Genomic DNA, 57,671 nt, shown 5'->3' with positions numbered 1-57,671 from the left:
AACAGGGGAGCTTATGAATAGGCTGAGAGGAAGTTTGGAACTTCGACCCATATACCTGATTTGGATAATGCCAACGTAGGAACGAATGAGAGATTTATTTTCGGGAGAAGCTGCGGCGTCTCCCGTTTTCTTTTTATACAGTACGTTGACAGACTTTAGAGGCAGGAATTACATACGGCAGGGCTGAGAGTGAACAGGAGTTCATGAAGGGGTGCACCACCACGGGTGTATTTTTTCGTGAACTCTTTTTCGGCTCTATATGGCGGAGTTTTCTGCTGTATGCCGGGAAAGGAGGAGCAGAAAGATGACAGTTAATGGGCAGAGGAAGGAATGGAAAGAGGGGCTGACGGTTGCCGCTCTTTTGGAGCGTGAGAATTACCGGCCGGGCCGGGTGGCTGTGGAGAGAAATGGCCGCATCATCCCACGGGCGGAATTTTCAGAGGCAGTGCTGTCGGAGGAGGATGTCCTGGAAGTTGTGAGTTTTGTGGGAGGAGGCTGAAGATGGATCGCCAATTGACCCTGAAGGAATTGAAAGAAGCCCTTTGCCTCCGCCATTCGCCTGAAGTTCAGGGAAAGCTGGATGGGGCAAGAGTCGCTGTTGCCGGGCTGGGAGGGCTGGGTTCTAATGTGGCCCTTTCTCTGGCCAGAATCGGCGTGGGCCATCTGCATCTCATTGATTTTGACCGTGTGGATCTCACGAACCTGAACCGGCAGCAGTATTTTATCCGCCATTTAGGCATGTATAAAACGGAGGCGCTCAGAGAAGAGATTCTGGAAATCAATCCTTATCTGGATATCCGGACGGACTGCATAAGAGTGACAGAAGAAAATCTTAAAGGGCTGTTTGAGGAAGATACGATTATCTGTGAGGCTTTCGATGTGCCGGAAAATAAAGCTATGCTGGTAAACGGCGTGCTGGAGTGTTTTCCGGAAAAACGGCTGGTGTCGGCTTCCGGAATGGCTGGATTTGATGAGAGCAATCTGATACATACCCGCAAAGTGATGCGGAATTTCTATCTGTGCGGCGACGAAGTATCCGAGCCGGAATATGGCCGGGGCCTGATGGCGCCGCGGGTGGCTGTCTGCGCAGGGCATCAGGCGAATCTGATTGTCCGCATGATTCTGGGAGAGGAATGACAAGAGATGGAAAAGCACCTGACCGGAGTGTTACGTGCAGATCCAAATATATTGCAGTAAAGAGAGGAAGAAAGAATGAAACAACAAGAGGATAAGCTGGTTTTGGGTGGCCATGAATTTACATCCAGATTCATTTTAGGGTCGGGGAAATATTCTCTGGAACTGATTCAGGCGGCTGTAGAGAATGCCGGTGCACAGATTGTGACTATGGCTCTGAGGCGCGCCAATGAAGGCGGTATGGCTAATATACTGGATTTTATCCCGGAAGGGGTTACGGTTTTGCCCAATACATCCGGCGCGAGGAATGCGGAAGAAGCAGTGCGGATCGCGAGGCTGGCCCGCGAGGTCTGCGGAACGGATTTCATCAAGATCGAGGCAATCAGGGATTCTAAATACCTGCTGCCAGACAATTATGAGACAGCGAAAGCTACAGAAATACTGGCAAAAGAAGGCTTTGTGGTCATGCCCTATATGTATCCGGACTTAAACGCGGCCAGGGATATGGCTAATGCCGGCGCTGCCTGCATCATGCCGCTGGGAGCACCTATCGGCTCTAATAAAGGGATCTGCACGAAAGAATTCATCCAGATTCTGATTGACGAAATTGATTTGCCTGTCATTGTAGACGCGGGAATCGGACGCCCCTCCCAAGCCTGTGAGGCTATGGAGATGGGGGCGGCAGCCGTCATGGCAAATACAGCGATCGCTACAGCCGGAGACATCCCGGTCATGGCCGAAGCTTTTAGAAAAGCTGTTGAAGCCGGAAGAAGCGCATACCTGGCCGGAATGGGCCGGGTGAAGGAAAAAGGGGCCAGCGCGTCTTCACCGCTGACAGGATTCCTGCAGGATTAGGAGGCGGTGAAAATGAGCACAGATCAGATCAATGACAGCATATTCAGCGATGAAATTAAGGAACATCTGAAGGAAAACCGGATTGACCACATGACTTATCTTCCGGGTATGGAGGATGTGGGAACGGATATCCAGGAGCAGGTAATCTCCCGGATGAAAGATTATGATTATGACCAGTATACAGAGGCAGATGTGCGCAGGGCGCTTTCGCACGAAAGACGGACGCCGGAAGATTTCGCGGCGCTTTTGTCCCCGGCGGCGCTTTCCTGTCTGGAGGAGATGGCTCAGCGCGCCAGGGAAGAGACGAGAAAACATTTCGGGAATTCGGTGTATATGTTTACCCCTCTTTATATCGCCAACTATTGTGAAAATTATTGTATTTACTGTGGTTTCAACTGCCACAATAAAATTCGCCGCGCACGGCTGACGCCAGATGAGATCCGCAGGGAGATGGAAGCCATATCTAAAACAGGGCTTCAGGAGATCCTGATCCTGACAGGGGAAAGCAGGGCAAAATCTGATGTGGAATATATCGGGCAGGCGTGCAGGATTGCAAAAGATTATTTCCGGGTGATCGGCCTGGAGGTCTATCCGATGAATTCAGACGAATATGCATATCTGCATCAATGCGGTGCGGATTATGTGACGGTATTTCAGGAAACCTATGATTCTGATAAATATGAAACTCTGCATCTGGCAGGGCATAAGCGTATATTCCCGTACCGGCTGAACGCACAGGAAAGGGCGCTGCAGGGGGGCATGCGAGGCGTTGGGTTTGCGGCGCTTTTGGGACTGACAGATTTCCGGAAGGACGCCTATGCGACAGGGATACATGCCTGGCTGATTCAGAGAAAATATCCCCATGCGGAAATCGCGTTTTCCTGTCCCAGGCTGCGCCCTATCATCAACAACGAAAAAATCAATCCCATGGATGTCCATGAACGCCAGCTGCTGCAGGTGGTTTCTGCATACCGGCTGTTCATGCCCTTTGCGAGCATTACAGTTTCTACCAGAGAATGCGCCAGGGTCAGAGACAACCTGGTGCAGATTGCGGCCACCAAAATATCAGCCGGCGTCAGCACAGGAATCGGCAGCCATGTGGAAGAACTGGAAGACAAGGGTGATGAACAGTTTGAAATCTCTGACGGGCGGTCCGTGGAGGAGGTATTCCAGGCACTGGTTCAACAAGACCTGCAGCCTGTGATGGCAGATTATGTATATGTATGATGAGGTTTCCTTTGAAAAGATAATAGCAGTGACAGACCGTAAGCTCTGTATCAGACCATTTCTTGAACAAATAGAACGAATCTGTGCGCTGAAGCCAAAAGCTCTGATTCTGCGGGAAAAGGATCTGGCCGGGCAAGAATACAGGGAACTGGCCCTGCGTGTCCGGGATATTTGCAGCCGCTGCCAGGTAGAATTAATCCCCCACACATTTATAGAAACAGCGGCAGAGCTGGGCACAGAAAGAGTCCACCTGCCCTTGCAGAAATTAAGAGAAGTCTTCGGTGATCCTTTGCTTCGGCAGTTCCGCGAAGTCGGCTCCTCCGTGCATTCGCTCCCGGAAGCCTTGGAAGCGGTAAAGCTGGGAGCCGGTTACGTGACGGCGGGCCATATATACCCCACAGACTGCAAAAAAGGGCTGCCGCCCCGCGGCATTCAGTTTCTAAAAGAAATCACCAGTAGCATAAAAATCCCGGTCTATGGAATCGGAGGCATCCATCTGAAAACCGGACAGGTTAAAGAGGTACTGGGGTCTGGGGCGGCAGGAGCCTGTATAATGTCAGAACTGATGCGGTATTAAATTACGGTTTTAGGGCGAGATGATGATGGATACCCGGACGAAAAGCAGCGGGAGACCTCCCACCCTTTCGTCCGGGTATCCAAACCCCCTCCCCCCTCCCGACCATTTGGAAGCACTATACAAAGAAGTTGATTTACGGTATAATCTTGCTATAGCGGGTTTGACGCCGCAAGGTTTCTGCGAGCAGGGGGTAGTTTGTATGCTGAAGATTAAAGAATATATAAAGGCTGGCAGCCTTGAGCAGGCTTATGAGCTGAACCAGAAGAAGAACAGCTGTCTTCTGGGGGGCATGCTCTGGCTGAAAATGAGCAGCCGGACGGTGGGCCGCGCCATCGATTTGTCCGGGCTGGGGCTGGATGTGATTGAGGAAAGTGAAGAGGAATTCCGGATTGGCTGCATGACGACGCTGCGGGCGCTGGAGGAGCATGAAGGGCTGGACCGTTACACGGGCGGAGCGCTGAAGGAGAGCTTGCGCTCCATTGTGGGCGTACAGTTCCGCAATCTGGCGACGGTGGGCGGCAGCATTTTCGGACGGTTTGGCTTTTCTGATGTGATGACGCTGTTTTTGGCCCTGGATACACAGGTAGAGCTTTTTCACGGAGGGAGGATGGAGCTGGAGAGTTTTTCCGGGCAGAAGAGGGACAGAGATCTATTGGTGCGTTTGATTGTGAAGAAGAGGCCCCAGAGAACAGCCTACGTATCCATGAGGAATACGAGGACGGATTTTCCTGTGCTGACCTGCGCCGCATCGCTGGATGAAGGGGGAGCCCGTCTGGTGTTCGGCGCGCGGCCGCAGATTGCCCTGGTGAAGAAGCTGGAGGAAGAGACGGCGGAAATGCTGAGGGAGGGCATGCTGGAGGAAGAGACGGCGCGGGAGGTTATGGAGAGAATTGCAGAACAAGTTCCCACTGCAAGCAACATGCGCGCAGGGGCAGAATACAGGAGCCATCTCGTGAGAGTTCTGGGACGCAGAAGCCTTATGGGCCTTCAGAAGAACCAGATGGGCGGAACAAAAGAGGCAGAAGGGGGTATGAGGCCATGAAAATACAGATGACGCTGAACGGCAGGAGAATTGTGGAAGAAATAGATCCGGGCCTTCTGCTTCTGGATTTTGTGAGAGATCACGGTTGTGCCAGTGTGAAGAGGGGCTGCGAGACATCAAACTGCGGGCTGTGTACCGTATTCCTGGAGGGGAAGCCTGTGCTGTCCTGTTCGGTGCTGGCAGCCAGGGCAGACGGGAAATCAGTGGAGACTCTGGAAGGCCTGCAGGAAGAGGCGGCGGAGTTCGGGGCATTTATCGCAGATCAAGGGGCAGAGCAGTGCGGCTTCTGCAATCCCGGGTTTATCATGAACGCCCTCGCACTGTTCCGGGAGAATCCTGATCCGGAGGATGATGAAATCAAAGAGTATCTGGCGGGTAACCTCTGCCGCTGTTCAGGCTATGAAGGACAGCTCCGGGGGATTCGGGCCTTTCTGGAATATAGGAAGAGAGGAGGGGCTTCATGAATACAGTGAATCAGCCGGTCCGAAAAAAAGATGCGATGGCTCTGGTCACAGGCCAGCCCGTCTATCTGGAAGACGTGACCCCAAAGGATGCGCTGGTTGTGAAGGTACTGAGAAGTCCCCATGCCCATGCGCTGATCAAGAGTATCCGCACGGACAACGCAAAAAAAGTGCCAGGCATAGAGGCCGTCTACACATGGGAGGATGTGCCGGGAAACCGGTTTACCATGGCGGGTCAGACGAGTCCTGAGCCAAGCCCTCACGACCGTCTGATCCTGGATCGCCATGTGCGGTATGTGGGAGATCCGGTAGCCATAGTGGCCGGAGAAAATGAAGGTTGTGTGGAACGGGCGCTCAGGGTCATTAAGGTCGATTATGAGCGATTGCCTGCACTACTGGATTTCCGGAAGGCCAAGGACCATCCGGTTGTGATACACCCGGAGGAGAACTGGAAATCTCTTTGTTCGGTGGGAGCGGATAATAAAAGAAATCTCTGTGCCAGCGGCAGGAATGAAAAGGGAGATGTGGAACGGGTGCTTTCCGAGTGTGACGCTGTGGTTACGGGGACCTATCATGTCCAGGCAGCACAGCAGACTATGATGGAGACCTTCCGCACCTATTGCAGCATAGACGCGTATGGGAGGCTGAATGTCATCAGCTCCACACAGATCGTATTCCACGTCCGGCGGATACTGTCCAACGCTCTGGGGATACCCCAGTCCAGGATCAGGGTATCGAAGCCCAGGATCGGCGGCGGATTCGGGGCAAAGCAGACGGTTGTTGCGGAAGTGTTTCCGGCCTTCGTGACCTGGATGACGAAAAAACCATCCCGGATGATTTTCACCAGAGAAGAATCCATGACGGCCTCCACCCCCCGCCATGAAATGGAGGTTACAGTCCGCCTGGGGGCCGGCAGGGACGGAAGAATCCGGGCTATTGACGTTTATACGCTGTCAAATACCGGAGCCTATGGAGAGCACGGGCCGACGACGGTGGGTCTGTCCGGAACCAAGTCAATTTCACTGTATGGAAACCTGGAGGCGCATCGTTTTGCCTATGATGTGGTGTATACGAATGTGATGTCGGCGGGCGCATACAGGGGGTATGGGGCGACTCAGGGGATATTTGCCCTGGAGACTGCAGTCAATGAGCTGGCGGAAAAGCTGCACATGGATCCGGTCCGCCTGAGAGAACTCAATATGGTCCGCCAGGGAGACCTGATGACCTCCTATGACTATCCCCAGCCCGCCGGCAGCTGTACGCTGGACCGGTGTATGGAAAATGTGAAGAAACGTATTGGCTGGGAAGATAAATACCCCTGCCGCGATATGGGCAACGGAAAAGTCAGAAGTGTGGGAGTTGCCATGGCTATGCAGGGTTCGGGAATCAGCAGTGTGGATGTGGGTTCTGCTTCAATAAAGCTGAATGAAGAGGGCGGTTATGTCCTCTCCATCGGATCGGCCGACATGGGCACCGGGTGCGATACAATTCTGGCGCAGATTGCTGCGGAAGGCCTTCAGTGTCCGCTGGATGATATCGCTGTTGTGGCGGCAGATACAGATGTTTCACCCTATGATTCTGGTTCCTATGCATCCAGCACCACCTATGTGACAGGTAAGGCGGTGGAAACTGCGTGCAGGAAGCTGTGCGGGAAAATAGTGGCGGCAGGAGCAGATATCCTGGGACTTCCGGCTGATAAACTGGAATTTGACGGCAAAAAAGTGTATCTTGCGGAGGCTGTGGAAAACTTTAAAGATAAGCAGGGATGTGGAGACGGAGATATAGAGCTCCGGGAGGGGAAGCCGTCGGAAGTCTCTCTTGAGAAAATTGCGCGCAGTGCCACCTGCGGCGCGAATGAGGCTCTGCAGGTGACAGAGAGCCACAGCTCGCCTATATCTCCCCCTCCGTTTATGGCGGGAATGGTAGAGATAGAGCTGGACCGGGAAACCGGACAGGTGGAGATACTGAATTATGCCGCCGCCGTGGACTGCGGCACCCCCATCAATCCAAATCTGGCGCGGGTACAGGTGGAGGGAGGCCTGGTTCAGGGAATCGGAATGGCGCTCAGCGAGAACATCCAGTACACTCCGGAGGGAAAGCTGAGAAATAATTCTCTGATGCAGTATAAGATCCCCACACGACTGGATATGGGAAAACTGAGCGTGGAATTTGAAAGCAGCTATGAAGCTACAGGACCTTTCGGGGCAAAATCCATAGGCGAAATCGTGATTAACACCCCTGCCCCGGCGCTGATCCACGCGATTGCCAACGCTACAGGGATCTGGTTCCGTGAGCTTCCGGTAACGCCGGAAAAAATCGCCATGGGGCTGGAGAACAGGCCGGGTAGGGGCCGTCGGCCGGAGACAGGGCAGGACAGGATTTAATCATGAGAGGTAAAAAATCCCATTCTTTTGCTGGAGGTGAATAAAAGGTTGATTTTACCTGTAAAAGAAGGTATAAATATAGTAAAAGCTCACTTATGAAAGACTTGACAAAGGGGTTAATAATTCATGGATGCAAAAGATTACGGACGATGCTTCCAACTGTCCTTGAGCCAGCTGAATATCTGGAATCTGGAAAGTACCCTTAAGGGGACATCGGTTAATAATATCAGTGCGACAATTCAGATAGAGGGCCGCGTGGATTTTATTCTCCTGCAGAAAAGCATACAGCTGGTTCTGCAGGCGGATGATTCCCTGCGGACCAGGATTATGCTGGATGGAGACGGCAGCCCGGTGCAGTATCATGCAGTTTTTTCAGAAGAGGATTTTCCTGTATACGATTTGTCCCATACAAGTGAGGAGGGGATCGAGAGCTGGGAAGCTGCCATGACCAGGGAGACAATTCCGGTTATGGGCGGGCCTCTCTATCGCTTTGTACTGTTCCGGGCGGGAGAGAATGCCGGAGGCGTGCTGGTGAAGACCCATCACATCATTTCAGACGGGTGGTCCCAGGTGCTGGTCTGCAACCGTATTGCACAGACCTATCTGGAGTTGCTGGAGGGAACCTTCAGAGGTCTGGAGCAGTCGCCCGATTACAAGCTGCATGTACGGGAAGAGGAAGATTATCTGAAGTCCAGAGCCTATGATAAAGATAAAAAATACTGGACAAGGATACTGGAAGAGTCCGGGGAGCCGTCTGTTCTGAAGGCGGTGAAAAGTGCGGCGGTGAGCCCGGTGGGACGGAGAATTTCTTTCGAGCTGCCCCAGGTGCTGAATCACGCGATTTATGGCTTCTGTATGAGGAACAGGGTCGCTCCTTTTGCGGTGTTCTATATGGCCCTGGCTATATATTTTAAGCGCATCGGCGGAGCCGACCGGTTTACCATCGGGGTTCCGATCATGAATCGTACAAACTATGAGTTTAAAAAGACAACGGGCATGTTTGTGACAACGTTGCCTTTTTTTAATAAAATCGATGATGAATGGACCTGGAACCAGTTCAATGAAGAGCTGACGGACGCATGGTTTGAGCTGCTGCGCCATCAGAGATTTCCATTTGCCCACATCGAGAAGATGTATCTGGAGCAGAGGAATCAGGAGGGGCGGCTGTTTCATATCGCCCTTTCTTATCAGAACAGCCAGATGGCGGAGAGCAGGGATACGTCTGTGCTTTTGTCAGGCCGGTGGCATTACAGCGGCTACCAGTCAGAGCAGCTCTGCATCCATCTGACTAATCTGTTTGATAACAAATGCTATTCGGTAGATTATGATTATCTGACTCAGTTTTTTGCCAGAGAAGAGATTGAACGGCTGCATCACACACTCTGCAATATTCTGCTGGAAGCACTCGGCAATCCGGATAAGCCGATTCATCAGTTGTCTGTTCTGACGACGGAGGAACGGGAGCGGGTATTATATACATATAACAGGACCGGAAGATTTCTGGAAGAACGTTCTGTGTTCCAGGCGCTGGAGTCCTCGGCAGGGGAGTATCCCCGCAGGGCGGCCGCTATCTGCAATGGAGAGCGGCTGACATACCAGGCGCTGATGACCAGGGCTTTTGACCTGTCCGGAGCGGTGTTGTCGGCCGCAGGAGGAGAGCATGAACTGGCGGCAGTCCTGCTTCCCAGAGGTTTTTCTCTGCTGGCGGTGATGGTCGGAGTGCTGAGAGCGGGCTGCGCTTATCTTCTGCTGTCGCCGGATCAGCCGGCGGGCCGGATCAACCGGATACTGGAGCAGAGCCAGGCGGCAGTGCTGGTAACTTCCAGGGATATTTTCAGGGAAAGCGGGCTGGGACAGCTTTCGATACCTGTATTATTTGAGGAAGAGGTGGAACAAAATACCGGACAGGTGCCGGAAATACAGGTCAGTCCGGAGGAGCTGGCTTATGTGGTCTATACCTCAGGAAGTACAGGAACGCCGAAGGGGGTGGAAATCACCCAGAAAAACCTGCTGAATTTTGCTCAGGCTATGGGGCCTGTATTCGGGAAAGGAGCGGTGCTCTCTATCTGCAATGTGGGTTTTGACGCATTTATGCTGGAAAGTATTGTGGCCCTTCTGAACGGCCGGACGATCGTGATCGCCGGAAGCGAAGAACAGGAATCCCCCAAACGGCTGTCAGCCCTGATCCGGGGGTACGCGGTGGGCTTTTGTTCGATGACGCCGTCCCGGCTGGCGGCCTTTCTGAAGGAGCCGGCGTTCAGCAGTGCTATCCGGAATATGGAAGCGATACTCTGCGGCGGCGAGTCCTTTCCGGCCAGTCTGCTGAAGAAGCTGAAGAATATAACCAGAGCCAAGATATACAACCAATACGGGCCGTCAGAGACCACGGTTGGCGTCAGCCTGAAGGAGCTTTCAGACGCTAAGAAGATCACTGCCGGCCGGCCTTTGGATAATTGCAGGCTGTATGTGCTGGACCGGTGGATGAATCCACTGCCGACGGGAGTCTACGGGCATCTGTACGTAGGCGGATGCTGCGTGGGAAGAGGTTATCGGAATGCGCCGGAGCTGACAGAGAAGAGTTTTTTTGAAAATCCCTTTGAAAATAAAGAAATGATCTACTTCACCGGAGATGCCGCCTGTTGGACGGATGACGGGGAAATTGTCCTGGCTGGCCGTCTGGATGACCAGGTGAAGCTGAGGGGGCTGAGAGTAGAACCCCAGGAGGTAGCGGCGTGCATCGGCTCCTATCCGGGAGTGAAGGCCGCGGCAGCCCGTGTGCTGGAGTTGAACGGCCAGCCGGTGCTGGCGGCATATTACTGTGCGGATTCGGCCATCGCGGAGACAGAGCTTTTGACATTCGCGGCGACCTATCTGCCGTATTATATGATTCCCTCCTGCATTGTGAGGCTGGACAGCCTGCCCGTGACAGCCAGCGGGAAGGTGGATGAGCGGCAGCTTCCTGTTCCGGAGCTGCCGGATCAGGGAGAGCTTTCAGGGGAAGCAGGTTCTGAGACGGCGAATGCCGTCCTTGAGATTTTCCAGGCTGTGTTGGAAAAGGACAGCCTGGGTGTGAACAGCGATTATTTTCTGTCAGGCGGGAATTCCCTGAATGCTATGGAGACGGTTTCCAGGATGGAAGAACGATTTGGAAGAACTGTCCGGATTGCGGATCTCTATGCCTGCAGGACTGCAGGGCGGCTGGCCGCCTGCCTGGAGGAAGACGGGCCTGCAGGACAGGAGGATCGCAGGGAGAGGGCAGGGCGTATCACGAAGGCGCCCCGGAGAAGTTTTTATCCTCTTTCGCCCATGCAGCAGGGAATCTATGTCCAGTCGTATCTGGATCCGACGGGGATTGCTTATAATATGCCGGGAGCCTTCCGGTTGTCCGGGCAGCTGGATCTGAAACGCCTGGAAGAGGCATTTTGCCGGCTGATTGAGTCAGACGCTGTGTTCCGTGCGTCTTTTGTGCAGGAGGCCGGAGGCATCCATGTGCATATTGCGGATCATGTGGAGTTTGAGCTTCAGCGCCTTGAAGGCGGCGATTTTGAGGAAGTGTCTCACAGGTTTCTTGCGCCCTTTGATCTGAGCCGGGCGCCGCTTCTGCGGGCCGGGATCTGGCAGGAGCCGGAGGGAGCTTATGTATTATTCATAGACAGCCATCATATTATCGGTGATGGCATGAGTACGCCTCTGGTGCTGAAGCGGCTGAATGCAGCCTATAACGGGGAGGAGCTTCAGGTGCCCTTCTCCTACCAGGATTACGCCTGTTATCTGGAAGAGAAGCCGGAGCAGGGGCATAGGCGTGAACAGGAATACTGGAAAAACCATCTGGACCAGCTGCCGGAGCGGCTGCTGCTGCCCACCGATGAGCAGAGGCCTCACAGGTTTGATTTTAAGGGACGCGAGGTGAAGGTTGCCCTGACATCGGAAGAAAGCGCTGCCTGCGACAGCTATTGCCAGAAGCACGGCCTGACAGGATATATGCTGTTCCTGGGAGCCTACGGGTTGCTGATGGCAAAGCTCACGGGAAGAGAAGATTTTCTTCTTGGGACTCCGGTGGCCGGAAGGCTTCATCCGGGGACAGGAGAGATCTGCGGTCCCTTCATTAATACGCTGCCGCTGCGTCTGCGGCCGGAGAGCGGCAAAAGAATATCAGTCTATCTGGAAGAGATCCGGGACGAGGTGACTGGACTTTTGGATCATCAGGAAATATCTCTGGAGGAGATCATTTCCTTGTTAAAGCTGCCCAGAAGCGCGCAGAATCCGCTGTATCAGCTGATGTTCTCGCAGAGCCCTGTGGATGAGGGGGCCTTTTCAATAGACGGACAGCCCATGGAATACCTGTTCCTGACCACGGGAACTGTGAAGATGGATATGACGGTGGAAGCCGCCAGGACGGGCGGCTGCTACAGCTTCCAGTTCACATACGCTTCCAGCCTCTTCCGTGAAGAGACCATCCGCTTTTACGGGCGCTGCCTGCGGCAGATACTGGCGGAGATATTGTCTGAACGGGATCAGGAGCTGGAGCAGATTGCTGTGCTTTCCCCGGAGGATTATGAACAGTATGTGGAAATACCGGGGCTGCTGACGACACCGTTTGTCAATCTGCCTATCCACAGATTTATAGAGCAGAAGGTGAAGCAGGCTCCGGACTGTCCTGCTGTCGTCTGGCATGGGCAGACGATGACCAGGAGACAGCTGGAGCGCCGGGCCTGCGGGCTGGCCGCCCTTCTGAAAGAGGCGGGGGTAAAGCCCGGAGAGTGCATCGGCCTGGGCTTCACCAGAACGCCGGATCTGATTGCGGCCATGATCGGAATTCTGAAAAATGGCTGTGCCTATGTGCCCCTGCTGCCCTCTTTTCCGAAGGAGAGGCTCTCCTATATGCTGGAGACCGCAAAGGCCAGCTATGTTCTCTGTGACCGGGAAACGAGGAGCAGGCTGCCGGAGGATTTGCCCTGCCAGGCGGTTGAGGCCGTGGAGCGCGCCGAAGAAGTCTTTGAGGATGTGAAGGTGGGGGATGAAGATCTGGTGAATGTGATGTTTACCTCCGGCTCTACAGGTAAGCCAAAAGGAGTTATGCTGCGCCACAGGTCTGTTTCCAGCCTGTTTGTCAGCATCAGGGAGCTTCTGTCACGGGCGGACGGGCCGATACTCTGTACAACCAATGTGGTTTTTGACAGCTTCATCGGCGAAAGCCTGTTTCCTCTGGCTATGGGCAAAACAGTGGTTCTGACAGACGAGGAAGAGATGATGCTTCCCTGGAAGCTGGCGTCTGTCATCACAGAGAGCGGCGCCGAAATCTTCCAGGTGACGCCGGCACGCCTTCAGATGTGCCTGGGCAACGAAGCATTCTGTAAAGCGGCCGCATCGCTGAAGCTGGTGATGTTGGGAGGAGAAGTGCTGACGCCTCAGCTTCTGGAGAAGCTCCATGCGGCCACTGACGCGGTGAGCGTCAACATGTATGGGCCCACAGAGGCTACCGTGTACATGACGATGATCGATGTGAAGCCCGGGGATCATATCACGATCGGCAGGCCTCTGTATAACCAGAGAATCTATGTGCTGGATGAAAAGCTGCGGCCGGTGATGCCCACAGGCTGCGGAGAGCTTTATATGGCCGGGGAGTGCCTGGCCAGAGGATATATTTCCAGGCCTGACCTGACGGAACAGGCCTTCCTTCCGGACCCGTTCTTTCCGGGGGGGAGAATGTATAAGAGCGGGGACATCGGGCGGCTCCGTCTGGATGGTTCCTATGATTTTATGGGACGGAGAGATTCACAGGTGAAGCTGAATGGACAGAGGGTGGAACTGGATGAGATAACTGGAGCGATTCTGAGCTCCGGATATGCCCGCCAGGCAGCCACCGTGGCGGTCCGTAAAGAAGACGGGTCCATGGAGCTGTGTTCCTTCTATCAGCCTTCCGGGCGGGAAAAAGACTGCCGGGAAGGGATGGTTGCAGCGCTGCGAAAGGTACTTCCTGTCTATATGGTACCTTCCAGAATTCTCCCGGTTCAGGAACTGCCGCTGACGGCCAGCAGCAAAATAGACTTGAGGGCATTGACAAAGCTTGCGGCAGAGGGAATCAGGCATGGGCTGTCACCGGAAGCGGACAATGCAGGGCCGGCCGCGCCAGCCGGAGGGGGTCGGCCAGTGTCTGAGGCTGTGCCAGCCGTCGGGGGCCTGGCGCCTGAGGCCGTGTCAGACGGCCTGGGGTCATCGGTGCCTGAGGGGGCGCCATCCGCCGCAGGGGAGAGCATCAGGACAGGTAAGGGCGGTAAAAGCGGGGTTGATTTCGTCCTCGGAGTGTGGAGCCAGGTGCTGACGAAGCAGGAGCTTAATCCTGACGAATCCTTCTTCGATCAGGGCGGGACGTCGCTGGAGGCACTTAATGTGCTGAGCATCTATTTCAACTCACATCTGGAGATGGCTCTCTCCCAGTTCTATGAGCACCCGACAGCGCGTGAGCAGGCAGAACTTCTGGGGCTGGCGGAGGAAGGCAGCGAGGCGCGGACGGAGGCGCAGATTGAGGAAAAGGAAGCGGCTGACAGCTGTGTGGCCGTACCTGAAGAGCCCTTGTGGGATACAGAGCAAAAAACTGACAGCCAGCGGGCAGCAGAAGAACAGCACAGGGCTGAACAGCTGCGGAACCCAGGAACCACAGGCAGCATTCTGATCACAGGGGCGACAGGATTTTTCGGGGTTCATCTGTTGAAAGGACTTTTGGACAGCAGAACAGATGAAATTTTCTGCCTGGTCCGGGGAGACGGTGAGAAACGTCTGAATGATTGCCTGGCCTGGTATTTCGGGAATGGGTTTGCCCTGCGCAGCAGAAGACGGCTGAAGATTGTAAAGGGCGATCTGACGAAACCGCAGCTGGGTCTAGAACCGGATGCATATGAGAGATTAGCGGAAAAAATCGGAGAAGTTTACCATTCGGCCGCGGATGTGCGCCATTATGCGGCCGATGCTGAGAGTTTTCTTGCCACGAATGTGGAGGGTACACGGAATATCGTGGAATTTGCCAAGTCCGCAGGCGCCCGGCTGCATCATATGTCTACCTGCAGCGTCAGCGGGGAGCATCTGAAGGATGGAAGAAAATCTGCTGTATTTACGGAAGATGATTATAATATCGGGCAGGTGTGGGAAGATAATATTTATGTGAAAAGTAAATTTCTTGCCGAGGGCCTGGTGAGGGAAGCGGCGGAGACAGGGCTGGAGACTGAGATTTTCCGGCTGGGGCGCCTGGTAGGGAGAGCATCAGACGGTGTATTCCAGAAGAATCCGGACAGCAATGCTTTTTATCTGCTGATGCGGGCATTTTACAGGACGGGGGCGGTGCCCCGGACGATTGCAGAGGTGCCGGTAGATCTGACGCCTGTGGATTATGCGGCGGAAGCAGTTCTGGCCCTGCGGGACAGGCCTGGAGGTACTTTTCATATCATACATCCTGACCCGCCTGCGGTAGGAGATACAGTCCGCGAGCTGCAGATGGGAATACGCGTCGTGCCGGATCAGGAGTTTACACAGATGTTGTCAGAAGCGGCACGGGGACCCGAGCGAGAGCAGGTGTCGGTTCTGATTGATTACTGGTATCAGATTCGCCTGAATCCACCGGTGATCCAGCTTTCCTGCAGCAGAACCCAGGAAAGCCTCCGGCTGGCAGATTTTCATTTTGAGATTCCGGCCCCGGGAGTTTTGCTGGATGGATTTACCCAGCAGGAATCCTGGCTTTCAAAAGAGGAGTAACCAATGAACAACGTAGCAGTAATCATTTTTATCGGGACGCTGATCGCCATTACGGCTTTTGTGATCTGGTGCATCCGGGCCCCCAAGCTGCATCTTCTCCACAAACTGTATCTGACACTTGTGGTCTGTTATGCATTCTGGGTGATCCCGGTGATTATCATGCAGTTTATGGAGCGGCCGGACGGGAAGCTGGCGTTTATCCTGGATTGCCTGACCCAGCCAGGAGGAATGCTGGCGCCGCCTATTTACCTGTGTATCGCCCTGGCCTTTGTGCGGGATCTGGAGAGGATGCCCAGATGGATGTGGCTGTTGTTCGTGATGCCCTGTGTGACAACATTGATTATATGCACGAATCCGCTCCATCATCTGCAGTACAGAGTGTTTTCCACGATTAGGAGCGAGATCGTGTTTGGGCCATATGTGGTGGTGTCCGGGATCTACAGTTATTTTTGCCTGATTATGACTATGGTTGTACTTCTTCAATTTGCATTGAAGAACAGAAGCCGTCTGTATCTGAAACAGTGCCTGCTTCTGGGCATCGGCGGCATCTGCCCGCTGATTGTCAACATGCTGGCGACATTTTCCAAAATACAGCTGCCGATAACAGCGACCCCGATGAGCTTTATCGTGCCGATGGTATTGAACGGTATCGCTATCTACCAGCTGCATCTACTGGATATTAAGCCGGTTGCTACCCAGCATGTGCTGGACTGGATCTCTGATTGTTATCTGGTCCTCAGCGATACGGGTTTGGTCATCAGCTACAACAGACAGTTTGCCTCTGTGTTTGCCTCAGAGTATGGGATTGCGGAAAACCGGTATCTGAAGGATTGCGTGAAGAAGGAGGACATTTCCAGAAAAACTGCGATCTATAATATGATTACAGCTGTTGAGTCCAGCAAAGAGGCTAATACGGTAATCTCTTATGAGCAGGCGGTGACGATCCGCAAGGGTGATTCTGTCAGGAGATGCTATTACGTTACGGATGTATCGCCCTTATCCATTCATGATAAAATCAGTGGATTTGTTGTGATCTTCAAGGATATCACCCAGCTGCGGGAGAGCCTTCAGCAGCTTCAGGACAGCCGGGAGCGGATGATGGAGCAGGAGCGCCTGGCATTCCTGGGACAGATGATCGGAGGGCTGGCCCATAACCTGAAAACGCCAATCATGGGAATATCAGGCTGCATATCGGCTGTGGAGGCGCTTGTGGATGAATGCGAGGAGAGCCTGGACGATCCGACGGTCAATGAGGATGATTACCGGGAAATCTATGGGGAAATCCGGGACTGGTTTCAGAAGGTAAGGGAATCAACCGCCTATATGTCGGATATCATCACAGCTATCAAGGGACAGGCTGCCAATGCGGTTACCTACGAGGACTCAATTTTTACAATCGAGGAAATGACAAAGCGCTGCGCGCTGCTCATGCGACATGAGCTGATAGCGGGCCAGTGCAGGCTGGAAGTGGTCTATGACTATACGAAATCAGTATCCATGCGCGGCGACATCAACAATCTGGTCCAGGTGCTGACTAATCTGCTGTCCAATGCGGTATATGCTCAGAAGCAGGCAGGCGGCGGCGTAATCACCATAAAGATAGACTGGGACACTGAGTATCTGAATATTTCCGTCACGGATAACGGCGAGGGTGTCAGTGAACAGATTAAGGAAAAGCTTTTTAAGGCAATGGTCACAAACAAAGGGGCAATGGGAACCGGACTCGGACTGTATATCAGCAATGCAGTTGTCAGGGGGAAATTTGGCGGAAACATGTGGATGAAGGACAATCCGTCGGGAGGCGCGGTATTCGGCGTTTCGATACCGATGGAACGTGTAACGGTAACCGATATACAGAAGACAGAAGGGGAGGCACAATGAGAAGGAATAGGACAGTAGCAGACAGCCAGTTCACGATTTTAACAGTGGATGACGATCCAATTATGACGTCTACCATCCAGGCATACTTTCAGCGCAACGGATACCGCGTGGATGTGGAAAATGATCCGCGCCGTGCGATTGAACGCATCAGAAAAGGTGGCTATGACATTCTGCTGCTGGATTTTCTGATGACCCCTATCTGCGGGGATCAGGTGGTCAGTGAAATACGGAAATTCAACCAGGAATTGTTCATTATTCTGTTGACCGGGCATAAGAGCATGGCTCCGCCGATTAAATCTATCCGTGAACTGGATATTCAGGGATATTATGAGAAAAGCGACCGTTTCGACCAGTTAGAGCTTCTGGTGGAATCCTGTGTGAAATCCATCCGCCAGATGAGGACGATCAAAAGGTATCAGAAGGAGCTGGAAGAGGGTTATATGGAGACCATCTCAACCCTGAGATATATCGTTGAGGCGAGAGATGTGGAGACAAGAGGGCATTCAGACCGTGTGTCCCAGTTGTCCGTGCGCATCGGCACGGCTCTCGGGCTGGAGGAGCAGGTGCTGGAGCAGCTGAGGGTCGCAGGGCTGTTCCATGATATCGGGAAGATAGGAGTGCCTGACCAGGTACTTTTAAAACCCTGCAGGCTGACAGAGGAAGAGTACGATGAGATCAAGAAGCATCCGGTCACAGGGGCGAGGATACTTGAGGGGATTACCCAGCTGCGGGGAATTGTGCCCATGGTGCGGGGGCATCATGAGCGGTATGACGGCAGCGGTTATCCGGACGGCCTGGCCGGCGCGGAGATCCCGCTGGGAGCCAGAATAATCGCTGTGGCTGATGCTTTTGACGCCATCGTGTCCAACCGCCAATACCGCAGGGGGAAAAGCTTTGAAGAAGCCATTGAGGAGATTGGAAGAGAGCAGGGAGTTCAGTTTGATCCGCAGCTTGCGGAGCTTTTCACAGACTTTTTCCGGGACGATGTGAAAGAACAGGAGATCCGGAAGTTGTACAGCCAGCGGGGAGGGATGGAAGGTGAACAAGATTTCAACAAAACCTGTGGAATACTACAGTGATTTTGCTGTGTTTTTGGAGCGAATCACCGGGAAGTACGGAGAACGGAGGGCTGTATCCTGGTTTACGCGCAGACAGGAGGAAATGGTTAAGACCTTCAGGGAGCTAAATGAAGAGGTGCTTCAGCTGAGAGAATGCTTTTGCAGCCGGGGCTTTGCCGGGAAGCATGTGGCAGTCGTGGGAGAAAACTGCTATGACTGGCTTCTGGTCTACCTGGCCGCGGCGGCCAGCGGAGGAGTGGCAGTCTGTATTGATCCGGAGCAGTCTGAGGAAAACATCCAGCAGATGGTGGTGAGAGGTGATTCAGCCGCCGTATTTGTAACCGCAAGCTGCCGGGATATCTGTGAACCGCTGCTTGAGAAAGGGACTGCTGTTGAGGATTTATTCCTGCTGAACGGAAAAGCCGGGACAGGGCGGCACACAGTGGAGCAGCTCTGCGCTGAAGGCAGGGAGCTGATGGAAAGAAACGGCGGAAAGACAGCCTATGACATACCGATTGATACAAAACAGACGGCGGCGATTGTCTATACTTCCGGGACGACCAGCCTTTCCAAACCGGTTATGCTGAGCCACCAGGCGATTCTGACCAATGCGTGTGAAAGTAATTATTATGCGGCGGCCGGTCCCAAGTCGTTTTCTTCGCTGCCGTTTTGCCATACATACGGCATGACCTGCGCGGTTCTGGCCTCATGGGCCAGAGGGGCGGAGCTGATTTTTAATGGAAGCTTGAAAACTGCCATGAGGGATCTGCATCTGTCCTGCGCATATTCCCTGCTCACAGTACCTCTGATGGTGGAAGCCATACATAACCAGATCTGGCTGACGGCTGAGAAGGAAGGGAAGGCCGGGCAGCTTCGGAAGCTGATGAAATTCATGCGGTTTAAGAAGCGTCTGGGACTTAAGAAGCCTCACAGAATCCTGGAAGATATCCGGAAGAAGAGTGTGGGCACGATCCAGGTTATCATCTGCGGCGGCGCGCACATGAGCCAGGAAATAGCGGAAGAATTCAATCTGATGGGTTTGTGTATGCTGCAGGGCTATGGTATTACGGAATGTTCTCCTCTGGTTTCGGTGAACTGCAATGACTGGTGCAAGCTGGAATCCGTGGGACTGGTGCTGCCTTCCTGCGAAGTGAAGTTTGAGAATAAAGAAATTCTGGTCCGCGGAAAAACGGTGATGAACGGATATTACGGCATGCCGGAGGAGACGGAGGAAGTCATGGACGGGGAGTGGTTCCGGACAGGCGACCTGGGCGAGATGGACAGAGACGGATTTCTGTATATAACAGGAAGAAAGAAAAATCTGGTCGTTTTCAAGAACGGCAAGAAGATATCTCCGGAGAGCCTGGAGGAAAAGATCCGCCGGATACCGCTGGTTAAGGATGTTCTGGTCTATGGCGCCGTCAGCGGCGTATCGGCCGATGACGTGAAGCTGGCAGCAAGCATCTATCCCGACCCCGAGAGAGCAGGAATGATGTCCTCTTATGAGATTCTGGAAGAGCTTCAACGGGAAATAAACAAAATAAACGATGCACTGCCTCTTTACCAGCAGATCCAGATGGTAAACATCCGGGAACAGGAATTTGATAAAACAGCCATGCAGAAAATCAAGAGGTATACAGTATAAAGGAGAGTAAAATGAAAGATCCAGTCTTGGAACTGATACAAAAGATCGTATATGAAGTGTCAGGCAGAGAGGGCCTCACGTATGATACAGATTTTGTGCAGGATTTAGGTTTAAGTTCTTTTGATATCATGAATATTGTATGTGCCTTTGAAGATCATTTCGATACAGAAATTCCCACCCGGGATGTGTGGCAGCTGCATCAGGTGCAGGATGTAATTGCTTACATGAAGAAGAAAGGGATTAGGTCGTGACAGCATGGCAATATCAGGAATCAGGATTTACTGGTTTGAAGAAGGCGACGGCCGCAGGCCGGAGGAACGCATAGCAGCAGCGGCAGCAGATCTGACAGGAGGACCTGCTGCCGTTTCTGAATGGGAAATCAGACGTGAAAAGCGGGGAAAGCCATATTTTAAGAGGCATCCAGAGCTTTTCCTGTCAATCACCCACAGCGGGGAATACTGGGTTTGTGCCCTGTCGGACATGCAGGTGGGAATTGACCTGCAGATGCATACCTTGAGGGAAGGTGAGACGGAAAATGCTGCCGGTCTGAGGTATGTAAACATGGCGAAGCGCTTTTTCCATGAAAAAGAAGCGGATTATGTGCAGGAAAAGGCTCCATATCAGAGATTTTTCCGGGTATGGGCGGCGAAGGAAAGCTATGTGAAATATACGGGGAAAGGTATCGATGACGGGTTTGGGTCATTTTCAGTAATACCCGGGCGTGAAAGGAGCCTCCCGGAATATCCCTCAGGCGATGGACCTGCCGCCTGGACGGCGGCAGGAGCCTGGTTTACAGAATTTCCGGCGGGAGGAATAGAAAAGCCGGCGTATACTCTTTGTGTGTGCGGGGAACGGCAGGAGGAAATATTGGAGATAAAACCATAAAATAACGGATACGAGTTTTAGGTGACATTATAGAAAAATTATGATATGATTTAATTGAGTTGCATAAATGATACTGGGAAGGGCGGAATCTGTTTTTCTAAAGTACCCTGCAGGATTTGCATAGTGTTACTATGCGGCGCTTGCAGGGTATTTTCTGATTTTAGTGGGGGAGGTTTCATGAAATGACTTAAATTTGCAATAGTTCATCTTATTGGATGAATAAATTGAAAAATATGGATAATCGGGGATGGTTTTTGAAAAAACTTGATTTTTAAAACAAAGGCAGTTAGTATATAAGCAAAGAAACGGGGACTAGCGAAAGATGTGTTGGAGGAATGAAGATGTATAAAGCGATCATTGCAGACGACGAAAATAAAATCTGCCAGTTGATTCAGGTCATGGGGAACTGGGAGGAGCTGGGGATTGAAATTGTGGATGTCTGTCACAGCGGAGATGATGCATGGGACAGCATCCAGGAGAAGGAGCCGGATATTATTCTTACAGATATACGGATGCCTGTCTATGACGGGCTGCAGATCATCAACAAGGTGAACGAAAAATATGGGATGAGCCGCAATATCTGTTTTATAATTATCAGCGGATATGCTGAATTTGAATATGCCCGCCAGGCAATACAGTATAATATTGTGAATTATCTTCTGAAGCCATTGGACAAAAACCAGTTAAATGATGCGCTCCAGAAAGCCTGCAACAGTCTGAATATGAAGCAGCAGCAGGTGGAAAATGAGATCAAGCTTCAGGAGAACAGGAGGTTCTTACAGGCGGGCTGTGTGACGGCCCTTCAGGAAATGGGGATTCATGATGTGAGCTCTGTGGATGACTTAAACAGGCAGTTTTGTACGTCCTTTGAGACGGGCGTCTATCAGGGGATGTTTCTTAATTTCCCTTTTTCAATCTCAGAGAGTGAAAATCTGTTCCTAAAGACATTTATGGAGAAAGTGAAGACCCATTTCGGATTTTGCCATGAAGTAGTGCTGAAGTCAGAAGGGACGGGGATCTATCTGGTATTGAATTACCGTCAGGAAGACCAGGCGATTCTGCCGCAGGTGATCCAGGGTTTTTATAAAAGCATCTGTGAGATTGCCAAGACTTATGGGGAATTTCAGATTTATCTGGGCATTGGGCGGCCTGTGGGAGAGATTGGCGAGATGCGCCGGTCGCTGAAGGAAGCGGAGACAGCAGAACTCTCCCGGCTGATCTATGAAGGGAAGATGCTTATTTCCTATGGATCCCTGCCGGGAGAGACCATCGGCCTGTACCAGCTGATACCGATGAAGAAGTTCAAAGACCTGGAACCTGTCCTGGAAAAACTGAATTCATTTGAGGTGAAGAAATGGTTCAGCGATATAACCTCCTTAGTGGAGAAAAACAGAGGTGCTCTGAAAAATGCAGAGGTACTGATGGATCTGAAGAAGGTGGTCGCTGGGATCGTCCGGGAAGTGCTGTCTGAGCTGGAGGACAGCCTCGTGGAAAAGAGCCTGCAGGATCTGAACGTTTCTTTAAAGCAGGCGTCTAATCTGTCTAATTACCTATGGATTCTGAAGACAAAAGTCGTCCTCCTGGTGGATCAGATTACGGAAATAGTGTCTCAGAGAGAGAGCCATCCGATCTCTGCCGCCAAACAGTACATACAGCAGAACTTCAGCCAGCCGGTCACTCTGACGGAGGTGGCGGAACGGCTGAATTTCAGCAGCGTGTATTTCGGCAACATGTTTAAGAAACATACGGGCAAGAGCTTCAATGCTTATCTGACAGACGTGCGGATGGAAAACGCGAAGAAGCTGCTGAAAAAGTCTGAGAATACGATTGCGGAAATAGCCAATATGGTAGGCTACCAGGATGTGAAGTATTTCAGCAAAACCTTCAAATCGATCTACGGCGTGAAGCCCACAGAATACAAAAAGATGCTGGCGTCTCTCCACGCACATAATCTGAACATATAAGAGGGCCGAGATGGAAACAAAGAAAAAACTGGATCTGGATATTTTAATGTGGTGCTGTGGAGCGGGTATTGCGGCAGGATTTCTGCTGAACCCTCTGCTGCTGGCGCTGGGGCGCCGTTTTCTGGTGATCTGGAACTGCTGTTTTGCGGCCGCCTTTGTCATCTGGCTATTATATTTTGGAAGACAGTATCGCCTGCACAAAAAGATCCTCTATGAACTGCTGGGAGAAATCACCCGGGAGGATTATCTGGACAGCATGGAGGAAAGCCGCTGTTCTGCCATTGTCAGTGAAGTGTCGGCCTCTCTGAAAGAGAAGATCCACAAGAAATACGGTGATCTGCTGGCGACAAAACAACTGGAATACAGCATCCTTCAGAGCCAGATCAATCCGCATTTTCTATACAATACGCTGGAAGCCATCAGAAGCCAGGCGATGATCGACAGGTATGACGAGCTGGCGGATATGGTGGAGACGCTGTCCCGCTATTACCGGTATTGTGTCAGCAACAAGAAGAACTTTGTTCTGCTGGAAGAAGAGCTGGAAAACATACAGAATTATTTTAAAATCCAGCAGTTCCGTTTTGATAACCGTTTTCTTTTGACTCTGTCCGTGATGGATGACTCGGTGTATAAGGCAGTGATCCCCAAGATGACGCTCCAGCCGTTAGTGGAGAATGCAGTATTCCATGGATTGGAGCAGAAGAAAGAGGGCGGCCTCGTAAATATTAAGATTTACAGGAGCGATATGGACATTCATATTTTTGTGTCGGACAACGGATGCGGAATGCCCTTTGAACGGGTGGTGGAAATTAACCACAGCATGATCCATAACCGGGACCTGAGCCAGAACAGCTCCAAAAGCACAGGCATTGCCATGGTAAATGTCAACAGCAGGATCAAGCTGCAGTATGGCGAGGAATACGGAGTAAGAATATACAGCACATTGGGTAAGGGTACCGATGTGGAGGTTTCTATGCCCTTTCACATTATAAGGGAGTCCAAGGAGCTGCTATGAGAGAAATATTAAAGCTTTCCCATATCTATACGGATGCCCCCAGCAATTTTAAACTGAGGGATTTCAATCTTACAGTCGGCAGCGGCGAAGTCATTTACCTGGTGGCAAATACAGATGTGGAGAAGTATCTGATTAAGGATATTATCACAGGCATGAATGCGGATTACAGGGGAGGGATCTACTACCGCAACAGGAAGCAGACCCGCTGGAACAGCCAGGAGGCTTATGTTAACGGAATTTTCTATGTGGATGAGCGTCATCAGCTGGTCCCCAAATTTACGATCATGGAAAATATCTGTGTCATGAAGAAGACGGCCCCTGCCGAAGTCATCATCCTCCTGGGCCAGGAGCTTCGCAGAACCAGAGAGATACTGGAGCTGATTGGGCTGCAGAGGAATCCGGAGGAGTGCATCGAGCATTTTTCACATTTTGAAAAACAGCTGGTCTGCATCGCTAAGATGATATACAAGGGTGCTCAGATATTGATGATAGACGGTCTGGAGAATAAATACAGCATGAGGGAAATCCTGCACATGAGGAGTTTGGTCAGCGTGCTCTCGGGTATGGATCTGGCGCTGATTTTCTTGCAGAGGCAGCCAGCAGAGATGTTGTCCATCTGTTCAAAATGTGTTCTGATGCGGAGGGGAAGTGATGTGAAGGTTTTGTTCCAGCCAGAAATTACCAGGGAACGCATTTCAGAATACCGTCTCTCCAATACTTCGTCTGAGGCAAAGCCAGAGAATCCCGTACAGGAAAAAGTCAGGCGCATCTCCCGGAAATTTTCTGTAAAAAACCAGCATGGTACGGAGAAACGGTACCGGATCATCGGTTATTACGACCTGGGCGTGGATTCAAAAGTACATTTCCGCGAATATCTGCAGCATCTCAATGAAAGCCAGGTACAGGTTTCCATTGACGGTGAGCTTTTGCGGGATATTGTGGACCGGGACGGAGAATCGCTGATTGTCGGAATCAACAGCGTGGAAGAGCTGATGTATAACCTGAACCTGGGTGAGAACCTGGCCTTCACCTTCCGCTACATGGAAAAGCGCCGCCGTTATCTGATGCGGCATAAGCTGTGTACCTATCTGAGAATGGAATTCCTGAAAAAATTCGATATAGATCCAAAGGTGAGAAAGCTGGAGGAGCTCAGTTATTTTGAACGGAAGCTGTTGTCCATCTACCGTTGGCTGCAGGTTGGTGACACCCGGAGTATCATCCTGGAAGAACCATATTTGAACCTCCAGGGTGATGAAATAGAGCAGATGCAGCAATATCTGACAACGATCTGTCAGGAACACGCACCGGTAGGGATCTTTTCCAAAAATGCGCTGGAACTGATGAAGACCTGCGATGTGATACTGTTGTCCTATAATCAGAGGTTTATCAAATACTACGAGAAGGAAGATTTCGATAAAATTATACCGGAGACGACGCGAATGATTGATGAGCTGGCGTAGGCGCGGCAGAGGCGAGGATGGATAACCGGACGAAAAACAGCGGGAGCCGGCCTGGAGGGAAGGCTCCCCGGCTCCTGCATATACTCTGTCAGCGGCTGTCCCCATAACTGAATATTATTAGCGACAAATCTTGAAAATTATGATATAATTCAAATGGAATATAATTTCTATCATTCTTTATGGCAATGCGCCATTCTGTATTTTCATTGCGTTCTGCAGATTTTAGGAATTTTCAATGCTGGTTATTACACTTTTGGCGGAGAGGATTCCGGTTTTGAAGCAGGTCCTCCCGTTATCAGACAAGACAGAGGAGGACAGGGAATGGAGGAAATGATCGTTACGACGTTGGAGAATGCGATTTATATGTCGTATAAGAATGATGTTTCTTTTTTGGTTTATGACCAGCTGGCTCTTTATGAGCATCAGTCCACGTGGAATCCAAATATGCCGCTTCGGAATCTCTTTTATGTATCCAATATCTATTCAAAGCTGACAAAGGATACAAATCTGTATGGTTCTCGTCTGATCTGCATACCGGCCCCCCAGTTTGTCATATTTTATAATGGTATAGAGCCTGTTCCTGAAAGGACGGAGCTGAAGCTCTCAGATGCGTACTGGAATACGGGAAAGGGGGAAAGGACGGATGCCGCGCTGGAACTTCGGGTTCAGGTGCTGAATATTAACCCGGGCTTTAATCAGAAGCTTTTGGAGAGATGCGGAATACTGCAGGATTATATGCAGTTTGTGTGTAAGGTGAGAACGTATGCCAGGGAACAGGTTCTGGCTGATGCGGTGGAACAGGCGGAAGCTGTCCTTGAGTTGCTGGAGGATCTAGAGCCTGTGCCGGGTAAGCTCCGCAGCAGGATTATGGCGGAAACGAATCTGGCTTTGCTGAGACGATGGCATAAGCTGTCGGCCCGCGCGTCCTCGCTGGATCAGTTCACCCGTGAAATGGATCAATAATTAGATAAGATTTTCTGAATACCCTGTAAATTTGAGACAGTTAACGTAACTGTGCCAGATTTGCAGGGTATTTTTACCATTTTGAACAGAATATTTACTTTTTCCACTTTATCGTGGGTTTGTCTCCTTTTTTAAGGGTGGATGCCTTTGTATAATTAAGATAATTCAAGCTTGAATAATAACGAATGCCAAGGAGGAAGGTATGAAGAAAAACATTTCAAAATGGGTAGCATTAACGTTAGCAGGCGCTATGGCCTGCGGCCTCATGGGATGCGGTTCGGGGGATAATGCCGCGTCAACGGCGAAATCAACATCAGAAAAATCAGCATCAGCGACCTCGACACCAGCAGCGGGTTCCAGTTCATCATCAGCAGCATCAGCATCCAGCGCTTCGGCGTCTTCCGGAACGTCCGGAGAACTGATCAAAGTGGGCGTTACATTTGGAGACCTGGCGAACCCGGTGTGGGCAGACTGTGCAAACCACATGATGGAAGTGGACGAGTCCTATGGATTTGATGTGACGGCAGTAGGCTGTGACAGCTCCGATGAGCAGATTGACCAGGTGGAAAACTTTATCACCTCTGGATGTAAAGCAATTGTTGTCGGTGCGAAGGATACAGATTCCATGGGCGATTACATGAAGCAGGTGATTGATGAAGGAATCGTCGTATTCGCGCTGGGCTATGAAATTTCCAACTATACGGCGGACATGATGGTCCGGAACTATGACGTAGGCTACAGCGTGGCGTCTATGGCTGCGGAGTGGATCAACGAGAAGTTCCCGGATGGCTGCGAAGTGCTGATTAACGATGCTCCGGAATATGATGTTCTGGTTGACCGTGTAAGCGGTATGGAAGCGGCCCTGAAGGATCTGGCACCGAAAGCAAAGATTGTCTCCTATATCTCTGGTACCACTACAGCAGAAATACTGCCCCAGGCTGAAAATGCCATGACAGCGAATCCGAACATCAAGGTCTGTGTCACCATCGGCGACGGCGGAGCGCTGGCATGTAAAGAAGCGGCAAACGGCATGGGCCTGAATACAGATGATTTTGCGATTTTCGGCGTTGACTGTACAGAGCAGGTAGCTAAGGCGATCTATCAGGGCGATGCGATCCGCGGAGCTATGAGCCTTGGAGGTGGAAAGCTTCATGGGGAGACCATCCTGGATGTGCTTCAGAAAATCTTCGCGGACGAAGATTATCCGAAGAATACCCCGTATCCGGAAACTCAGGTTACAAAGGAAAACGTGGCAGAAGTGGCTGAGCAAATGGGCTTTAGCATTGAGTAAGGCGGAATGAGACAGTAAAGCCAGACAACGCTTTCCGGAGAAGGGACAGAGCTGCGTTCTCCGGAAAGCAGATTTGAGAAAAGGAAGTTTGGGACTATGGATGCGAATAACGTATTGGAGCTGAAAGATATATCGAAGAAATATCCTGGTGTCCAGGCGCTGAACCATATCAACATAGAATTCCGGAAGGGTGAAGTCCATGCACTCGTTGGAGAGAACGGCGCGGGAAAATCTACGCTGATCAAGATCTGCACGGGAGCGATCACGCCGACGACAGGAACTATACATATAAACGGACAGACATTTACCAGCATGAATCCTGCTCTTTCCAAGGAAAATGGGATTGCGGCAGTTTATCAGGAATTTAACCTGGTGAAAGAGGTTTCCATAGCGGAAAATATTTTCATCGGGGAGAAGATGAAGGGGCGCAGGCTGTTTGATAAAAAGACAGTAGTTGCAGAGGCCGATAAGATTTTTAAACAGTTTGCCCCGGATATATCCACCAGCACGCTGGTGAAGGAACTGAGCGTGGGCTATCAGCAAATGGTGGAAATATCAAAGGCGCTTTCCAAGAATGTCCAGCTGCTGATCATGGATGAGCCTTCGGCGCCGCTGACAAATAACGAAGTAGACAGCATGTTCGAGGTGGTAGAACGCCTGAAAGCGCAGGGAGTGACCATTATCTATATTTCCCACCGGCTGGAAGAAATATTCCGTATCGCGGACCGGGTGACGGTGCTGCGGGACGGTGAATATATCACGACAAAGGATGTAAAAGAAACAGACAAGGATGAGCTGATCCGATACATGGTCGGACGGGAGCTGACAGAAGCTTTTCCGGTCTATGAGGGCAAGCCCTCGGACGAGGTGATTCTGGAGGTGGACCATTTAACCGGAAACGGGGTGAAAGACGTTTCCTTTCAGGTCAGACGGGGAGAAATCCTGGGACTCGGAGGGCTGATCGGCGCCGGGCGGACAGAGCTGGCGCAGATGATTTTCGGTATGGTAAGACCTCAGTCAGGAACCATAAAAGTGAAGGGCAAACAGGTGCATTTTCAGTCGCCTAAGGAAGCTATCCTCAGCAAGATAGCGATGGTTCCGGAAGATCGAAAAAAACAGGGGCTTGTCTTACCCATGAGCATCAAAGAAAATATATCGATGGCCTGTTATAAAAACCTGTCGAGATTTACGGTAATTAACCGCAGGAAACAGGCTGCAATCGTGAAGGAGTACCAGGACGCCATGAAAATCAAGATGGCGAATTCCGAAATGCAGGTGCAAAGCCTTTCCGGCGGTAACCAGCAGAAGGTGGTTCTGGCAAAATGGATGGCAACGCAGCCTGATATCATAATATTTGATGAACCGACGCGAGGGATCGATGTCGGGGCTAAGTATGAAATATACCTTTTGATGCATGAACTTCTCCGCCAGGGAAAGGCGCTGATCATGATCTCTTCAGAGATGGAGGAGCTGATCAGCATGTCCGACCGGATCGTGGTGCTCAGTGAGGGGCAGCAGACGGGCGAGCTTCAGCGGAGTGAATTCAGCCAGGAATTAATACTTCAGTATTCCTCAAAGGTAGTTGCGGACGGAGGAAAGGGCAAATGAAAACAAACGTAAAAAGTAAACTGGATCTAATCAGAAAGTATGGAATCATACTGGTCATGGTGGCGCTGATGGTGCTGTTCTCAGTGCTGAGCGACGTGTTCCTGACCTATAACAACCTGATCAACATCTGCCGGCAGGTTTCCATGATCGGCATCGCATCGGTGGGCGGCATGTTCGTCATGCTCCTGGGCGGCATCGACCTCTCCCAGGGCGCCCTGGTGTCCTTTGTGAACATTGTCTGCGCGTATCTGATGGCAAAGGCTGGAATGAACTTCGTCCTGGCCATCCTGATTAACGTGGCGGCCGGGGCGCTGGCCGGTTATATCAACGGTCTTCTGGTGACGCTGGCCAATATACCGGCGCTGATCGCCACGCTGGCGACTCAGAATATTCTGTTCGGCCTGGCCTACATCATCTGCGGCGGACAGTCAATCGCGGGATTTCCCGACGCATTCAGGGTTCTGGGACAGGGATATATCGGCCCGGTGCCGATTCCGGTCATCCTGATGGTGCTGTTCTTTGCCATCGGAGGTTTTATATTGAACCGGACCTATTTTGGAAGGTCTCTGTACGCCATCGGAGGAAACGAGGAAGCGGCCAAGCTGTCGGGCATCAACGTTAACCGGGTGAAGCGGCTGGTCTATATGATCTCAGGCCTGTTTGCGGGTATATCCGCCGTTGTGACCCTGTCCAGAGTAAATTCCGGGCAGGCCAATACGGGAGACGGTTTTGAGTTTGACGTGATCACGGCCATCGTGCTGGGCGGTGTCAGCGTGAACGGAGGCTCAGGCAGGCTGTACAATGCTGTAATCGGCGTGCTGATCATCGGCATCCTGAACAACGGGCTGGTGCTGATCAATATGAGCCAGTATGTCCAGATGATTGTAAAAGGCGTAATCCTCGCCATAGCGGTAGGGTTCGACTGTGTGCAGAAAAAGGAAAAGCACTGAATATACGGGGACAACAGATGGACGATATCAGGATTTTATGCTATGGGGATTCTAACACCTGGGGCGCTATGCCATATACACTCAGACGGTATCCCGGGAAAGTCCGGTGGACAGGTATTCTCCGGGAAGAGCTGGGAACGGGCTGGGAGGTCATCGAGGAAGGCTACAACAGCAGAACGACGGTTTTTGACGATCTGGCTGAAGGGCGGCTCAGCGGCCTCACATATTTCGGCCCCTGCTGTGTGTCCCAGTCGCCGCTGGACCTGCTGATCCTCATGCTGGGAACCAACGATCTGAAGGTGAGGTTCGGCATGGAGGCGATTACATCGGCTCAGGCGCTGCAGAGATATTTGGATCAGCTGCCGGTGCTGCCCATGGACGGAGGCAGGCCGGAAGTGCTTCTGATGGCTCCGCCCAGGATTTCACCGGCGTATAAACGGCTTCCTGAATATGTGGCGAATCTGGGAACGGATGCGGACAGGCGTTCAGAGGGGTTTGGAGAAGCGGTAAAGGCCCTGGCGGTAAAAAATGGGACGCATTTCCTGAACGCGGCCGATTATGCCTGGCCTTCAGATACAGACGGCGTGCATCTCACAGAAGAAGGCCACAGAAAACTGGGAATTGCGGTGGCAGATGCTGTAAGAAAAATTTTTAAACGGGAGAAGGATACAGGAGGAGAAGAATAAATGACATCACGAGAAAGAGTTAGAAAAGTATTAAATCATGAAGAAGCAGACAGAATGCCCATTGATTTCGGAGCCATGCGCTCCACTGGGATGACAGCGGTCGCTTACAACAACTTGAAAAAATATCTGGGCCTGAGCACAGAGACCACGAAGATCTATGATATCTGGCAGCAGCTGGCGGAGCCGGAGATGAATCTGATCGAACGTTTCCACGGGGATGTAGTGCAGCTTCACCGTCTGGCGCCTTCCTTCAATATTCCGATTGACGAATGGAAGATGGGAGCGGATGTGGAAGGGACGCCGTCGCTGGTAGCGAAGAATTTCAATCCTGTCACCAATGAAAGGGGCGATAAGCTTCTGCTGAATCCGGATGGGACGGTCATCGCGCACCTTCCGGCCGGAGGTTATTATTATGACCAGGTAAACCATCCGCTGAGTGACGCGGAAACCACAAAGGATATCGATGACAGAATAGATTTTTCTGTGATGACACAGGAAGAGGCGGAATGGCTTCACAAGGAAGCCAAAAGGCTCTATGAGACTACGGATAAGGCCATCCTTGCAGAGTTTGTCGGTTCTGCTTTTTATGAGTCAGGTCAGTATGATTTTGGATATGACGTCTATTATGAGAACCTGGTGATTGAAAAAGAGCTGGTTCATCACTACAATGCCAGAAGGCTGGAAATGCTGAAGGCCAGCGCCAGGACGTATCTGGATGCGGTGGGCGACTATATTGATGTATTCCACATGGGCGACGATCTGGGAACCCAGCAGGCGCCGCAGATCTCCATGGATATGTACCGTGAGATGATCAAACCGTATCACAAGGAGCTGTTCCAGTACATACATAAGCTGAGACCCAATGTGAAGATTTTCTATCATTGCTGCGGCTCCATCTATCCGTTCATTCCGGATCTGATTGACGCAGGAATCGACATTCTGAATCCTGTGCAGCTGACGGCCAAAAATATGGACGCCAGACAGCTGAAGGAGGAATTCGGAGACCAGCTGACCTTCTGGGGCGGCGGCTGCAACATGACTACCACAGGGACCAACGGAACTCTGGAAGAAATAGAGGCAGAAGTCAAAGAGCTGTCAGGCATCTTCAAAAAGGGCGGCGGCTATGTGTTTAACCAGGTTCACAACATCCAGAATGACGTAACTCCGGAGCGGGCGATCGCCATTTATGACGCGGCATATAAATATTCATCATACGACAAATAAACGGGCAGGGGAGGAGCTTTCAGATGAAACATGATTTCTTTAATTTGAAAAATAAAGTAGCAATAGTGACAGGAGGCAATCAGGGGATCGGCAAAGTGGTTGCGGGGTATCTGGCGGACGCAGGCGCAGATGTGGTGATATTTGACCTGAACGACGCGTCGGAGGTCGCTGAGAAGATCGCGGAAGAGTACGGCGTGAGAACGGCAGCCTTCGTCTGCAACGTGACCGACCCGGAAGATGTGGAGAAGAACATTCAGGCGGCGGCAGAGAAGATGGGCACCCTGGACCTGCTGTTCAATAACGCAGGAATCTGCCTTCATAAGGACGCCCTGGACTGCACGCCGGATGACTGGCTGAAGGTTGTCAATGTGAATCTGAACGGTATTTTCTTCGTGGCACAGGCTTTCGGAAGATATCTGGTCGCCCATAATAAGACAGGAAATATCGTGAATACGGCTTCCATGTCTGGAACGATCGTAAACATTCCCCAGGGACAGGCTTCCTATAACTCATCAAAGGCAGGAGTAGCCCATTTGACAAAATCCCTGGCAGTAGAGTGGGCGTCCAAGGGAATCCGTGTAAATTCCATCAGCCCCGGATACATTAAGACAGAGATGACCGGTACGGTCAGACAGGACTGGCAGGATTACTGGGTGAGCACGATACCTTTCCGAAGGATGGGAACTCCGGAGGAGCTGGCAGGAGCGGTGATTTATCTGCTGTCTGATGCGTCTACCTATACCTCAGGCCTTGATATGATTATTGATGGCTGCTTTACAGTCGTTTAAGTGTTGACGATTTAACATTTTTATGTAATGCTTAAAAGGAGATTGGGTTTGTTTTCCGGCCTGAATCTCCTTTTCATGTTAAAGACAGAGACAAATGACAGAAAGATGGAGGAAGCGTATGGAGGTAAAGGAACAGATTGTAAGAGGAAAGACAGCCCTGGGCATCGAACTGGGATCTACCAGAATAAAAGCCGTATTGGTGGACAACTGCGGCAAGGTTCTGGCAGCCGGGATTCATGACTGGGAGAATTCATTGATTAACAATATCTGGACGTATAGCCTGGACGAGATTCATCAGGGGATAAGAGCCTGCTACAGCAGCCTGCGCCGGGATGTGGAGGAAAAATACGGGGCAGCCCTGACGGACATTGGAGCTATCGGCATCAGCGCTATGATGCATGGCTATATGGCGCTGGATGACGGCGGCAATCAGCTGGCCCCGTTCCAGACCTGGCGGAACACGAATACCCAGCAGGCGGCGGATGAGCTGACGGAGCTGTTTCAGTTTAATATCCCCCTGCGATGGACGATTGCGCATCTGTATCAGAGAATCCTGGACGGTGAGCAGCATGTAGAGAAAGCAGCTTTTGTCACGACGCTGAGTTCGTACATCCATTGGAAGCTGACAGGGCAGAAGGTGATCGGCATCGGAGATGCGGCAGGGATATTTCCTATTGACTCGGAGCGGCTGGACTATGACGCGGGAATGCTGGAAAAGTTCAACCATCTGATTGAGAAGTACCATTATTCATGGAAAGCGCAGGATGTGCTCCCGAAGGTTCTGACTGCCGGAGAAGCGGCAGGCACCCTGACGGAAGAAGGGGCCGCGTTCCTGGATGAAAGCGGGCAGCTGAAGCCGGGCATCGCCCTGTGCCCGCCGGAAGGCGATGCCGGTACAGGCATGGTGGCCACGAATTCTGTTGCGCCGCGGACGGGGAATGTATCCGCCGGAACCAGTACCTTTGCGATGATTGTACTGGAGAAGCAGTTGTCCAGGGTGTACCGGGAAATCGACATGGTGACCACGCCTGCAGGTTATCCCTGTGCCATGTCCCATGCCAATAACGGAACCTCAGATCTGAATGCATGGGTGAGCCTGTTTGGAGAATTCGCGCAGCTGATGGGAATCCCGGCCGATCCGGGAAGCTTATTTGAGAAGCTGTATACAAACTCTCTGCAGGGAGATCCGGACTGCGGCGGCTTGTTGGCTTACGGATATTATTCGGGGGAAAATATCACCATGCTGAATGAGGGAAGGCCGGTTTTCCTCCGGACGCCGGAGAGCCGTTTTAACCTGGCCAACTTCATGAAGGCGCATCTCTACACATCGCTGGGAGCCGTGAAAATGGGACTGGATATCCTGATGAAGGAGGAGAAGGTGGAAGTGGAACGGATTACGGGCCACGGAGGCTTTTTCAAAACCAGGGGAGTGGGGCAGAGATATCTGGCCGCTGCCGTACATGCGCCGGTAACCGTGATGGACACGGCCAGCGAAGGGGGAGCCTGGGGAATCGCTCTTCTTGCGCTCTATCTGGTGGAACGCGCCCAGGGCGAGACGCTGGAAGCTTTCCTGGAGAAACGCATTTTCAGCGGAATGTCGGGCATGACCATCACTCCGGAAGCGGAAGAGATCGAAGGCTTTGAGAAATTTATGGAGCATTACCGGACCGGATTGGCAGTTGAGAAAGCCGCGATTGCGTCTATGAAATGGTAACACAGCGGAGGGGGCATCCGGCGCGGAGCACGGCCGGATGTCCTCTCCGCTTTTGGCTGTGGCGGCTGATGTGTACTTCGTTATGAGGTGAGTTCGGAATCACTTTACAACGGGAGAGCGGCGGATTATACTGTTAAAAGTATATTAGTATGGCGGCACGCCTGCATTCGGCTGTTTTACGGTGTGATCTGTGAGCAATGTGCCGCGGGAGGAAAGATGAAGCTGAGAAGACCGGTTTATTACAAAGATTTCCACTGCATCAGCTCTGAATGCAGGGATACCTGCTGTGCGGGCTGGGAGATCGAGGTGGATGAAGAAGCAGCGGAGCGTTATGAACGCGTGGAGGGAGCTTTCGGGGAACGCCTGCGTTCAATGATAGGGGAGGATGAGGAGGAAAAATATTTCATTCTGCAGCCGGGGAAGCGGTGCCCCCTTCTGAGGAAGGATAACCTGTGTGAGCTGATCTGCCGGCTGGGTGAGGAATCGCTCTGTGATATCTGCAGGGAACATCCCCGGTTTTATCAGTGGTTCGGAGATTATACGGAAGCGGGGCTGGGGCTGTGCTGTGAAGAGGCAGGCCGTCTGCTGTTCAGCCTCAGGGAGCCGCTTGCTTTTGAAGTGCTGGAGGATGGCGGGGAATCCCAGGAGGATGACCCGCTGTCCGCACCGCTTCTTGCAGCCAGGGAAAGAGCCTTTTGTCTGCTGCAAAACAGGACCGTTTCTCTGGATACGCGGATCTACCGGCTGCTTTTATTCGCGGAAGCGGTTCAGGGCTGTCTGGACCAGGAGGATGGGGCGGCAATTGAAAAGCTGGCAGAATGCTGGAAAGCGCCGGAAAAGATACGGGTACAGGAAACAGGAGAGAATAGGGAGGAAGGCCTTCAAGCTCTTCTGGAGGAATACCGGAAGCTGGAGTCCCTGGACGGAACCTGGCCGGAAATGATCGGAAAGCTCCAGAGCAGGCTGCCGGAGCTGCTGGCCAAGAGAAAGGAATTTTTACAGGAATACCGGGAAAGACTTTCGGAATATGAGCAGCTGATGGTCTATTTTATTTACCGGTATTTTATGGAAGCACTTTTTGACGGGAACCTGCTGTCGCCTGTGCGATTCAGTGTTTCCGGCCTGCTGGTAGTGCGGCTGCTGGATATAGAGCGGTGGATAGAGAAGGGAAGCTTCACGTTTGATGACAGGATACAGACGGCAAAGCTGTTTTCCAAGGAAATCGAATACTGTCCGGAGAATATGGCAGCCCTGTCGGAAATCTGTCTGGAAGAGCCGTGCTTTTTACAGCTCGAAAATTATTTGGATATTGGCTGACAGAGGAAAGGGAATCTGTTACAATCAGTATACCCACAGGGCATCCTGTAGCACATGTTCTGTGGGTATATCCTGTAGGTATGAAAAGGAGATCAGTACAGCATGACGGGAACAGTTGCCGGATGCCGGGAGAAGATGTACAGAGAACAGGCGCGGCTGGTCTGCACAAAACAGGCGGAATATTATTCAAAAATGATGGGAGTCACCTACGGGCGGATTGCTATTAAAAACACCAGGACGCGCTGGGGAAGCTGCAGCAGTTTGGGAAATCTGAATTTCCACTGGAAGCTCGTTCTGATGCCTCCGGCGATTTTAGATTATGTGGTTATTCATGAACTGGCGCACAGAAAGGAAATGAATCATTCTTCCAGGTTCTGGGCAGAGGTTGAGAAGATACTGCCCGATTACCGGGAGAGGCGGAAATGGTTGAAGGAGCATGGAAATGAGTATTGAAGTTAAGAAAAATATCCGGTGTATCGCGCTGGATCTGGATGGGACGACTCTGTCGGACGCCAAGTCGGTCAGTGAAGGGAACAGGAAGGCGCTTGAAGAGGCAGTGACCCGTGGAATTTGTGTCGTGGTGGCCAGCGGGCGGGCTTTGGAGACACTTCCGGCCGCTGTCACCGCCATACCTGGAATTGAATACGCGATCACCTCGAACGGTGCTGCGGTATACCGCTTAAAGGATAAACAGTGTATCCGTCGGGTGATGCTGCAGGGAGAGGATGTTGATCAGATACTGGAGGTCACGAAGGGGTATTTTTGCAGCTATGAAGCGTTTTTGCAGGGGGTGCCCTACGGACAGAAGGAATATGTGGAAGATCCGGCACGGTTCGGGGCGACGCCTTATGCGGTCCAGTATATTCAGTCCACCCGTCAGGGGGTAGAGGATATCCACGCCTTTATCCGGGAGCACCGGGAGGAGCTGGACGGCCTGGATCTGATTGTGCGGGACGAGCAGGACAGGCTGAGCCTGCGGGAAAAGCTGGCAGCCTGCGGCAGAAGTCTCTACATCACTTCATCGGTCCCGAACAGGATAGAGCTGACAAGCCCTGAGGCGGGGAAGGCTTCCGGCCTCTGTTTCCTTTTGGAACGGCTGGGCATCCGGCCGGAGGAGACGGCGGCTTTTGGGGATGCGGATAATGACATTGACATGCTGAAAGTATCTGGCTGCGGGATTGCGGTGGCAAATGCGACAGAAGGCTGTAAAGCGGCGGCTGACTGTCTGACCAAGTCTAACCAGGAGGACGGGGTGGCATACGGCATCCGGGAGATCCTGGGTATCAGGGCCGGCGGTTCTGATACAACGCGTGCCTAAGGGCTCAGGAAGGGGGAAAAGAAATGCGCATACATGGGTTTCAGACACTGACGCTGTTGGATTATCCGGGTCTTCTGGCTTGTACTATTTTTCTGGGACATTGCAACTTCCGGTGTCCTTTCTGTCAGAACGGCAACCTGGTACTTCACCCGGAGAGGGAGCCGGAGGTGCCGGAAGAAGAGGTGATGGCTCATCTGAAAAAACGCCGGGGGATCTTAGAAGGAGTCTGTGTGACAGGCGGGGAGCCGACACTGGATCCTGAACTGCCGGAATTTTTGCGGAAGATAAAAGCGCTGGGCTATCGGGTAAAGCTGGATACCAACGGCTACCGCCCGGAGATCCTGAAACGGCTGGCCTCGGAGGGCCTTCTGGATTATGTGGCGATGGACATTAAAAATGCGCCTGACCGCTATGGTGATACGGCTGGCGTCAAGGGACTGGATGTGCTGAGAATTCAGGATTCGGTTGAGTTTCTCATGGGCGGGACGATAGACTATGAGTTCCGGACGACGGTGATGCGTGAGTTACACGGCCGGGAAGAGTTTGAACGGATTGGGAAATGGCTGGCCGGATGCAGACGTTATTATCTCCAGAATTACCGGGAGTCTGAATCAGTGATAAATCCTGTCTTTACCGGATATTCCAGGGAACAGCTGGAAAGATTCCGGGAGCTCCTGATGCGGAGCATCCCGGAAGTAGGGGTCAGAGGTGTGGAATAAACGGAAGAAATCATTGCACGGGCCGGTACCAGTATCCGAATGGCGATACCCCGGCTGTCTCAGAGGAATTCCGGGCCGGTTTGAATGCTGAAAAGCCGAACATGCCAGCCATGAACTGTTCCTTCACATCAAAAATGCCTGGAACGCCGAATACGAATGTGTCCTCTTTTCCGGAGGAGAGCCGTCCCATCAGCAGATGATGGTAATTATAAAAGCCATGAAGCAGGAACTGATTGCTGCCCACCTGCCAGCCGTTTTTACGGAGAATCGGGAGATCCTTCAGGTCGATCTTAATGCACTCGCCGATTTCATCATCGTCAAAGGGATGGATATGGGGGCTTGAATCCAGCAGTGCCTGCCAGCGCTCAGCAGGTGAAGCGGACATGACAGGGGGGATGGCAGCCTCTACGGATGCGATATGCAATTCCTCTTCGGAGGTGCCTTCCGTCGGATTGTCTGTGGCTTCTTCGGAGGTGTCGGCCGCAGTCTGCGCGGCAGCTAAAACGATCCCGGAAGCGGCGTTGAGCTGAGCTGTGGAATGAGCGGTCCCGGAAGCGGCGTTGGGCTGAGCTGTGGAATGAACGGCCCCGGAAGCGGCGTTGGGCTGAGCTGTGGTTTGACTGGCGCTGGAAGCTGCCTCGGCCTGCGGGGCAGACGGGGAAGGCTCAGAAGAAGCGTTTACCGGCTGGCTGGAGGCCTGGGCGTTTCCTGGGGAACTGGAATGAATTGCTTCCGTCTTCTGTGGGACGGAGGCGGGGGCAGAGTGAGAAGGTTCCTGCAGGATAGCTGTATCTGTGGTGAAACGTTCAGGGTGGATAGGGATGTCGTCCCATTGGGTGGCATAAATACGGTCTTCCGGTCCGAAAATGATCAGTCCTCCCAGTTCATTCAGAGAAAAACTGGAATCGCCCATATGTACGGAGGGAGTCATCAATCTGCCTGCGATTCCGTTTCGTCCGGAGTGCAGGATTCCGATTGGGATTCCAAACAGAGATTCCTGAATGCGGACGAAGCCATAGACATTAAGCGCGGAACCTTCCGGGAGAGAAAAAACCTTTAACTGGAATCCCATCTGACAGGTGCCGTTCCGGGCTTCCACCCGGACAAATCCCCGGTTTTCGCCTTTCGCCTGATTTTGGTATTCATATAAATATGCTACAAAACGCTTATAATCGGACATATCCAAAAACTGCTCCTTTCCTTTTCTATAGAAAACATATGACAGAAGCGATGAAAATATGTTAACTTAATTCTGGAGGTAAAGCATGATTCAGGAAAAATTTATGAGAGAAGCCATACGCCAGGCTAAGAAGGCGGAGGCCCTGATGGAGGTACCTATCGGATGTGTGATTGTCTGTCAGGACAAAATCATTGCAAGAGGCTATAACCGGAGAAATACAGATAAGAATACACTGTCCCATGCTGAATTAAACGCGATCCGCAAAGCGAGCAAAAAGCTGGGAGATTGGCGCCTGGAGGGCTGTACCATGTATGTGACGCTGGAACCCTGCCAGATGTGTGCTGGAGCATTGGTCCAGTCAAGGATAGACGAAGTGGTGATTGGATGCAGGAACGCAAAGGCAGGCTGCGCGGGATCGGTGATCAATCTGTTGAACATGGAAGAGTTTAATCATCAGGTGAAAATAACTGAAGGAGTGTTGGAAGAAGAGTGTAGTACAATGCTCAGTGATTTTTTTAGGAGGTTGAGAGAAATAAAAAAGAACGAAAAAACAGTACTTTAAATTGAATGGTTATATTAATTTAGGGATAGAAAAAGGCTGTACTATTTCAGCACAACCTTTATATTATGTGTTATGGATTTTTAATTACTCGGAATTAAGAGAAATTATAAAACAAATAATTATATAAATACGACCAAATTACACAGATAGAAGAGCTATTCATTAAGCCTTTTCAGACCAAGTGTTTTATTAGGTTAGATTTCCGTCAATGTCGCATGTAAGAATAACACTCAAGGGAATCGTTTTTAAAGGGGTGCCGGCTCCATATAATCTTCCGATTGCTACTCCTGTTGCGGTATTTCTGCTATAACTGCTAGTTGTATCAATTATTTTCCAATCTGAGGAGTAGGAACCAGAACTTGCGGAAGCACCAGTGCAGAGGCTGGAATGTCCTGAATATGTAAATGAGCCAGTTACTGAGACATACCATAAAGGTGTAGACCCATTATAATAAGTAGCAGTTTTTGTACCGGTTTTTGAAGAGCTACCATATGTACTGATATTTGATTCATAAGTAATGGTTTCTAAGTAATATCCATCTGAATAGTATGTAATTTCCCTGTTAACAATATGTTGTTCATTGAGTGGGGAAGCATTTATAGGTGCAGTAAATAATCCTAAGGTGAAAATTAATGTTATCAATACAGTAAAAAGACGTTTTTTATTCATGTTAAATTTCCTCCTCGATAATAGAAATAATTACCTTATCTGGAATTTGGCTACTAAGCTTTTTAGCGGCATGGATTAGAAATATGCAATATGCTGTACAACATATTAGTACTCCCGCTAGAATAATTAATAGCACTAGCTTTTTATAGTTATGCTTTTTAATTGCATGTGTAAGCTTATTTGCATCATGCATATCCAGATATTCATGTAATGATGTCGTATAAATAAAGTTGGCACCTTATTCTCAAAGAATTCATGTATAATAAAGAGAATAAGGAGGAACTCTCAATGTCACGTACTCAACGTAAATACGACCACGAATATAAGATCCAGGCTGTCAAACTTGCCAGAGAAATCGGCGGTGCTAAGGCAGCCAAAGAATTAGGTATTCCAGAAGGAACCATCCATACATGGCTGAAAGCAGTTAGAGCCGGTACATTGGATATTGGCGACGGTGCACATACTCCAGAAAGTGCCATGAGTCTCGCTGAGGAACTTGCTATGCTCCGCAAACGTGTTAAGGATCAGGATAAAGAAATCCGGCGTCTAAAAGAGGAAAATGAATTTCTCGAGGAAGCAAGTGCTTTTTTCGCAGCCAGCCGTCGGAAGTCAGCAAGAACCAAAGAATGATGTTCATTGCCATAAAAACGGAAGACGGCGCGATTAAGGGAAAACTCTCATTCTATTGCCGGATGCTTGGTGTCAGCCGCCAGGGGTTCTACAAATATCTTGCTAATAAAGACCGGCCCTGGAAATATCAGGATCTCGCTGATGCTATGATAGCAATCCATACTGAAGATGAATACAATGATACATATGGGCGCATTCGCATGTATCAGGCACTTCTCCTTAAGAAACCGGAAGGACTCAAGATTCCCAGTGAGCGAACCGTCTACAGGGTCATGGATGAAATAGGCCTTAGTCATCAACCAAAGCGTAAGCCGAATGGTATTACCAAGGCTGATCGGGAAGCTCGTAAGTCAGATGATCTTCTGAAGCGAGATTTCAAATCCGACAAGCCACTTGAAAAATGTGTAACTGACATTACAGAAATCAAGGCTAAAGATGGGAAACTGTATGTTTCAGCTATCTTTGACTGCTTTGATTCCGGTGTCCTTGGTCTGGCAATGGAAACCAACATGAAAGCAACGTTGTGTGAGCATACCCTGGATAATGCCTATCTGGCATATCCTGATCTGCGAGGGGCTATTGTACACTCTGACAGAGGAACACAATATACCAGTGAAACTTATCGTAAGGCTCTTGCTAAATACGGTATTATTCAAAGCATGAACAGTGCTGGTGGCAGGTGCCACGATAATGCCCGATGCGAAAGCATGTGGGCCAGAATGAAAAGTGAGCTTCTCTATGACCGCTACAATACGGAGACTATGACCATAGAGGAACTGAAGGTTCTCATTTGGAGATACTTCATCAGTTACTGGAATAACAGGAGGATCTGCTCTGCCAACGGTGGGCTTCCTCCGATAATTAAGCGACAGAGATACTACCAATCTCTGGAACAGGCTGCATAGGCAGTGATATCTTTGAGATAAATGTGTCAACCAATATTGACAATATCATAATATATCTTGTGGTGTGCCAAATTCTTCAATCAGAGTATCATAAGTACATTGCGGATGTACGAGTGTGAATTCAATTAAACTTGTTTTAAATTCTTTCAGAAAGCGACCTTCCTCAACTGTTACTTTGGGAAAAATGGATTTCAGAATGAAATAGTATTCCTGTGCCGCTTTGCTTGAAATGCGCATAATTTCTATCTAGCTTCCCTTAAATCAGAGATTGCTTCTGTATAGTTCATAATTGATTCTACACCACGCTGGACTTCCTGATATGCATCCGACATCTTTTTTAGTTCCTCTCGTCCTGCGTCTTCAATGTGATAGTAAACCCGTTCCATGTGTCCGTTGCCTTTTTGGTTATAGGAGGTGATCAGTCCCCGATCTTGAAGGCGATATAGAATTGGATACATGGAAGGTTCTCGCACTACGATACTGCCGTCTGAAACCCGCTTAAATATCTGTGTAATTTGATATCCATAACAATCATGTTCTGATAAAACTTTTAATAAGAGCATATCTATCAGCCCTTTCTTAAAGCGGTCTTTTAAATCTATAATGAATTCCTCCTCGTATTATTATAGTAGTGTTTATAGACCCTCTCCAAGGTCTGTATGCTATACTGTTGGAGATACTGTGGATTGTTTCATTCCTTCTACTACTTAATGGTTTGAAAAAGGCTATAACCACGGTCTCTTTGTATAGTTGTTGATCAGTTAGATAGCGCATGACGGTTGATTTAGAACGAGGTTACAATCACTAGGAGTACCTGTCCCTACACTTCAAATGGCATCTGTGTATACTTTCTTTCCGAGGTCCCAAGCGCCAGTGCTGTTGCATATGCGCATCTCACAAGGCTTTCCCCTCTACTCTCTGAGAGTTCTAAAGGCAGATATGGAAAAGATACCGCTGTCATGTTTCGTGAAGCTGCAAAAAGTTCTATTGGTTCTCATATGCCTGAGAAGTCTTTGGAACTAAAACATACCATCAAACTCATTCAGGAACTGAACGAGAGATGGACGAAATCGAAGTGGCCATCAAACGGATCATGGATGAAGAAATCTAGTCGCCGATCCTTACCATTCCCGGTATCAGTTACCGTATAGGCGCACTGATCAGCGCTGAGATTGGCGATTTCAGCCGTTCACCTTCTGTAAATATCTCCTTTTAGAGTGTCGGAAATAACACTCTGTTTGTCATGCAGTTTTCAAGGTACAACTTTATCTGAAATACATTTCTACAATTCATTTCAGAAATTTTTCATTTAAACTTGACTTTTAATAGTTAGTCTTTTTCTAAATATTTATTTTTATATTATAACACAAAAGTCCATAATTTAAAAGCATATATTTCTCTAAAAATTATATTTCAATGAAAAATACTATTGACAGATATATGCTTATAAAATATAATTCATTCATATAAATTAATTATATATATAATTGCGTAAATATTACATACATCAAAAAAATAGTAAAAGAAGTCCAATTCATTTGGCTATATCTGTCAGGATGAAAAACATAAACTAATGTTTTTGGAAAATTTATCAAAAAAACTGAGGTTTATCTCATGGTAAATATCAGCTTAACTTTGTAAAATTTCCCTATATTCTGTCGAATTCAGGAGGTTATTCTTAATGAGTAAATTAAAATTACTTTTAAAAACCTATTTCCAGTCGTGCATCGAAGCTTTTCGTCATAAAGAGGGTCTTACTCAAGAAAGTATGGCTGAGAAACTCTTCATATCCACCAGATCCTACATTGATCTGGAACATGGAAAGAGTTGTTGTTCTTCATTGACCTTGATGTTTTTTCTGGGGAGCCTGTCAGATGAAGAATGCCTTCAGTTTATACATGATTTTAAAAAAAAATTATAGAAAGGAGTATGAATAATGAGGTTGTCTGAGGAGGGGGAGTTAAACCAAATATTTAATTTTCTGCATCGGCTGGGTGCTACGGCGAATTATACCGGATTTTTTTATACCGCATATGGTACCCTGCTTTGCATGAAGGAACCACGCAGGCTTACACTTGTGACCAAATGGCTATATCCAGATGTGGCCCGTTACTATGACACTAACTGGAAAGCTGTTGAACGCAGCATCCGGACAATAATTTCTTATCTTTGGAATAATCACGCGGAAATGCTGAACATCCTGGCGGGTTATCCTATGAAGACGAAACCAAGTCCTGCCGAATTTCTGTCAATTCTTGTTGTTTCCTTATCTGAACAACTGATTGCGTAAAAACTCTTGGGCCGGGTGACAAAAGCGGCTTCTGCTGTTTCTGTCATCCGGCGCCAGGCATCTTTTGCGGCTGGTTTCCTGCAAGAAAACCATTGACGGAAGGAAAGACAGCAAGTATAATAAGAGAGGTGTCCAAAGATCTGGAACACCTGCCGGGAGTGGTAGCGAAGCGGCCGTAACGCGCTTGACTCGAAATCAAGTTGTCCTCTGGGGCACGCGGGTTCGAATCCCGCCCACTCCGTTTCAAGAGAATGCCCGTCGATGCACAGGTATTCTTCTTACAGTTAGCCAGCTTATGCGGTGGGCATTAGCTGGCTGTTTTTTATTTTATCATAAAAACAGCCGCGGACCGGTTAAGCAATGCTTTGGACCGGTTTTGAAATAACGGGTAATTGAAAAAAAGAGAAGCTCACGCCGCTTGTCATGCTGCTGGATGGCTATGATTTAGCTGCATTGATATATTTTGCCGGTCACTGGGGCAACCTTTAATAAAAGCTGGTTGTTCTTTAATTATAAAAGCTTAACTGTCTGGCCTGCTGTTGTTAGGTAAGTTGTCGGCTGTTAAAAGACATATAGGAATAGAGGTGGATTTATTTGCGGACACAGAGGAACTATGGGTTAGGTGCTGTCTTTGATGTGGCGTTACGGAATTGGGATACTTTGTTTATCTTTGAAATCGTGTATCGTTTATTTGGTTTTATTGTATGGCTGCCCCTTCAGCGCTATCTGCTGAGCCTGCTTCCGGCTCTGGTGGGAGAAACCTACCTGGGACAAGATAATTTTGCGCTTGTTTTTCGTTATCCGGCCGCGATAATTTTGTTAGTCAGTGTCCTGATGATGACAGGACTCTTTATATTTTATGAGATTATAACGCTGTTCATATATTGTGAGAAGGGTTGGAAACGGGAACGGGTAAAGATAATAGTCCTTTTAAAAGAGACGGCCGGGAAAGCGGCGGGCCTGTTTGTTCCCAAACGGCTGCCCGTCTTTCTGTTGCTTCCGGCGGTTATGTTTTCTGCTTTTTCTTTTATCAGTGGATATATGGGTGGCATAAGCGTGCCGGAATTTATTCTGGAGTATATCTTTCAGGATAAGCTGCTGCTGCCGTTATTTATCGGCGGCACAATTTTTCTTCATTTCGTTCTTTTCCGCTATCTGTTTTGCCTTCCGGAATTCCTGCTGGAGGGTGGATCTTTTGGAAAGGCCTGGCGTCAAAGCCTGGCACTGCTGAAGAAGAATAGGTTTAGCCCGCTTTGGAAAACAATTTTTTATTTCCTGATCTTTAGCCTGTCTGCGTTTGTCGCTGCTGCTGGAGGAATCTTGCTTCTTGCCGCCGGTATACGCGGTGCCGCCGGGATAGAAGCAGGCCGTGGAGTATTCCGGCTTTATTTTACTTCATTGAGAGGCGTATGGAGTATTGTTATCGGGGCATTAGCCTCTGTTTTCCTGTGCGCGTGTATCGTCGTTTTGTATCATCGGGCAGGCGGCAGCCTGCGCCCGGAGAAAACTAAGAGGAAGTGGAACATAGGGCGAAGCTTATTACGAGCGGCATCATCATTTGGGATTCTGGTCATATTGATTTTTTTCAGTGAGTCGGAAATTGGCGGTAACATTCCGGGCTGGGGTTCTAATCAGATACAGGTGATTGCCCATCGGGCAGGCGCTGCATTTGCTCCTGAAAATACTGAAGCAGCGCTGAAATGTGCCATACAAGACCAGGCGTCTGTGGCGGAGATTGATGTTCAGCAGCTTAAGGATGGGACGCTGGTTGTTATGCATGATACCAATTTTAAACGTACGACAGGGAAGAACCTGGATGTCTGGGACGCGGATTATGCTGTGATTCGGGATTTGGATGCCGGAGGGCACATTTCGGCGGATTACAGGGGAGAACCGGTGCCAACGCTGGAATCAATGCTGCTTGCGGCGAAAGGCCATATACGTCTGATGATTGAGCTTAAATCGACCGGCCGTGAACAGGGACTTGAGGAACAGACTCTGTCATTAATTAACAAATATGGCATGCAGGATCAGTGCATGATCGCATCTATGGATATGGAGATTTTGAAACGCGTGAAAAGCCTGGAGCCGGATATGCAGACTGTATATATATCCGTACTGCTGCTTACGCAGGGGCAGGCGCTCAAAGAAATTGACGCTTATAGCGTAGAAACTACTTCTCTGTCGGCAGAGCTGGTATATCAAGCACATCTTCAGGGAAAGCAGGTTTATGCCTGGACAGCGAATTCAGAGCGGAGCATTAATAAAATTCTTCGCTGTCATACAGATGGATTAGTTACGGATAACGTGCTGCTGGCTCAATATTATATAGAGGAAAAACAGGCGGATTTGTTTCTGAGAGAATTTACAAATTGGTTTTTTGGACCTCTTAGCGGTGAATAGAAATTATTTGTGCAATATTGATAAAATTTTAACTAATAATTTGTGAAATAGGGAAGTTTTATAAAATGGGATTGACAGCGGAGAGTTTTAAGCTTACAGTAAATATATAAAGTTTGTAAAACGTTTTCGTAAAAGGATAAACCTACCGGAGGAATTACAATGGGCAAGAGAGTGACGATTAAGGATATCGCCGAGGAATGTCATGTATCTATCACGACTGTTTCCCGGATATTGAATAATAAAAAAGGATATTGCACGGCTGAGACTGAACAGAAGGTTTTGGACGCGGTGAAGAAGGCGAATTACCACCCGAATCCGGCGGCCAGGTCACTGGTGACTAAAAAGACGAATCTCATTGGCGTGATTCTTCCGGACATCTATAACTATTTCTTCCAGGAGCTGTTTCAGGGAGCGGAAGATTTCCTGAGGGAAAAGGGCTACAGCCTGGTACTCTGCAATACGGACGGCGATGCGAAGAGAGAAAGAGAGTTTTTGAATAGTTTAAGCCAGGGTGTGGTAGATGGCATTATTGTGAGTACCTCCAACCGGGAGGATGATAATTCTACGATTCTGGAGCTGGCACAGAATAAGTTCCCGATCATAACCGTTGAGCGATATGGAGAGGAACTGAAGGATATCCCCCGCATTCTGGTGGCCAACAGAGAAGCGGAATCTATGGCTGTACATAGCCTCTATGAGCGGGGGCACCGCAGGATTGCCTTTATCTGCGGACCTGTGAAGGCGGATAACGCTAAGCGGAGGCTGGAAGGTTATCGGCTGGGACTGGAAGAGGTGGGAATCCCTTATGACGAGGCATTGGTTTGCCGGGGGGATTATAAGCTGGATTCAGGCTATAGAGCCACGAAAGAGCTTCTGGAGTCCCAGGAGTTTACGGCGCTGATTGCAGCCAATGATCTGATGGCAGTGGGAGCCGTGCGTGCCATACAGGACGCAGGTAAAAGCGTGCCGGACGATATTTCAGTCATTGGTTATGATGGCACGCTGCTGGCAGAGTTATCCAAACCGGTGCTGGGGACGGTGATTCTTCATGGATATGATATGGGGAAGCTGTCCGCTGAGAACCTGTTTAAGATCATTAAGGGCAAGAAAATAGCAGACAAAAAAGTGGTATTTAAGCCCGAATTAAAACTGGGCGAAAGTATCCGTACCATTCAGAAGGAGAAATAATTATGTCGCTGACATCGCGGGAACGCATTTTAATGGCATTGAATCACGAAGAGACAGACCGGGTACCGATTGATCTGGGCTCCTCGCGTTCAACGGGCATTAATGCGATTGCCTACAACAAATTAAAAAAACATCTGGGGATTACCTCGGACACAATACTATTTGACGTAAAACAGCTTCTGGCAGAAGCGGACTATGAGCTTCTGAAGAGGATCGGAAGTGACGTCGTCATACTTCCCAGGCTGGTACCATCTATCGGGATTCCGATTGATGAGTATAAGCGGGGAGAGCTTCCCATGGACGGCGGCTCCTGTCTGCTGGCCAAGGCTTATAACCCGGTACAGCGGGAAGACGGATCTCTCGGCATCTATGACGGAGAAGGCCACTTGCTGGCGATCCGTCCGAAACAGGGGATTTTCTTCGACGAAGTGTATAATCCGCTGGAGGATGTAGAGGATGAGGCAGGCGTTGATGAGAAGTTGAAACTTCCGGAGATCACAGATTATGAAATGGAATATCTGAGGAAGAAAGCGAAGAAAATCTACGAAACCACAGATTTCGCCATATCAGGAGCCACCAGCTTCAGTCTGTTTGAAAGAGGCTTTAAGGATTGGGGATATGAGAATTATCTCTATCTGCTCTATGCAGAGCCGGAGCTGATGGAATACTACCTGGATAAGCTTACAGACGCTTATATGATAATGATGGAGAGATATCTCGATGCTGTGGGAGATTATGTACAAATCGTTCAGAATAACGATGATTTCGGTTCCCAGAAGGCGATGCTGATCTCACCGGATACATACAGGAAATTCTTTAAGCCGAGACATGCTAGGATTAATGAGGCAATTAAACGGAAAAGGCCGGATATGCATATTTCGCTGCATTGCTGCGGCAGTATCTATCCGATTATCGGCGATCTGATTGAGTCAGGATTTGATATACTCAATCCAATCCAGAAAGAGTGCGCCAACATGGATCCGGCCACGATCAAGAAAGAATTCGGGGACAGAGTGACCATCTGGGGTGGTGCCTGCAGCACACAGACGACGATGACTCACGGGACGGTAGAGGATATTGTCCGGGAGGCGAAAGAAATGATACGTATCTATGCGCCGGGAGGCGGATTTGTATTTTCTCAGATCCATAATCTTCTGGCCGATATTTCTCCGGAAAAAATCCTGGCGCTCTTTGACACGGCTAAAAAATATGGCGTGCCGGAATTTTATCACAGACAGTAAGGGGGAAATATAGTGAAGAAAGCGAAATTGGCTGTCATTGGCAGCTACGCCATCGGCATGACGATTACCTGCGATCACTTTCCGGCGGGCGGTGAAACTGTTCCCGGAACTAATTTCCAGCTGATGCACGGCGGCAAGGGGTCGAATCAGGCGGTAGCCGCGTCACGGCTGGGTGGTGAGGTTCTGTATGGAGGGTGTGTCGGTAACGATTCTTTTGGAGATATGTGTTACCGGCTGTACCAGGAAGAACATATAGATACTTCCTATATCCGCAGAAGCGAAAAAGGCCTGTCCACGGGAGTCGGGCTGATCTATGTGGACAGTGGGGGAGAAAATGAGATCGTCATCGACCTGGCCGCAAATCTGGAATTCTCCCCCGCGGATATTGACCGCATGATGCCACGGATCAGGGAGTGTTCCCTGGTGCTGATGCAGCTGGAGATGGAGACGGAGACCGTACTTCATGCGGCCCGGAAATGCAGGGAGGCAGGAATCTCCTTTGTCTTAAATCCGGCGCCTTACCGGGAGATTCCGGAAGAATTGCTGCAGTGCTGTGATTATGTGACGCCCAATCAGACGGAAGGAAGGCTGATGCTGGGAGCGGCCAGCGGGGACTGCATCTCGGATGAAGAGGTAGGAAGGCGGCTCTGTGAAAAAGGAGCCAGAAATGTGGTTATGACGCTGGGCAGCGGAGGAGCACTGTATGTGAACGGTGACGGGATCAGGAAGATTCCGGGGATTACCGTACAGGCAGTCGACACGACGGGGGCCGGAGACACCTTCAGCGCTGCCTTCTGTGTGGCGCTGGCAGAGGGGAAAAGCACTGAAGAAGCTATCGCATTCGGCAATACGGCTGCCGGACTGGCCGTCACGAAATATGGCGTAATAGAATCTATACCCAGCCGGATGGCGGTAGAAAATTATAAAGGGAGATAACATTATTCAATGAAAGCAAAAGGAATATTAAATCGAGACTTAATGACGGCTGTCACAGATATGGGACATGAACAGATTATGATTATCGGAGACGCGGGAATCCCGGTCGGCCCGCCGGCGATCCGGATTGATCTGGCCATCACAGAGGATTTACCCTCCATCCGCCAGATACTGGAGCTGGTCATGGATGAGATGATCTATGAGAGAGTGATCGTGGCAGAAGAACAGAAGCTTTACAATCCCAAACATTTTGAGGCGGTATGCGGACTGTCGCAGAGATGCCAGGTCGAGACCATGCCGCATAGAGAAATGTTTCAAACATATCTTGGTAAGGCAAAATATATCGTCCGCACCGGAGGGTTTGAGCCTTTTGGAAATGTGATCCTGCAGGCAGGCATTGACGCGCCGAAATGGTTCCGGAAGGAAGGGTGCATGGTGCCGGATTATTATGAAGAAAGGGTGAATTATACAGAGGAAAAATAGGAGAGGTTATTTTTTTTGAGGGTTTAGAAAACGTTTTACAAACTTTGGCAGAAACTGTTGACAGGAGCGGAAAGCGGCTCCGGGAAGTAAAAATGGAGGAAAAAGATAATGAAGAAAAGATGGTTGGCAATTGTATGTTGTATGGCACTTGGAGCATCGCTCACGGCATGCGGGGGTACCGGCGAGACAGGGACATCCGCGGCAGCATCCGGCAGCGGTTCAAAATCAGCGAGCACAGGCGGCAGCTCTGCGCAGACAGAGAGCACCCCGGCAGCAGTCGGCAACTCATCTGCGGCAGGCAGTGATATCCGGGTTGCAGTCGTACTCCATGCCATGAACAGCTCTTTCTACACGAAGATGGCGGACGGAGCGAGGCAGGCCGGTCAGGACCTGGGTATTACGGTAGATGTGACCTCTCCTACGACGGCCAGCAACCTTTCCGAGCAGGTCAGCATGCTGGAATCCTGTATAGCGGCAGATTACGACGGCATCGCAACGGTGACCTGGGACCCCTCAGGATTTAATTCCGTGATCCAGAAGGCGGCGGATGAGGGCATTCCGGTGGTTGGATTCAATATGGATGCGGAGGACTGCGGCACGGTGGCCTTCGTCGGACAGGAATATGAAGACGCCGGTTATCAGCTGGGGAAATACATGTTCGGGGAAGTGATGAAAGGTGAAGGAAAGTATATCATCGCCAGCTGTGCTCCCACAGATACGGCTCTGGTAGCCAGAGAAAAGGGAATCAAAGCAGCGGCAGAGGAATTTCCCGGCATTGAATATATTGAAACGATTGATATCGGAACGGACCTGACCAATGCCTACGGAGTGATTGAGAGCGCTTATCTGGCGCATCCGGAGGTGACAGCAGTGCTGGGAGTTGATGTATTTAGTGAGGCGATCGGCAATTTTATCTCCGCTTATGATATTTCAGACAGCGTAAAAGGAGCCGGCTTTGATCTGACGGAAGGGACTCTGAAGCATATTACAAACGGCGACATGCAGCTCACGGTGGGGCAGAATCCGTATCTTCAGGGTTATTACTCTGTGATGGAATTATACATGAATCTCGCACACGACGCACAGTTTATTGACATCAATACCGGGGCACAGCTCGTTACGGCGGACAATGTGTCAGAGGTAGAGCCGGAATAAGCAGAAGAGGACGAAAGGTGATCTTATGGGTAAACTAAAACTGAAGGCGTTTCGGGAATTAGGAGTATTAAGTGTTCTGGTCGTACTGGTCATCCTGCTTTCTGTCGTATCGCCTGTATTTTTGAAACCCGTCAATCTGATTAACATTGTGCGGCAGACCGTGGAAATCGGCATCATGGCAATCGGAATGACTTTCCTGATCATCGCCGGCGAGCTGGATTTGTCGGTTGGCTCCATATTTGGAGCCACCGCCATGCTGGCGGCTACGATGTTTAAGAACGGAATGAATCCGACACTGACCTTCCTGGCGGCGATCCTGGCCGGAGGGGCGATAGGCCTCATCAACGGTCTCCTCGTCACGAAGGCGAAGATACCGGCATTCATCACCACGCTGGGCACCATGCAGATTTTCCGCAGCGTTGCCTACGGAATATCGAACGGGCAGAGTATCAGTGTATTTCCGGAAGAGGCTGTTAACAGCTGGGTCTTTAAAATGGGAAGCTCCATCGGCAAAGTGCCGGTCCAGATATTCATCATGCTGGCACTTTTTATCATAGCCGGGATCGCGCTGGCAAAGACCCAGTTCGGTTTCCATATTTATGCGACGGGAGGGAGCCAGAAGGCGGCGAGACTGGTGGGAATCAACACTGACAGGACGAAAATCGTCTGCTTCGTACTCACAGGAGCCCTCTGCGCGCTGGCCGGGCTGATCAGCATCGCCTATCTGCAGTCCGTGCCCACAACCGCCGGAGACGGCAGGGAGATGGATGTCATCGCGGCGGTTATCCTGGGCGGTGCGGCTTTAAGCGGAGGCAGGGGCACCATACTTGGCACGTTCCTCGGAGCGATTATCATGAGTGTGGTTAAGAATGGAATGGTTCTGCTGAGTGTTCCCGTTTTTTGGCAAAATGGCTTCATAGGTGTCATCATCATACTCGCCGTACTGCTGGATACCTGGATGAGACGGAAAGAGCAGAGAGATTAAAGGGGGGATTAAAATGGAACCGTATATTCAGTTCAGGAATGTGACCAAACAATTCGGCGGCACTAAGGCGCTCAATGACGTATCCTTTGAAATCCGGAAAGGGGAAGTACATTGCCTGTGCGGTGAAAACGGCGCCGGAAAGTCCACTCTGATTAACCTGTGTGCCGGTGTTATCCAGCCCACAAAGGGGGAAATTCTGATTCATGGAGCGCCGGTGAATATCCAGAGCGTGCAGCAGTCGGAAAAGCTGGGATTTTCGGTAGTTCATCAGGAAATACCGCTCTGTCTGAATATGACCATCGCCCAAAATATATTTCTCGGCTCCAGGGAAGGCAAAAAGGGGATTTTCATCGACAAAGCATATATGCGGGAGAAGACCAAAGGACTTCTGGAGATGTTTTCCCTGAAGCTGGACCCGGACCGTCCGGTGGGCAGCCTGAGCATAGCGGAGCAGTCTATCATACAGATAGCGAAAGCAGTTTATTTTAAACCTGAGATCTTGATACTGGATGAACCCACGGCAGCCCTGACCAATGACCAGCGGGAAATCATGTACCGGGTGGTGCGGGATCTGGTGAAGGAAAACCAGACTACCGTCATCTATGTGTCTCATCGGCTGGAAGAGGTCATGGATCTGGGGGACAGGACGACGATCCTGCGGGATGGCTGTTATATCACCACAAAAAACATACGGGACATCACGATGGATGATATCGTAACTCTGATGGTAGGCAGGAAGATCGATAAGTCTGATTCCACGGAGAGTAGCGTGAGCGACGAGGTTTTGCTGCGGGTAGAGCATTTAACCAAAAAGCGGCAGTTCCAGGATGTGTCCTTTGAATTGAAAAAAGGAGAAATACTGGGATTCGCCGGATTTGTGGGAGCGGGAAGGACAGAAGTGCTCAGCGCCGTCTTCGGCGCGAACCGTCCAGACAGTGGAGACGTGTATATAAAAGGTAAAAAGGTGAAAATCAAATCCCCGGCGGACGCGATCAAAAACCATATCAGCATGATACCGGAGAACCGGAGAGACGACGGGCTGATCACCACCATGTCGGTGAAACAGAATGCCCAGATGGTCGTGCTGGATAAAATCAAGAAGGGAATCCTGCTGGATGACCGGAAAGCTGACCGCCTGATGGAAGAGATGATGCAGGAATACAGTATAAAGGCGGGCAACGTCAAAGATCCGATCCTGACGTTGAGCGGAGGAAACCAGCAGAAAGTCATCATCGCCCGCTGGATCGCCAACCATCCGGAAATACTGCTGTGCGATGAACCCACGCGAGGGATCGATGTGGGCGCTAAGGCAGAGGTTTATGCCATTCTCAGGAAAATCGCCAGACAGGGCATTGGAATCGTTATGGTTTCCTCGGAGCTTCCGGAGCTTCTCGCACTCTGTGACAGGATCATAGTCATGCACGAAGGGAAAATCACCGGACAGCTCATGAGGGAAGAGGCCACGGAGACTGCGGTCATGCGGTATGCGGCAGCTCTGGTATAGAACTATTTGGGGAGCCATCTGGCAAGAACCTCTTATAACTGGCCAATATCAAAGGGTTTGGCCATGTGCATGTCCATGCCCGCCTGTCTGGCAGCGAGTATATCGTCTGCGAAAGCATTTGCAGTCAGGGCAATGATAGGGATTGTGGAAGCATCCGGACGGTCCTGCTTCCGAATGGATCTCGAGGCCGTGTATCCGTCCATTTCAGGCATCTGAATATCCATTAAAACCAGGTCGTAATAGCCGACAGGTGAATTGCGGAACAGTTCCAGGGCTTCGCGCCCGTCAGAGGCTTCTTCCACAAGCATATGCTCCATCTCCAGAAGCTCCCGGGCAATTTCACGGTTCAGGCTGTTGTCATCCACCAGAAGTATGTGCCTCAGGCCCTGGAAGGACAGGGAATTGCCGGAAGGCTCCTGAGTGCATTCCTGGATAACGGGATGGTCTGTCAGCTTGAGATAAAGGGTGACAGTAAAACAAGAGCCGTGATTCAGCCGGCTCGTGACTTCAATCGTTCCGTTCATCATGCGTGTCAGGTTCTGCGCGATAGACAATCCCAGGCCTGTGCCGTGTATGGCGTTTACCCTGGCGTCGTTGGCGCGTTCAAAGGGGAGAAACAGTTTTTCTATAAAGTCCTCTGACATGCCAATTCCGTCGTCTTCCACAGTGAACTGGTAGCAGCTGGTGCCGCTGTCGGAGCTGAGGAGTTCATTGGCTGTGAGAAAGATATGGCCCTGGGGCGGAGTATATTTTACTGCGTTGGAGAGCAGATTCAGAAGAATCTGCTGCACACGGACCTCGTCACCAGTCACCCCGTCGTGTTTCAGCCTGCGTATTTTAAGAGTGAACGCCTGATCCTTCTCCAGAATCTCAGGTTCTATCATTTCCCGGATCACAGTAAGCGTATTCCTGATAGAAAAAGGTTCGGAGTGCAGCTGTGTGTTGCCGCTTTCGATCTTGGACATATCCAGGACCTCATTAATCAGCTGAAGAAGATGGTTGCTGGATATGCGTATTTTATCCAGGCAGTCCCGGAGCTTTTCAGGGTCGGACAGACTGTTTTCTGCTATCGTAGTCATGCCTATGACCGCGTGCATAGGTGTTCGGATATCATGAGACATTCGGGAAAGGAAGTCACTTTTAGCCAGATTGGCTCTGCGGGCGGTTTCGTAGGCCTCCTGCAGGGCCTGTTTTGCCTTTTCCTCTTCGCGTTTCCGGTTCAGTTCTCTCTGCCGCTCTTCTGTAACATTCCGGAAAGAGAGGACAAGCTTGTGTAGCTTCTGCTGATCGCAGGAGACCTGGTAGACGTCCATCCGGAGCCATTGTCCGGGTTCCCTGCGGGTTTCCCAGTATTCTACGGCAGTCCGCCCGTTAGAGGCGCTGAGAAGCTGCTGCAGGCTGTTGGGGTCCGTAAGGTTATAAAGCTGTTCCTGATAGGTTTTTGCAACATGTTCTGTAATATAGGTGCGCATTTCCCGTGTGAACTGGAGCTGGCGTTCATAGATAGCCGTTTCACCCATTCCGGGCAGGCGGATTCCGTAGCTCCAGTCCTCGTCCAGGTCCACGTAATAGATTCCCAGATAGGAACTGTTAATGGCCTGCAGTGCGGCCTGGCTCATCTGTAATTCCCGGAGGTTCGCGTTGATCTCCTGTTTTTCCCGCTGGATGTTGTGAATCGTGCCGACAACACGGCAGGGCAGCCCTTCGTGCGAGATAAGGCGGCCTGTCACACGGAACCACCAGTAACTGTCGCTTTCCGGGACTGAAGGAGTCCTGAACCTGCAGTCAAAGGGCTCACAGCGGCCGCCGCAGATGTTATCCAGAACTTTTTGGATATCATCGGGATGGACAATATTCCGGCTGTTCAGAAGGGCGCGGTATTCGGGAAATACATTCCTGGAAACGGTGCTGCCGCCTTCTGCATCTGTGTCCGGTTCATAGGCTGTGAGGGTATCTGTTTCCATGGTATATTCATACATAACGTCAGAGCTGCTCTCCATAGCCAGCCGGTACATCTCTCTTTCCAGCTCCAGCTGCTCTTCCAGCTGCCGGCTTTCCGTAACATCTATGAACATCCTCTGAATGACCTGCGAGTCTTCTGTCACGGCGACGAGAGAATTACTGCCCTTCAGGCAGTGTATGGTGCCGTCCTGCCATCTCACCCGGTATTCAATCCATTCGCGGTCTCCCAGATTTTTCAGGCATTGATAGGAGTCTGACAGAATATGGCGGTCCTCGGTGAGGACGGTATCTGCGATTCCATCCGGCCAGTGCCGGCCGGTTCCATCCTGTGGCCTGAGGCCAAGAAGTGTAAACGCAGCCGGATTCAGAGAAATTACCTGATAAGAGCCGTCCTTCCGGAGCAGGCGGATGATACCGCAGGGTACTGTATTGTAAATGCTGCTTAGCAGCTCCTGCTGCATGCGCATTTCTTCTGCGTCCTTTTCTGCCCTGGTGATGTCAAGATATAGTGCGTTCAGGACAAGATCTCCCTGCTCGTTGCGGGAGATCTTGCCGCTGTCCAACACCCATTTCAACGAGCCATCCTTGCATTGAATCCGGTATTTCTGTGCATAATCGCATTTTCCGCCGGACAAATCGTTACGGAAGCCCTGAATGGCAGTCTGCCGGTCGGGCGGATAGATCGCGCCGGTTCCTGTGCCGCCGGATGCTTCCAGAAATTCTTCAGGCGTGTATCCGAACAAGGCGGCGGCCTCGCGGCTGACATACAAATAGGTATATGGTTCGTCTGCTTTACAGATAGCCAGGCCTCCGGAGATGGAGGACATGACAATCTCCATCTGGCGGTTTTTCTGCGCCATTTCTTCTTTCAGGCGGCGGAGAGATTCCTGCACATATTCGTAAGACTGTCTGCCGATACGGTCAGGGAATTGTTCGTCCCCCACAAGCTCCATGTATGGATTGGAACAGTGGATATGAAGGCACTGGGGCATGTCCGGGTCCCAGCGGTATACGAAGGTTACACGCTGATGGACCTTCAGATACATCTCCGAAGAAGGATCTGTGGCAATCCACATACGGCCGGTACAGACGAAGAGGTCGGGCGCAGCTTCCATCACGTCATATTCCTCATCAGAGATGGTGCATTTGGCTATGGCTCCTCTGAATCGTCTGAAATAAGAAGTGACCTCATCGCGTCCGACTGCATATTGATCTTCCCCTGCCCCGAACCAGCTCATTACAGAACCGAAAGTAGCAATTACGCTGTCCACGTCGTTCTGGCAGTAATGAAGGTGCATGAGGCGGCTTGCTTCGGTTTTGATCCGGGTTATTTTATTCTGGTTATCTATGGTGTTCATCTGACCCCCCTGTTATGACCACAGGCATCCGGCTGCATGTGTTATAATTCTATACTCCAGAGTATACTGTAACTCATGCCCCTGGCGGGGCGGGAGAACAGCAAGCTGTTCCACAAAGTATACCCACAGGGCACCCCGCAATACATGCCCTGTCGGGCGGGGAAACAGCTTACGCTGTTCCACAAAGTATATGAACTATTATAAAGGAAAGGGGCCGGAACATCAAGAGTTCTTCTGATGTTAAGGCTGTTGTCTTTTGACTACGGGAATCCACACCTCGTATTTTGCATTCTGTGGGTCAGGATTCA

At 50.4% G+C, this 57,671-nt stretch carries 45 protein-coding genes, 1 tRNA gene, 2 pseudogenes and 1 riboswitch (2 of these 49 cut by a window edge); of the genes and pseudogenes, 43 read left to right on the top strand and 5 right to left on the bottom strand.

Features of this window, described 5'->3' with window-relative positions; all coding sequences use genetic code 11:
• Positions 1-100: riboswitch (TPP riboswitch) on the top strand (it extends 7 nt beyond the left edge of the window).
• Positions 101-304: 204 nt separating this feature from the next.
• From thiS to H9Q79_RS09790, 29 genes and pseudogenes are all read left to right on the top strand, one after another.
• Positions 305-499 carry a sulfur carrier protein ThiS gene (gene thiS, locus H9Q79_RS09930; protein ID WP_249328199.1) on the top strand — a complete coding sequence of 65 codons (195 nt, stop codon included), beginning with the start codon at positions 305-307 and terminating at the stop codon, positions 497-499.
• 2 nt (positions 500-501) lie between these two features.
• On the top strand, positions 502-1,137 hold the full coding sequence (thiF, locus tag H9Q79_RS09925) for a sulfur carrier protein ThiS adenylyltransferase ThiF (RefSeq protein WP_249328198.1): 636 nt from the start codon (positions 502-504) through the stop codon (positions 1,135-1,137).
• Between the two features lie 75 nt (positions 1,138-1,212).
• Entirely contained in the window at positions 1,213-1,989 is a 777-nt protein-coding gene (locus H9Q79_RS09920) for a thiazole synthase (RefSeq protein WP_118647310.1), read from the top strand.
• A gap of 12 nt (positions 1,990-2,001) precedes the next feature.
• Positions 2,002-3,216, top strand: a complete 1,215-nt coding sequence (thiH, locus tag H9Q79_RS09915) for a 2-iminoacetate synthase ThiH (RefSeq protein ID WP_118647308.1) — start codon at positions 2,002-2,004, stop codon at positions 3,214-3,216.
• Entirely contained in the window at positions 3,209-3,793 is a 585-nt protein-coding gene (locus H9Q79_RS09910; protein WP_249328197.1) for a thiamine phosphate synthase, read from the top strand. Before thiH ends, H9Q79_RS09910 begins: the two co-directional genes overlap by 8 nt.
• 199 nt (positions 3,794-3,992) lie before the next feature.
• Positions 3,993-4,835 carry an FAD binding domain-containing protein gene (locus H9Q79_RS09905; RefSeq protein ID WP_118647304.1) on the top strand — a complete coding sequence of 281 codons (843 nt, stop codon included), beginning with the start codon at positions 3,993-3,995 and terminating at the stop codon, positions 4,833-4,835.
• The gene (locus H9Q79_RS09900) at positions 4,832-5,299 is read left to right on the top strand and encodes a (2Fe-2S)-binding protein (RefSeq protein WP_118647302.1); all 468 of its coding nucleotides are present in this window, start codon (positions 4,832-4,834) and stop codon (positions 5,297-5,299) included. The genes H9Q79_RS09905 and H9Q79_RS09900 overlap by 4 nt, the downstream gene beginning before the upstream one ends.
• Positions 5,296-7,680: a xanthine dehydrogenase family protein molybdopterin-binding subunit gene (locus H9Q79_RS09895; protein WP_249328196.1), complete on the top strand. Its 2,385-nt coding sequence runs from the start codon at positions 5,296-5,298 to the stop codon at positions 7,678-7,680. Before H9Q79_RS09900 ends, H9Q79_RS09895 begins: the two co-directional genes overlap by 4 nt.
• Before the next feature lie 126 nt (positions 7,681-7,806).
• On the top strand, positions 7,807-15,426 hold the full coding sequence (locus tag H9Q79_RS09890; protein WP_249328195.1) for a non-ribosomal peptide synthetase: 7,620 nt from the start codon (positions 7,807-7,809) through the stop codon (positions 15,424-15,426).
• Positions 15,427-15,429: 3 nt separating this feature from the next.
• A complete protein-coding gene (locus H9Q79_RS09885; RefSeq protein ID WP_118647289.1) occupies positions 15,430-17,307 on the top strand; it encodes a sensor histidine kinase in 1,878 nt (625 codons plus the stop codon).
• Positions 17,304-18,386 (top strand): HD-GYP domain-containing protein, encoded by a 1,083-nt coding sequence (locus H9Q79_RS09880; protein WP_118647287.1) that lies wholly within the window; start codon positions 17,304-17,306, stop codon positions 18,384-18,386. Before H9Q79_RS09885 ends, H9Q79_RS09880 begins: the two co-directional genes overlap by 4 nt.
• Positions 18,346-20,010 carry an AMP-binding protein gene (locus tag H9Q79_RS09875; RefSeq protein ID WP_249328194.1) on the top strand — a complete coding sequence of 555 codons (1,665 nt, stop codon included), beginning with the start codon at positions 18,346-18,348 and terminating at the stop codon, positions 20,008-20,010. Before H9Q79_RS09880 ends, H9Q79_RS09875 begins: the two co-directional genes overlap by 41 nt.
• 11 nt (positions 20,011-20,021) lie before the next feature.
• Complete coding sequence (locus tag H9Q79_RS09870; protein WP_118647283.1) at positions 20,022-20,261, top strand: acyl carrier protein; 240 nt, start codon at positions 20,022-20,024, stop codon at positions 20,259-20,261.
• Between the two features lie 4 nt (positions 20,262-20,265).
• On the top strand, positions 20,266-20,895 hold the full coding sequence (locus H9Q79_RS09865; protein WP_118647281.1) for a 4'-phosphopantetheinyl transferase family protein: 630 nt from the start codon (positions 20,266-20,268) through the stop codon (positions 20,893-20,895).
• A gap of 341 nt (positions 20,896-21,236) precedes the next feature.
• Positions 21,237-22,859 (top strand): helix-turn-helix domain-containing protein, encoded by a 1,623-nt coding sequence (locus tag H9Q79_RS09860; protein ID WP_249328193.1) that lies wholly within the window; start codon positions 21,237-21,239, stop codon positions 22,857-22,859.
• A 10-nt stretch (positions 22,860-22,869) separates the two neighbouring features.
• A complete protein-coding gene (locus H9Q79_RS09855) occupies positions 22,870-23,874 on the top strand; it encodes a sensor histidine kinase (protein WP_118647277.1) in 1,005 nt (334 codons plus the stop codon).
• A complete protein-coding gene (locus H9Q79_RS09850; RefSeq protein WP_249328192.1) occupies positions 23,871-25,334 on the top strand; it encodes an ATP-binding cassette domain-containing protein in 1,464 nt (487 codons plus the stop codon). The genes H9Q79_RS09855 and H9Q79_RS09850 overlap by 4 nt, the downstream gene beginning before the upstream one ends.
• Before the next feature lie 321 nt (positions 25,335-25,655).
• Complete coding sequence (locus tag H9Q79_RS09845; protein WP_249328191.1) at positions 25,656-26,297, top strand: hypothetical protein; 642 nt, start codon at positions 25,656-25,658, stop codon at positions 26,295-26,297.
• A 202-nt stretch (positions 26,298-26,499) separates the two neighbouring features.
• Positions 26,500-27,588 (top strand): sugar ABC transporter substrate-binding protein, encoded by a 1,089-nt coding sequence (locus tag H9Q79_RS09840; RefSeq protein ID WP_249328190.1) that lies wholly within the window; start codon positions 26,500-26,502, stop codon positions 27,586-27,588.
• A 96-nt stretch (positions 27,589-27,684) separates the two neighbouring features.
• Positions 27,685-29,196, top strand: coding sequence for a sugar ABC transporter ATP-binding protein (locus tag H9Q79_RS09835; RefSeq protein ID WP_118647271.1), 1,512 nt, complete (start codon positions 27,685-27,687; stop codon positions 29,194-29,196).
• Positions 29,193-30,146, top strand: coding sequence for an ABC transporter permease (locus H9Q79_RS09830; protein WP_249328189.1), 954 nt, complete (start codon positions 29,193-29,195; stop codon positions 30,144-30,146). The genes H9Q79_RS09835 and H9Q79_RS09830 overlap by 4 nt, the downstream gene beginning before the upstream one ends.
• A gap of 17 nt (positions 30,147-30,163) precedes the next feature.
• Positions 30,164-30,832 carry an SGNH/GDSL hydrolase family protein gene (locus tag H9Q79_RS09825; RefSeq protein WP_249328188.1) on the top strand — a complete coding sequence of 223 codons (669 nt, stop codon included), beginning with the start codon at positions 30,164-30,166 and terminating at the stop codon, positions 30,830-30,832.
• Complete coding sequence (locus H9Q79_RS09820; RefSeq protein WP_249328187.1) at positions 30,833-32,056, top strand: uroporphyrinogen decarboxylase family protein; 1,224 nt, start codon at positions 30,833-30,835, stop codon at positions 32,054-32,056. It abuts the gene before it with no gap.
• A gap of 23 nt (positions 32,057-32,079) precedes the next feature.
• Complete coding sequence (locus tag H9Q79_RS09815) at positions 32,080-32,844, top strand: SDR family oxidoreductase (RefSeq protein WP_118647261.1); 765 nt, start codon at positions 32,080-32,082, stop codon at positions 32,842-32,844.
• 118 nt (positions 32,845-32,962) lie between these two features.
• Positions 32,963-34,558, top strand: a complete 1,596-nt coding sequence (locus H9Q79_RS09810; protein WP_249328186.1) for a xylulokinase — start codon at positions 32,963-32,965, stop codon at positions 34,556-34,558.
• A gap of 216 nt (positions 34,559-34,774) precedes the next feature.
• Complete coding sequence (gene fliB / locus H9Q79_RS09805) at positions 34,775-35,875, top strand: flagellin lysine-N-methylase (RefSeq protein ID WP_249328185.1); 1,101 nt, start codon at positions 34,775-34,777, stop codon at positions 35,873-35,875.
• 129 nt (positions 35,876-36,004) lie between these two features.
• A pseudogene (locus H9Q79_RS09800) lies at positions 36,005-36,328 on the top strand (M48 family metallopeptidase); the annotation flags it as partial.
• A complete protein-coding gene (locus H9Q79_RS09795) occupies positions 36,318-37,193 on the top strand; it encodes an HAD family hydrolase (RefSeq protein WP_249328184.1) in 876 nt (291 codons plus the stop codon). The pseudogene H9Q79_RS09800 and the gene H9Q79_RS09795, both read left to right, overlap by 11 nt.
• 23 nt (positions 37,194-37,216) lie before the next feature.
• Positions 37,217-37,912 carry an anaerobic ribonucleoside-triphosphate reductase activating protein gene (locus H9Q79_RS09790; protein ID WP_249328183.1) on the top strand — a complete coding sequence of 232 codons (696 nt, stop codon included), beginning with the start codon at positions 37,217-37,219 and terminating at the stop codon, positions 37,910-37,912.
• A 10-nt stretch (positions 37,913-37,922) separates the two neighbouring features.
• Here H9Q79_RS09790 and H9Q79_RS09785 read toward each other — a convergent pair whose 3' ends face one another.
• Positions 37,923-39,092 (bottom strand): DUF6128 domain-containing protein, encoded by a 1,170-nt coding sequence (locus H9Q79_RS09785; RefSeq protein ID WP_249328182.1) that lies wholly within the window; start codon positions 39,090-39,092, stop codon positions 37,923-37,925.
• Between the two features lie 85 nt (positions 39,093-39,177).
• On the opposite strand from H9Q79_RS09785, the gene tadA reads away from it, so the two are divergent.
• Positions 39,178-39,654: a tRNA adenosine(34) deaminase TadA gene (tadA, locus tag H9Q79_RS09780; protein ID WP_118647255.1), complete on the top strand. Its 477-nt coding sequence runs from the start codon at positions 39,178-39,180 to the stop codon at positions 39,652-39,654.
• Positions 39,655-39,843: 189 nt separating this feature from the next.
• Here the strand turns inward: tadA and H9Q79_RS09775 are convergent, their stop codons facing one another.
• Positions 39,844-40,323: a hypothetical protein gene (locus tag H9Q79_RS09775; RefSeq protein WP_147371494.1), complete on the bottom strand. Its 480-nt coding sequence runs from the start codon at positions 40,321-40,323 to the stop codon at positions 39,844-39,846.
• A gap of 288 nt (positions 40,324-40,611) precedes the next feature.
• Here H9Q79_RS09775 and H9Q79_RS09770 point away from each other — a divergent pair, with 288 nt between their 5' ends.
• Together H9Q79_RS09770 and H9Q79_RS09765 are read left to right on the top strand one after the other, a co-directional pair.
• Positions 40,612-40,953: a transposase gene (locus H9Q79_RS09770; RefSeq protein WP_118648886.1), complete on the top strand. Its 342-nt coding sequence runs from the start codon at positions 40,612-40,614 to the stop codon at positions 40,951-40,953.
• Positions 40,950-41,858, top strand: coding sequence for an IS3 family transposase (locus H9Q79_RS09765; protein WP_118648884.1), 909 nt, complete (start codon positions 40,950-40,952; stop codon positions 41,856-41,858). Before H9Q79_RS09770 ends, H9Q79_RS09765 begins: the two co-directional genes overlap by 4 nt.
• A 242-nt stretch (positions 41,859-42,100) precedes the next feature.
• On the opposite strand, the gene H9Q79_RS18500 is transcribed toward H9Q79_RS09765, so the two are convergent.
• The gene (locus H9Q79_RS18500; protein WP_118647252.1) at positions 42,101-42,421 is read right to left on the bottom strand and encodes a PadR family transcriptional regulator; all 321 of its coding nucleotides are present in this window, start codon (positions 42,419-42,421) and stop codon (positions 42,101-42,103) included.
• Between the two features lie 253 nt (positions 42,422-42,674).
• On the opposite strand from H9Q79_RS18500, the pseudogene H9Q79_RS18495 reads away from it, so the two are divergent.
• From H9Q79_RS18495 to H9Q79_RS09705, 11 genes and pseudogenes are all read left to right on the top strand, one after another.
• A pseudogene (locus H9Q79_RS18495) lies at positions 42,675-43,056 on the top strand (IS110 family transposase); the annotation flags it as partial.
• 738 nt (positions 43,057-43,794) lie between these two features.
• Positions 43,795-44,148, top strand: coding sequence for a sporulation initiation factor Spo0A C-terminal domain-containing protein (locus H9Q79_RS09750; RefSeq protein ID WP_118647450.1), 354 nt, complete (start codon positions 43,795-43,797; stop codon positions 44,146-44,148).
• A 155-nt stretch (positions 44,149-44,303) separates the two neighbouring features.
• Positions 44,304-44,389, top strand: a tRNA-Ser gene (locus H9Q79_RS09745).
• A gap of 353 nt (positions 44,390-44,742) precedes the next feature.
• Complete coding sequence (locus H9Q79_RS09740; RefSeq protein WP_118647448.1) at positions 44,743-46,551, top strand: glycerophosphodiester phosphodiesterase family protein; 1,809 nt, start codon at positions 44,743-44,745, stop codon at positions 46,549-46,551.
• A gap of 159 nt (positions 46,552-46,710) precedes the next feature.
• A complete protein-coding gene (locus H9Q79_RS09735) occupies positions 46,711-47,739 on the top strand; it encodes a LacI family DNA-binding transcriptional regulator (RefSeq protein ID WP_249328181.1) in 1,029 nt (342 codons plus the stop codon).
• Between the two features lie 2 nt (positions 47,740-47,741).
• Positions 47,742-48,980, top strand: a complete 1,239-nt coding sequence (locus H9Q79_RS09730) for a uroporphyrinogen decarboxylase family protein (protein WP_118647442.1) — start codon at positions 47,742-47,744, stop codon at positions 48,978-48,980.
• 12 nt (positions 48,981-48,992) lie between these two features.
• Positions 48,993-49,916, top strand: a complete 924-nt coding sequence (rbsK, locus tag H9Q79_RS09725) for a ribokinase (protein ID WP_118647440.1) — start codon at positions 48,993-48,995, stop codon at positions 49,914-49,916.
• Between the two features lie 9 nt (positions 49,917-49,925).
• Complete coding sequence (gene rbsD, locus H9Q79_RS09720; protein ID WP_118647438.1) at positions 49,926-50,399, top strand: D-ribose pyranase; 474 nt, start codon at positions 49,926-49,928, stop codon at positions 50,397-50,399.
• Between the two features lie 108 nt (positions 50,400-50,507).
• A complete protein-coding gene (locus H9Q79_RS09715; protein WP_249328180.1) occupies positions 50,508-51,554 on the top strand; it encodes a substrate-binding domain-containing protein in 1,047 nt (348 codons plus the stop codon).
• A gap of 25 nt (positions 51,555-51,579) precedes the next feature.
• The gene (locus H9Q79_RS09710; RefSeq protein ID WP_118647434.1) at positions 51,580-52,539 is read left to right on the top strand and encodes an ABC transporter permease; all 960 of its coding nucleotides are present in this window, start codon (positions 51,580-51,582) and stop codon (positions 52,537-52,539) included.
• A gap of 13 nt (positions 52,540-52,552) precedes the next feature.
• Positions 52,553-54,043, top strand: coding sequence for a sugar ABC transporter ATP-binding protein (locus tag H9Q79_RS09705; protein WP_118647432.1), 1,491 nt, complete (start codon positions 52,553-52,555; stop codon positions 54,041-54,043).
• A gap of 32 nt (positions 54,044-54,075) precedes the next feature.
• Here the strand turns inward: H9Q79_RS09705 and H9Q79_RS09700 are convergent, their stop codons facing one another.
• Both H9Q79_RS09700 and H9Q79_RS09695 read right to left on the bottom strand, forming a co-directional pair.
• Positions 54,076-57,363, bottom strand: coding sequence for a PAS domain-containing protein (locus H9Q79_RS09700; RefSeq protein WP_118647430.1), 3,288 nt, complete (start codon positions 57,361-57,363; stop codon positions 54,076-54,078).
• Positions 57,364-57,603: 240 nt separating this feature from the next.
• Positions 57,604-57,671, bottom strand: partial view of an AraC family transcriptional regulator gene (locus tag H9Q79_RS09695; protein WP_118647460.1) — the final stretch only. Its footprint extends 787 nt past the window's final position; the window shows 68 of its 855 coding nt (coding positions 788-855); its start codon lies off the right edge, out of view; it ends in the stop codon at positions 57,604-57,606.

Origin of the sequence: Wansuia hejianensis, from assembly GCF_014337215.1 — a bacterium.
GTDB classification, from domain to species: domain Bacteria; phylum Bacillota; class Clostridia; order Lachnospirales; family Lachnospiraceae; genus Scatomonas; species Scatomonas hejianensis.
This window is presented reverse-complemented; position numbering and strand designations above follow the sequence as displayed.

Coding starts and splice junctions, on each gene's coding strand:
- H9Q79_RS09735 (WP_249328181.1), top strand. CDS start 46,711: ATGGGCAAGAGAGTGACGATTAAGGATATCGCCGAGGAATGTCATGTA.
- H9Q79_RS09850 (WP_249328192.1), top strand. CDS start 23,871: ATGAGAGAAATATTAAAGCTTTCCCATATCTATACGGATGCCCCCAGC.
- H9Q79_RS09730 (WP_118647442.1), top strand. CDS start 47,742: ATGTCGCTGACATCGCGGGAACGCATTTTAATGGCATTGAATCACGAA.
- H9Q79_RS09825 (WP_249328188.1), top strand. CDS start 30,164: ATGGACGATATCAGGATTTTATGCTATGGGGATTCTAACACCTGGGGC.
- H9Q79_RS09715 (WP_249328180.1), top strand. CDS start 50,508: ATGAAGAAAAGATGGTTGGCAATTGTATGTTGTATGGCACTTGGAGCA.
- thiH (WP_118647308.1), top strand. CDS start 2,002: ATGAGCACAGATCAGATCAATGACAGCATATTCAGCGATGAAATTAAG.
- H9Q79_RS09790 (WP_249328183.1), top strand. CDS start 37,217: ATGCGCATACATGGGTTTCAGACACTGACGCTGTTGGATTATCCGGGT.
- H9Q79_RS09820 (WP_249328187.1), top strand. CDS start 30,833: ATGACATCACGAGAAAGAGTTAGAAAAGTATTAAATCATGAAGAAGCA.
- tadA (WP_118647255.1), top strand. CDS start 39,178: ATGATTCAGGAAAAATTTATGAGAGAAGCCATACGCCAGGCTAAGAAG.
- fliB (WP_249328185.1), top strand. CDS start 34,775: ATGAAGCTGAGAAGACCGGTTTATTACAAAGATTTCCACTGCATCAGC.
- H9Q79_RS09865 (WP_118647281.1), top strand. CDS start 20,266: ATGGCAATATCAGGAATCAGGATTTACTGGTTTGAAGAAGGCGACGGC.
- H9Q79_RS09855 (WP_118647277.1), top strand. CDS start 22,870: ATGGAAACAAAGAAAAAACTGGATCTGGATATTTTAATGTGGTGCTGT.
- H9Q79_RS09810 (WP_249328186.1), top strand. CDS start 32,963: ATGGAGGTAAAGGAACAGATTGTAAGAGGAAAGACAGCCCTGGGCATC.
- H9Q79_RS09900 (WP_118647302.1), top strand. CDS start 4,832: ATGAAAATACAGATGACGCTGAACGGCAGGAGAATTGTGGAAGAAATA.
- H9Q79_RS09705 (WP_118647432.1), top strand. CDS start 52,553: ATGGAACCGTATATTCAGTTCAGGAATGTGACCAAACAATTCGGCGGC.
- H9Q79_RS18500 (WP_118647252.1), bottom strand. CDS start 42,421: ATGCTCTTATTAAAAGTTTTATCAGAACATGATTGTTATGGATATCAA.
- H9Q79_RS09750 (WP_118647450.1), top strand. CDS start 43,795: ATGAGGTTGTCTGAGGAGGGGGAGTTAAACCAAATATTTAATTTTCTG.
- H9Q79_RS09910 (WP_249328197.1), top strand. CDS start 3,209: ATGTATGATGAGGTTTCCTTTGAAAAGATAATAGCAGTGACAGACCGT.
- H9Q79_RS09700 (WP_118647430.1), bottom strand. CDS start 57,363: ATGAACACCATAGATAACCAGAATAAAATAACCCGGATCAAAACCGAA.
- H9Q79_RS09835 (WP_118647271.1), top strand. CDS start 27,685: ATGGATGCGAATAACGTATTGGAGCTGAAAGATATATCGAAGAAATAT.
- H9Q79_RS09845 (WP_249328191.1), top strand. CDS start 25,656: ATGGAGGAAATGATCGTTACGACGTTGGAGAATGCGATTTATATGTCG.
- H9Q79_RS09765 (WP_118648884.1), top strand. CDS start 40,950: ATGATGTTCATTGCCATAAAAACGGAAGACGGCGCGATTAAGGGAAAA.
- H9Q79_RS09905 (WP_118647304.1), top strand. CDS start 3,993: ATGCTGAAGATTAAAGAATATATAAAGGCTGGCAGCCTTGAGCAGGCT.
- H9Q79_RS09710 (WP_118647434.1), top strand. CDS start 51,580: ATGGGTAAACTAAAACTGAAGGCGTTTCGGGAATTAGGAGTATTAAGT.
- thiS (WP_249328199.1), top strand. CDS start 305: ATGACAGTTAATGGGCAGAGGAAGGAATGGAAAGAGGGGCTGACGGTT.
- H9Q79_RS09795 (WP_249328184.1), top strand. CDS start 36,318: ATGAGTATTGAAGTTAAGAAAAATATCCGGTGTATCGCGCTGGATCTG.
- rbsD (WP_118647438.1), top strand. CDS start 49,926: ATGAAAGCAAAAGGAATATTAAATCGAGACTTAATGACGGCTGTCACA.
- H9Q79_RS09860 (WP_249328193.1), top strand. CDS start 21,237: ATGTATAAAGCGATCATTGCAGACGACGAAAATAAAATCTGCCAGTTG.
- H9Q79_RS09870 (WP_118647283.1), top strand. CDS start 20,022: ATGAAAGATCCAGTCTTGGAACTGATACAAAAGATCGTATATGAAGTG.
- H9Q79_RS09815 (WP_118647261.1), top strand. CDS start 32,080: ATGAAACATGATTTCTTTAATTTGAAAAATAAAGTAGCAATAGTGACA.
- H9Q79_RS09920 (WP_118647310.1), top strand. CDS start 1,213: ATGAAACAACAAGAGGATAAGCTGGTTTTGGGTGGCCATGAATTTACA.
- H9Q79_RS09785 (WP_249328182.1), bottom strand. CDS start 39,092: ATGTCCGATTATAAGCGTTTTGTAGCATATTTATATGAATACCAAAAT.
- H9Q79_RS09830 (WP_249328189.1), top strand. CDS start 29,193: ATGAAAACAAACGTAAAAAGTAAACTGGATCTAATCAGAAAGTATGGA.
- H9Q79_RS09775 (WP_147371494.1), bottom strand. CDS start 40,323: ATGAATAAAAAACGTCTTTTTACTGTATTGATAACATTAATTTTCACC.
- H9Q79_RS09890 (WP_249328195.1), top strand. CDS start 7,807: ATGGATGCAAAAGATTACGGACGATGCTTCCAACTGTCCTTGAGCCAG.
- thiF (WP_249328198.1), top strand. CDS start 502: ATGGATCGCCAATTGACCCTGAAGGAATTGAAAGAAGCCCTTTGCCTC.
- H9Q79_RS09880 (WP_118647287.1), top strand. CDS start 17,304: ATGAGAAGGAATAGGACAGTAGCAGACAGCCAGTTCACGATTTTAACA.
- H9Q79_RS09840 (WP_249328190.1), top strand. CDS start 26,500: ATGAAGAAAAACATTTCAAAATGGGTAGCATTAACGTTAGCAGGCGCT.
- H9Q79_RS09895 (WP_249328196.1), top strand. CDS start 5,296: ATGAATACAGTGAATCAGCCGGTCCGAAAAAAAGATGCGATGGCTCTG.
- H9Q79_RS09770 (WP_118648886.1), top strand. CDS start 40,612: ATGTCACGTACTCAACGTAAATACGACCACGAATATAAGATCCAGGCT.
- H9Q79_RS09885 (WP_118647289.1), top strand. CDS start 15,430: ATGAACAACGTAGCAGTAATCATTTTTATCGGGACGCTGATCGCCATT.